Genomic DNA, 52,761 nt, shown 5'->3' with positions numbered 1-52,761 from the left:
AGTAGGTATTCAATCACCGACCGCGCCTCAAAATACATCAGGCTCCGGGGAGGGAGACAATCACCCGAGTCCTTACAATTACGTACTGGGGATCCACATTTCGCTGGGCTTTTTTGTTTTTCTGTTCGTAGTATGGCGGGTCTTGTTCCGGTGGTATGAAGGTTTCCCTAGTAACATCGGGCCCACCGCCATTGAGAGGTGGTCTGCCTATATTGTGCATAGGGCTATTCTGGTCCTGCTGGTGATTCAGGTGATCACGGGTCCGCTGTATCTCTGGACCGAGAACGAATGCATCGATGTGTTTGGATGGTTCTCGATCTGTATTCCTCTGGAAAGCCTGTCGATAATCCATGAGCCTACGGAATGGGTTCACGTGAATTTCGGCCTATATGTAGTTCCAATATTGCTTGTTCTGCATTTTCTCGGGGCAATTAAGCATTATTTGACAAGCGGAAAGCGGGAAGTCCCCTCGGATATGTAAGGGGGGTACACCTTTGATAGAAAATAGAAAAAGCACACCCACTTTCCTTTCAGTATCCGCATAATCGCCAGGGGCGGGTGTGCTTCCGGTGGGAGAACGGTGAGGCCTTTTACACGTGGTACGTTACACGGACACCCACTTTTCTCCTTCCCCTCCCCGCAGCCTTCCTGACTTGATCTCTATAACGCGGAACGTTATAACCGTTCCATGATCCAAGGATTCAAGGGGCGGGAAGCCGAGCGCATCTGGAACGGCGAGGTTTCGCGCAAGCTTCCGCAGGAGATCCAGAACACGGCGCGGCGTAAGCTCCGGATGCTGAACAACGCCCGTACGCTGGATGACCTGCGTGTTCCCCCTGGGAATAGGCTGGAGGCCTTGAGTGGGGATCGGGCCGGCCAGCACAGCATTCGTATCAATCAGCAGTGGCGGATCTGCTTTGCCTGGCAGGACGGCCACGCCAACGAAGTCGAGATCGTGGATTACCACTAGGGGGCCGCATATGGCCGAGCACTTGGAGAATATTCACCCGGGCGAGGTACTGCTGGAAGAGTTTTTGCTGCCCATGGGACTCAGCCAGAACGGGCTGGCCCGGGCCATCGGGGTACCCCCGCGCCGGATCAACGAGATTGTCCAGGGGAAGCGTGCGGTGACCGCGGATACGGCCTTACGCCTGGCCCGGTATTTCGGAACTTCTCCGAGCTTCTGGATGGGGCTGCAGGACGACTACGAGCTGGAAGAGGCCCAGCGGGAGCTGGGTCCCGAGCTGGATCGGATTTCCGGGGCTGCCGTATAGGTAATGGCTAAGGGGTAACGGGAACCCCTGCCAAGAGATCCCTACTTGTATGTTCGTTTCGTTCACCAGGGCAATGGCCTTGCCTAAGAAGCCCCTCGGGCACTATCGCGCCCGAATTGCATGTGAACTGGCCCCCCTCAGCGGAAGCTGTTGGAAACAGTGAGGCCAGGGTAGGGTCGAATCATGCAAATATGGTTTGATATTCCAGGCTTGCAGGAGGAGCTGCGCAAGATCGGAGTGGCCCTCCTGATCGCTTCCATTGTGGGGAGTGCCTTTGAGGACCAAATCCCTCCCCAGGCCGCCAAATGGGGAGGCTTATTGGCGGTCAGCAGCTTGGTTTTGGGGCTAATTCGGGCCGCCCCGCCCGCTGCCAAGGATGCAGCTCAGGGCCAGGGAGAGCAGGAATGACCATCTATATCGTCTTGGGAATCGCCACAGTTGCTGTTTTTGGCCTAGGGGGGGTAGCCCTTTATCAGCAATACCAGGGATCCAAGCATCGATCTCAGTGAACCTTCCCCTCTGATACCGAGGCTGCCTTCCGGGGAGGGGAGGGGGCGGTTGGGTTGTTAATTGTAGGACACCCATCTTGATTGCCCTCCGGAAGCCTCCCTGGTAAGTTCTCAGTATGTTCTTACCAGGAGGGTTTCCCGATGACCCAGCCCCGCTCCGCCCTGGTCTCCCTTTCCGATACGCCCTGGTACCACTGCGTCTCCCGCTGCGTCCGCCGCGCCTTCCTCTGCGGGGAGGATGCGGTTACCGGTATTAGCTATGAGCACCGGCGCGGCTGGATCGCCGACCGCCTCCAGCGGTTGGCCTCCGTGTTCGCTGTGGACGTGGCGGGCTATGCGGTTATGAGCAACTGCCCTACCATGTAGTGGTGCGGGTGGATTCGGAGCGGGCGGGGTCCTGGACCACGGACGAGGTGCTGGAGCGCTGGACTTCGCTGTACTCGGGCCCTTTGCTGGTACAGCGTTTCCAAGAGGAGGGGCGGGAGAATTTGGCGGAGGGCGACGTCCTGGCGGTGGATAAGCTCGCCGAAACCTACCGCGCCCGGCTGCGGGATCTGTCCTGGTTCATGCGCACCCTGAATGAGGGCATCGCCCGCCAGGCCAATGCCGAGGATGGCGTGAAGGGCCGGTTCTGGGAGGGGCGGTTCAAGAGCCAGGCGCTGCTGGACGAGGAGGCGCTTATCGCGGCGCTGGCCTACGTGGATCTGAACCCCATTCGGGCGGGTATTGCCGAGACGCCGGAGGAATCGGACCACACCTCCATCCAGCAGCGCCTGGGCCGAGAGGCGATGCGGGCGGCCGGGCTTGCTGGTGAACCCACCGAAGACCCCATTGGGGCCTTGCCCAAGGCCCCGCTCATGCCCTTCGACGCCACGGGCCGCACGGCTTGGGCCATTCCCTACGCTTTCGACGATTATCTGGAGCTGGTGGATTGGCTTGGCCGGGCGGTGCACCCGGCCAAGCGAGGACGGATTCCGGGCGACCGGCCGCGGATTCTGGATCGCCTGGGCGTGGATGCCGAGGCTCTGGCCCAGGAGGCGAACCAACTTCTGAAGGCCTTCGGCGCGGCGGTTGGGGCACCCGCCTCGCTCACCGCAGCCCGCGCCCAGCGCCAGCTTACTTACCTGCGGGGTATGCGGGCGGCGGAGCGGGTCTTCCCCTCGGCGGCATAAGCCCAAAGGGAAACGGAAAAAGGCCGCCCACTTTGCGGCCCCAATAGAGAACGGTCCTACCAGATGGTCTTTACGTAGGGGTGTTCCCGGATTTTTTGGTCCGCGGTGACCAGGGGCACGGAATGGTGTCGCGCCAGGGCGGTGATCATACGGTCGGCCGGGTCTGGGTGGAAATCCCCCGGCAGGCGCACCGACTGGATGGCCACCGCATTGTTCAGGGGCACGAAATAGACGCCCTCGATACTGGCTACGGTATCCAGCCAATCATCCACATCCATGGTCAGCACCAATCGGCCCCGCTCAACGAGCATTGCGATTTCCCAGGCCGTAATGGAGGAGATCAGTAGCTGACCACCCGGAGCGGTCCGCTCCGTCTCAATGGCCTCCCAGGCCGGATTCGACAGGTGCCCATCGCCGTTTACCCACCAAACGAGGACATGGGTGTCCAGCACGATCACCGCAGCGCGTCCCAGTCCTGATCTCCCACCGGCTCGGTGGGATCCTCATATTGGATAACACTCCCTTTCAGCACCTCCAGGGGGGAGCGCTCCTGGCTCCGGTACCGGCGAATCTCTAGGGTCGCCTTGCCGTGGTCGGTCACGATCAGGTGCTCTCCGCTGGTTTCCACCTGCCGTAGGAACTCCAGAGCGCGGGCCTTGAATTCGGACTTGGAGACTTTTTCCTGTTCCATGGGAATTCCTATGGTCATGTAACCCTGGTCATAATTTTACCAGATAGGGTAAAGGACACCCACTTTTCGTATTCGTCGCCGCATTTCTGGCTAAACCTTCAGGAACAATACGAGCTCATCATAACGGCCACGGAGCATGGAAAACGTATCGAACAGGAGGTGGAGCTGCCTAGCTGGGAAAGGGTGAACTACAAGCTAGCTAGCGAAGGGACATCCACTTCCTTCCAAGCGAGGAAGGGGGTTTCAAGAGCTGGCCCTTGCCCAGGCGACCAGCAGGGGCCGCACTTCCTCGGGTGAGAGGATTTTCTGGCTCTGGAGGCGCCGTGCCGTTTCCCCGATTAGGGGGAACAGTGGCTCTATGATCTCTTCCAGGGCGGTGCGGAAAAGTCGTTCGGTATGCCGAGCGAACTCGCCCCCGAAGTAGTCCCGGCGGGTCCGGGGGGCACTGCCGTACCAACTGCGATAGATGGCATGAATGTCGCTGCGGGCCCCCGGGCTCGATTCGATTCCGCGGAAGTCGAGGTGCTCGGCCTCCCCCCTGTAGTAGGCCAGGGCGGCGGGCCCGGATATGGAGATGCCGGCATGGGTGGGAGTACCGCGGCCCTGGCTGAGCATGCCGGTGGTCTGCTCGGTATCGAGGTCCAAGTCGACCTGGACCCGGTGGAAATCGATGCCGTAGTAGCAGGCGGCCACCGCGTGTCCTGCCTCATGGATGCAGACCTCGAAATCCAGTGGAGTATGGGTCATGGCAGAGCCTTTCGCGCGGGTTGTCCTTCTATTTGGACGCCTGCTCTCCGGGAGGGTTCTGCGATGCTAGGCTGCGGGGGAGAGCTAAGGGGCACCCACCTCGCTTATGGATTCCTGAATCAGAACAATGAGTAACACCCTCCCTATAATATTCGCAGTATATCCGCTACTTCTTTCGGGAATCACTCTTCTCTGGTTGTTCAGTATTCGTCACGGAAGTTACCCGAAATGGGCAATGCACGTTCTGGCCTGTGGAGGTAAGGGACACCCATTTTTTCTTTTTGCTTCTACCCAGACATTCGATTACTTGCCGGACAGGTACTTCGCCGCAGCGCGCAGGTATCCCGGCGAGTGATCGATGCCGGCGACTTTTTCGTCGTTGCTCGCCAGGCCGAAATACATGCCGCAGAAGTCGCGGCCGGGGTCGATGTAAATGCCCTGGCCCATGTTGCCGTGCTTGAACATGGCCCCGTCGGCGAAGGCGTGATCCGGACCCCTAGGGGATACCCACTTTGGTTGCCTTTGGGTAGGAAGGCTTCGGCGGGCTGACCTTGCTTGAGGGCGGCTTGGTATCCGTAGCCGGTGGCCGACCCATGTCCTGTCTACTCTTTTCCCCAATAACAAGATAAAGGTCCCCCCACTTTTCCTAAGGGGAAAGTGAAGTGCTACTTTTTGAAAACACCGGGGTGGCCGCCGGATGTGTATCTGCGAGGGTTTTGGGCGGGGATTCAACGACATTCCGGAGAATCACATGCCCGTTCGCGTGGGCCGCCGGGGCCCCATTGTCCACTGGCGCCTGCGTCGTAGCACCACGGAAATATGGTGTAAGGAGGCGAGAGATGGCCCAGGCTCCCGAGGAGCTCGGCGCCGAGCGCACCTCACCGGCGTTTATCTTCCCCGACCTGGACCGGTTCAATGCCTTCTCCGATGGCGTCTTTGCCATCGCCATCACGCTTCTGGTGCTGGATATTCCCGTTCCTCCCCAATCTGAACCCCTCGTCCCAGCGCTGGTGGAACAATGGCCCGACTTTCTGGGCTATTTCATGAGCTTCGCCTTCATCGGCAGCATCTGGTTGTCTCACGCCTCATTGACAAGGCTCATGAAGGTAGGGGACACGGTGGCCTATGGGGCGAATCTGGTGCTCCTTCTCTTTGTCGGCCTGCTTCCCTTTGCAACGAGCCTCATGGTCAAGCATCTGTCAGGCCCCGATACCGGCATCGCAGTAGCCCTTTATGGCATGAACGTTTTGCTGGCATCGCTTACGCTAAGCGTTCTGATTAGGTACGTCGCGCGGAATCCGTATCTGCTTTCGGAGGACGTAGCCAATGAGATGCTCAACCGGGTCTTCAGGAAGCGATGGATTTCGATCGGGGTAAACGCGGTGGGGCTCGGCGTGGCACTTATCTTCCCTTTGCTGGCGGTCGCGCTGTATCTCGCGCAAACGATCCTGCTAATCATCTTCCCACTCGTTGCACTGCGCGGTTATCGAGAATATTAAAAAGCCAAGGTAAAAGCTAAAGGACACCCACCTTGTTTGGCTGCTGGCTTCCAACCCTTTTACGACGCTTGGAGCGCCCCCAAACCCATATCGGCATTCTGTGGGGAGAGGAGACCGGGATCGCCCTGGGAGGAACTGCCCGAGTGGGCCATATTGGGGGCGGAACCTCATGTTCGGGAGGCCCTTAGAAGGGGCCATTAGCGGCGTTACAGGTGCGTACCCATGAAAAAAAGTACAGCGGTGGCCACTGTGGTTTTCCTCTTGCTGCTAGGGGGTGCCTATTACTATTTCTCAGGAGGAGGTTATGTTGTCCGTCTTACGGAACCCGAAATACAAAAAAAGCTGGACGAACAGCTACCCCTGACAAAGACTTACCTGGTAATCATTCAGGTCACCTTAAACAACCCGGAAATAGATCTCGTCGAAGGTTCCGATAGAGTCCGCGCCGGCCTGGACGTCGAGCTCAATATAGCCGGGTACCAGGGCTCGAAGCCCTTGGAGGGTACAGTTGATGTGTCCTCCGGGATTCTCTACAGAGCAGAAAAGGGCCAATTCTTTCTGTCGGATCCGGTCATTGAGAATTTGAAGGTACAAGGTATACCCGAGGAATACCTGAAAAAGGCCAAGAAGGCGCTTACCGAAGCGCTGGCCGAATACTACAAGGATCAGCCCATATATACCCTCGACCCTGACGACATGAGGCAGGCGGTTGCGCGCATGGTTCTGAAGGATGTCAGCGTAGAAAATAAGCAACTTGTGCTGACATTGGGGATCTGAGCTGCACCTTGCCCCGGCTCAGGAAAACCCACCGGGATTGTCCTCGCCAAGCCTCCTTGATAAGTTCTCAAAATGTTCTTTTCAGGAGGGCTTCCCATGACCCAGCCCCGCTCCGCTTTAGTACCCTTTTGACTACGATGCTCGGAATACCGCAAGGACCGTTGTGTAGGGACGAGACTCTGCGGGGCGGAAGCTCCGGCAGGGAAGGAAGCTGCCTTTGGTGCGGGATACGCCTGTTCAGGCATCCTCCGGCACTGCCACCGGAAAGGGGACGAACTCGATGGTGCGGCCGGTGCGCGGCGTGACGGCCATGACCCGCACGGTGTAACGGCCCTCGGAGGATCCGAACAGGTAGGGAGGGGGCGGGTCTTTGCGGCGGGCAGTGGTGAAGAACATGGTGCCCCGGTAGGAGCGGCCGGGGGCGAGGACCAGCTCCCGAAAGGCCTGTTCCTCCAGGTAGCTGCGCACTTCCTTGGCGAAGGCTCGGGTGTGGCGGCCCTGGTGGTCGAGGATGGCGTGGGTGACGGTGTTCAGGGGCACGCGGTCGGCGACGATGCCTCCGCCCTCCAGGAGGACATTCTTCGGTCCTATCCGTACCGGCCGGTCGCCGCGGTTGGTGATGATGATATTCACCGCCAGGATGTCGGCTTTCGGCAGCGGGGCGCCGAACTGGCGTTTGGCGCGCTCCGCACCGGCCAGGGCATCCACCGCCGCTACCACCTGGTGGCGCTCCTGGGCGGCGGGGTAGAGCTCCGCGGCGCGGCGCTGGGGCGGGGTGGCCTCGAAGGGGCCCGATACGCACCCGCCAAGCGCGAGCACCAACAGGATGCCGGCTAGATTCGGGTGGGGACGGGCGTCCATTGTCGGTGCTCCATGACTGGGGTTGGGGGGCCATCCCCCACCAATAACGCGCGCTGACGCGGCTGTCCCCCATTTAGGGAGTGTCCCTTAGCTAAAGCTAAAGGACACCCACTTTTCAGGAGAGCCATGGTGGATAAGGACAGGGCCTTGCGTTCGGCGGGCTTGGTGCTCGTGCTGCTACCGGCGGCGGTTTTTCAACAGGTTGCGGGTACTTTACGGGTCGTTTCCGAGGGCCACGGCCCATTCTTCACCGACTTCTGGATGACCCAGGTCCTGCTTTCCACCGGGGCGTGGGTCTACGTGGTACCCGCCGCGGCCGCGGGGCTCCTCTGGCTGAAAGAGATCCCTGGCTCTGGACGCTCCGCGACGCCTGCGGTGCTATTCGTCTATTTCTCGCTATCCAGCGCCCTCTGGGCCATCGCGGCGCTTGGTACCATCGAGCCCGTGTTCAATCCCGAAGCGGCGATATAGGGGCACTTCGGTGATAGATTTGTCCGATGCGGACTGATTCGGATAGGACGCCTGATTTGATTGCCTGGCGCTTCAGGACTGGCCGTACGGGCCGATGCAGCCGGCCAAGCTGGGCCGGAGCTGGATTGGATTCTTGGGCGCAGCAATGCCGATCTATCGGGGGGTGCCCACCATGCAGGTAGTTGCGCTCTATGGAGCGCTGCTGGCTCTGGGGTTTGTCGCCTTGAGCATCCGCACCCTCAGTTTACGCCGGCGTTTGCGGATACCGGTCGGCGATGGCGAGAACCCGCTCTTGGCCCGGGCCATCCGGGCCCACGCCAACTTTTCGGAATACGTCCCGCTGGCGCTGCTACTCCTGTACTTCGTTGAATCGGTCGGGGCCTCGGGCTGGCTGATGCACGGTTTGGGGCTGATGCTGGTGGTGGGGCGGAGCGTGCATGCGGTCGGGGTGAGCCGGGTGTCCGAGGATTATCGCTTCCGGGTGTTCGGCATGGCCCTCACATTCACGACTCTGATTGTGTGCTCGCTCTATCTGCTTTGGGGGTTTGCTGTTGAAGCCCTTTGAAAGCGGGGGAATCCGGCCTTCTTCCGCCATTGGCCTTTGCGTGGTGCATCCCATTCTCCCACCGCCATGAATGACCGCCCTCCCGCCACCACCCCCCAGCGAGCGAGCCTGCACGAATACCGGCGCCGGATCGACCGCGCCGTCCGCCATATCGCTTCCAATATAGACCGGCCGCTGACTGTCGATGAGGCGGCCGAAGCGGCGTGCTTCAGCAAGTACCACTTCCATCGGCTGTTCATGGCCGTGATGAACGAGTCGCCCGGCGAGTACATCACCCGCAAGAAGCTGGAGCGGGCCGCCATTCGGCTCGTCTACGCCAATGCTTCGGTGACGACATTGGCGGAGGATTACGGCTATTCCACGGTGGCCGCCTTTTCCAAGGCCTTTAACCACTGGTTCGGCTGCCGGCCTACGGAGCTGAAGGCCCTGGGGGAGGGGCCGGGGGCGGACAACGGCAAGCTGCAGTCCAGACACGGCAAGACCCTGCGCGCCGAAGAGCTGTTCGTGCCGGTGGCCGTGCCCGAGGATGCGCAGCGCCGCGCGGAGATCGGCAGCCGGGTGACCATTCGGCAGGTGGACGGCTTCGAGCTGTGCTACCTCACGAGCTCCGGAGGCTACGAACCGGACAGTGTCTGGGAGACGTGGCGGGCATTGCGGGGCCATGTGGGAGAGATGGCGGACCTGGATGCCTGTGCGTGGTTCGCCATCAGCCATGATCATCCGGGCCTGACCCCCGCGGCCCAATGCCGATACGACGCCTGCGTGGCGCTGCCGGCCGGGGTGGAGGCGCCGCTGCCAAAGGTAGGGGTGCCCGGCGGGTTCTTCGCCATCTATCCGGTCGAAGGGCCGGAGGCCTCCCTCCTCGGCCAGTACCTGGAGCTCTATACCCTCTGGATGCCGCAAAGCGGCTATGAGCCGGCGGACTTCCCGGTTCTGGAACGCTACCTGCCGGACTCCCGCCCGGGGTACCTCTACGCCGAGCTGTGGGCGAAGGTCCACCCCCTCCGTTTCTTTTAGCCCAACCTTCCGCGCCAGTCCCTCGGAGCCCCTTCCAGCACGTTCGCAATGCACGTCCGAATGCCGAGGGGAAGCATTTCGCAATTCCGGACCAACCTTTCAGCAATCTCGGACTAACCGTCCCTCCGCCGCCGGGGCAAGAATCATAGCGTACGGAACGATGGTTCCTCCGCTTGATTGGCAAACCCGGAAGGGAGGGGACGATGAAACGATCTGAATATGTCGGTTTGGATGCGCTGGGCATGGCCGAATTGGTGCAGAGCGGCGAGGTGACGGCGTCGGAGCTGATGGCGTGCGCCCTGTCGCTGGCAGGCGAGCAGGGCGCCCGGCTCAACGCGGTGGCCTCCGTGGCGGAAAACCCGGGCTCCCATGTGGCTGGCGGAGTGTTCGAAGGCGTCCCCTTCCTGGTGAAGGAGCTTCTGGCCTATCCCGGGTTGCGGACCAGCATGGGCTCGCGGTTGTTCGCCGACTATGTGGCGACGGAGCATACCCCCTACACGCGGCGCCTGGAGGAATCCGGTCTCGCGGTGTTCGGGAATACCACCAGCTCGGAGCTCGGCCTGCTGGGCAGCACGGAGACCCTGCTCCACGGGCCGACCATCAACCCCTGGCGTGACGGCTATTCGGCCGGTGGTTCCTCCGGCGGCAGCGCCGCGGCGGTGGCGGCGGGCATCGTGCCCTTCGCCCATGCCAGCGACGCGGGCGGCTCGATCCGGGGCCCGGCCTCGGCGTGCGGCGTATTCGGCTTCAAGCCGAGTGCCGGTCGCTGCGTTGCGCCCGGGGATGCCGGGCCGCTCGGCGGGATGCTGGCGGAGCATTGCATCAGCAGGACGGTGCGGGATAGCGCGGCCCTGCTGTCGGTTACCGAGGCCACCGGGGCCGAAGCCAGGTACCCGCCCATCGGCTTTTTCCGCGGGCCCGGGAAGAAGCGGCTGAAGATCGGTTATTACACCCGGACCCTGACCGGAGGCGAGGCGGATGCAGAGGTTGAGGAGGCATTGAACACGGTCGCGGCACTCTGCTGGGATCTGGGCCACGAGGTGGTGCCCACGCCGGGACCGGAGATCGACGGCAAGGCGGTGTCCGAAGGCTTCTTCACCGTGGCGGGCGCCGCTATGGACGGCCTCGTGGCCACCATGCAGGGGGCCCTGGGCCGGGAGATCGGAAGCGATGACCTGGAGCCCTTCACCCTGCGCCTGATCGAGTGGTACCGGACGCTCGGAAGGGATGCCATGGCCCGGGCCATAGGCCGCCTCCAGGATGCCGGCGAGCGCATGAACCGCTTCGCCGAAGCGTTCGACGTGCTGCTCTGCCCCACCCTGAGCGCACCGGCGCAGCCGCTGGGCTGGTTGTCACCGCGGCTTGAGCGGGAAGAGCTGGTGGCGCGTACCGAGGACTGGGTAGGGTATACGCCCATCCACAACGCCGGCGGCATGCCGGCCATGTCCGTGCCGCTTTCCATGAGCGGCCGGGGGCTGCCCATCGGCAGCCACTTCGCGGCGCGCCCCGGCGATGACGCCCTCCTGCTGGGGTTGGCCTATGAGCTGGAACAGGCCGCGCCCTGGGCGGGACGTCTGCCGCCTGAATAGGACGGACCCTGCGCGGAGACTCCCTGCGACCACTGTGTCGTGCGCTGCGTCCGGTTGGCCCGAGACCCGGGATTGCCTTGGCATGGACGCCGCAGCCCTGGCCAAGAGAGTGACCGGGCCTCTCGCGATCACCTGTCAAAGCGATCGAGGTTCATGACCTTGGTCCAGGCCGCGACGAAGTCCCGGACGAATCTCTTCTTGCCGTCTTTGGCGGCGTAGACTTCGGCCACCGCGCGCAGCTCGGAGTTTGAGCCGAAGATCAGGTCCACCGGCGTGGCGGTCCACTTCAGCTCGCCGCTGGCGCGGTCCCGGCCCGCATAGATGCCTGCCTGATCGGCCTTCGACCACGCCGTTTCCATGCTCAGCAGATTGACGAAGAAATCATTGGTCAAGGTGCCGGGCCGATCCGTGAGCACCCCGTGGTCGGCGCCGCCGGTGTTGGCGTCCAGGGCGCGCATGCCGCCCACCAGCGCGGTCATTTCCGGAACGGTCAGCGTCAGCAGGTCGGCCCGTTCCACCAGCATTTCGGTGGGCGAGCCGTAGGTGCCTTCGCCGTAGTAGTTGCGGAAGGCGTCGGCCTTGGTTCGAGCACGGCGAATGACTCGACGTCGGTCATTTTCTGCGTGGCGTCGGTGCGTCCGGGCGTGAACGGCACCTCCACGGCATGCCCTTAGCTAGCTAGCTAAAGGACACCCACTTTTCAGGAGAACCATGGTGGATAAGGACAGGGCCTTGCGTTCGGCGGGCTTGGTGCTCGTGCTGCTACCGGCGGCGGTTTTTCATCAGGTTGCGGGTATTCTACGGGTCGCGGCCGAGGGCTACGGCCCATTCTTCACCGACTTCTGGATGACCCAGACGCTGCTTACCATCGGGGCGTGGGTCTACGCGGTACCCGCCGCGGCCGCGGGACTCCTCTGGTTCAAAGAAATGCCCGGCTCCGGACGCTCTGCGACGCCTGTGGTGCTATTCGTCTATTTCTTGCTATCCAGCGGTCTCTGGGCTATCGCGGCTCTCGGTACCATTGAGCCCGTTTTCAATCCCGAAGCGGCGATATAGGGGCGCTTCAATGACAAGCTTGTCCGGCGCGAGCCGAAGGAAGGATCTATAGGACACCCACCTTGAACGCCCTCGGGTAACCTACCTGGTTAATTTTCACGATTGCCCCCCGTTTCGGTTAACCGGTAACGCCCTTCTTTGTGATGGGTAGAAGATACTTCGGTAAGGAACATGCAAAAAAAGGCCCGCCCAATCGGAAGGGCGGGCCCAAGGGCCTATTGGGGAAAGCAGGGCCTCAATCCCCCTGATAAACGATCTTATAGTCCGGCCGCGTGGACTCCGGGTTGAAGGGATGGCCATGGACGGCCACTTCTCTCCGGAAGGGCAAGGGCCACTGTGCGTTGGGCTGCTCGATCTCCCGGGCCAAGCGTTGCCCATCGAAGGTGGCGTCGGCGAGCATCTTGGGGGCCAGGGCATCGCCAATCAGGTACACGTCCTTGATCCCGTTGCTCTCCCATTCGCTCTTTCGGGCCTTGAGCCGCCGATAGAGGTCGTTATGGGAGTGCTTGCCGGTGACCAGAACCAGCGAGTCGAACTCGTGCCACTGATGGGACTGGTTGGGTGCCCGGGGGCTCTGACCGGGACCCTTGTACTCGCGTTTGGAGCCCTCGCCGTAGAGGTTGTAGTACTCTAGCCGACCTTCCTCGACCCGGGAGCACCAGGATTCCGGAATGACCTCGACCTCCAGCTCGTGGAGGCGGCGGAGCTGGTTGGGAAGCTCCAGGGTGAACTCCATGTAGGTGCCCATTCCGACGCCATCCAGGACCGTGACCTCATGCCCCCGGGAGGCGAGTAGTTCGGCCAGGCTGGGGGTCATGTAATACGTATCGGCATTGAGGATGGTGACCCGCTTGCCGATGGATTTGTTTCCCGCGAAGACCTGCTCGGGGGTCAGGATGTGCGGCAGGGAGGCATCCGCTCCGGGAATGGGCTCATGGGTAAGGGCGTTGGTGCCGTCGGTGTTCCAGCTGGAGCCGGTGGCAACAACGATCTTGTCGGCGCCGTAGTTCAGGGCCGAGTCCGCATCCAAGGGGTTGGCCCCCAGAGCCAGCTGCGAGTCCTTTTGCTTCTTTACCAGCTTCTGTAGCTGGGTCTCCCGATAATCCCGATGGTAGCTCCATTCGGCAAGACCGGGGAGGTTTTCGGTGATGGCGTTCAGATGCCCACCGATTTTCTCGTCTTGGTCGTAGAGGTGGACCACATAGCCCCGCTCCATGAGGACCCGGGCGCATTCGGACCCGGCGGGGCCGGCCCCCACAACCAGAATGGCATCATCCGACTCCGCCTCCGGGACCCTTTCGGGGTGCCAACCGCGGCGGAATTCCTCTCCGGCGGTGGCATTCTGGCTGCAAACCATGGGCGGACCGCCGATCTCCCAGCGGGACAGGCAGACGTTGTTGCCGATGCAGGTGCGGATGTCCTCGTAGCGCCCTTCCTCGATCTTCTTGGGGAGGAAAGGATCGGCAATGGAGGGGCGGGCCGCACCGATGATGTCCAACTGGCCGTTTCGAATCACCTCGGCCATCTTCGTGGCGTCCGTGAAGCGGCCGACACCCAGGACCGGCTTGCCGGTGACCTGTTTAATGTATTTCTGCCAGGGAAGCTGGTGCCCCTGCCGGTAGAAGCGCGACGGTCCGGCGTCCTCGCCCCATTCCGCCAGATCGCCGATGTTGACGTCCCAGAGGTCCACAAAGGGATCCACCAGCTCGACGAACTTCATGCCGTCGCGTTCCACCTCGATGCCTTCTTCTCCATAAAGGGAGTCGACGGCGAAACGCGTGGCGATCGTGCATTCCCCGCCTACGGCCTCCCGGACCTTCTCAAGGGTCTCGTACCAGAATCGTGCCCGGTTCTCGAAGGAACCGCCGTAGGCGTCGGTACGCTTATTGTAATAGGGGGACAGGAACTGCAGCGGCATATAGGAATGCGCGCCGTAGACGTAGACGATGTCGAAGCCGGCATCCCGGGCGCGCTTGGCGGCCTCCACGTACCAGCTCTGGAGGAGCTGGATCTCGTCCTCGTCGGCTTCCTTGCAGTAGGTGCCGATCTCGAACTCGGAGTTGTAGTGGCTGGGACCGAGCGGGGTTTGCCGGCCCTCCATCTGGGGCGCATGCGGTCCGCCGTACCAAAGCTCAACGCCCGCTAGGGAGCCGTATTTGTGGACCTCATCGGTCATGGCGCGGAGGTTGTGCACATCCCCTTCATCCCATAGCCGGGCCGAGATGCGCATGACGTCATCCGAAGAAGGATGGATCGAGCAGTATTCGGTGTTGAGGCCGGCCCAGCCACCTTCGGCCTTTACGCTTCTGTGGGCCGCTTGGAAGCCCGGCTGGCTGCTGCCGGCGCCAATGCAGTGGGGGGTTTGATAGAACCGGTTCTTGAGGGTCTTGGGACCGACCGGAACCTCTTCGAACAAAATGTCGTGCTGAGGATCGCGAGCCATGGCGGACCTCCTTACCAGGCTTCCCCGTTATTTCCTACCTTCGCAGATCAGGGTTATGGGGGAGTTGGTGTGGGTACCTATGGGCGATGGATTGCAGTCGGTTGGCCTCCTTGCCTGCAGGCAATTGGCAGTTTTCAGGGTCTATGTAACTAACGGATCAGGCAAAAAATCCCTGTCAATCGCCTAAGGGTTCGCTGCTCAGTGAAAAAGGACATCCATTCCGAGGTCCGGTCGTCCACCCCGATGGACAGGGCGGGCGATGGACTCAGCAGAATGAAAGGACACCCTGCTTAGCTAAAAGGTACCCGTTCTTCACGTCCGCCGCCTCAGGGGGGTTAAGCGGAGTCAGCTGAGTTCTGGATGGTCCGGAAATCGGGGGGCAGGTGACGGGTTGGAAGGACACTTGAAAGGCCCCGCCGCAGCGAGGCCTTTTCCGGGGCGAGGGCCTTTAAGCGCTACTTGGTGGTCTTGTTGCGCCGGGAAAAGCTGAGGCCTGCCAGGCCCGCGCCCATGAGGGCCAGCGTGGCCGGTGCGGGAACCGGCACCCCGTCCGTTTCTCCGAAGGTCAGGGCATGCAGGTAGGAGATGTCCGTATCCATATCGGAGAAATCGTCGGCGCCCAAGTCGGTGACCCGGATCATGGAATCCATGATTTGCCCGGATGAGTCTCCTTCGGGCGCCCAGAGGAGGCCGGTGTCCGGATCGAAATCCGCGCCGCCGCTGCCCGGGTCAAAACTCAGGCTCTCTTGTAATACGGCAGCCCCCGTGGTCTGGTCGATTTCATAGAGCTCCTCGTTCTGGACCAGCGTCAGGTTGTCCGAATTATCGAATGCCATAACCTGGCCACCAGTGTTGATATCGGAGTTACCCACCGTGGTCGCCTCCCCGGTGGTCTTGTTGATGCGCACCGGGTCATCCTCATTGGGGTCATGCCAGCCCCAGAGCTCACCTGTGGAGTTAAAGGTCAGGCCCAGGATGCTATCAAATTCTCCGTTGAAGCTTCCCACCTCCGTTGCCGCTCCGGTTGCCGGATCGATCTCCAGCAGGCCATTGAACTCCCCGCTCCAGGAGGTCGTGGATCCATACATTGTGCCGGTAGTGGGATCCATCGCGATGGAGTTCACTGCATAGCCCAGATTGCCCACTAGGTCACCATCCCCGGTTGACGGATCAACGGAGTACAGACTGCTTGGTCCGGGGTTTGAGGCGGTATAACCGTTCAGGCTCACCCCGAATAGATCGGCCTGGGCGGGGGAGGAGCAAATACCTACGGATCCAACAAGAAGTCCGGCGAGTGTCAGGTGTTTCTTAATGGAAGGATTCATAATGAATTACCTCCGCTGGTTGGTTAATGGTGCTCCAACCATGACTCAGCAAGCCTTGTGCCAAATATGCTCCCCGGAATTTGTACAGTTTTGAAAAAATGACAAACTGTTCGCTTGATTGTTCGGTGTAAATTATCTAAATAACAAGAAATACATTACATAATTTTTTATTGCCTTTTAAAAAAAGGGTGAAAATAAAAAGTAAATCTATTTTTTGTATAATAATTCCAGCCGCTGTGCCGCTGACCGATACCGGCATCTCGCCTACGTATGGGCCATGGCTACGGAAGGCTCTGCGGTGGGGATGCCTCGCCCATCACTGGGCGTGGTCGCCGACGAGAGCCCGACTTTTACCGGATGGGCAGGGCCCTCGCCCTGCCCACCAATCGCTTGCTAATTGATCGGGCCCTCTACGGCCGGGCCTCCAGCACCATGTTCGTCTCCGTTTCCGCGGCCCGGCGGACCCGGGTGAATCCGGCCTGGTGCAGCACCTCGCTCAGACGCTTCTCCCCCGCCTGGGCGCCAAGCGCGAGCCCGACGTCCTGCGCCCGCGACGCCGGGGTGCAGATAAGAGTGGAGGCGGAGTAGTAGATCTGCCCCAGCAGGTGGGTGTTGTCCGCCAGGCGATCGCCCGCCAGCGGCTCCACCAGCAGGAAGGTCCCGTCCGGGGCGAGGCAGTCCCGGATATGGGTCGCCGCGCCCACGGGATCGCCCAGGTCGTGCAGGGCATCGAACATGCAGACCAGGTCGTAGTCCCGTTCCGTGATCCGCTTCACTTCGGCGGTTTCGAAGCGGGTGTTGTCTGCAACCCCGCCATCGGACGCCTTCTCCAGGGCGGCCTCGATGGAGGGGCCGTGGAAGTCGTACCCGTGGACCACCGAGGCCGGAAAAGCCTGGGCCAGAAGCACCGTGGACGATCCGTGGCCGCAGCCCACGTCGGCGACCCGGGCGCCCCGCTCCAGCTTCTCCACCACGCCGTCGAGCGCCGGCAGCCAGGAGGAGACCAGGTTGGCCACGTAGCCGGGCCGGAAGAAGCGGTCCGTGCCGGTGAAGCAGCAGCCGTGGTGCTGGCTCCATGGACGCCCGGCCCCGGTACGGAGCACGTCGACGGCTTCCTCGTGGGTGGTGAACTGGGCGACCACTTGCTGGAAAAGGCCCTGCAGGCAGGCCGGGTGGCCCTCCTGCGCCAGCACGGTGGCCTGCTCGGGCGTGAGGGAGAAGCGCTCCTCGGCCGGGTGGTAGGTGACGTATCCACCCGCGGCCTGGGCGCTCAGCCATTCCCGCAGGTAGCGTTCGTCCACGCCGGCGGCCTCGGCGAGCTCGTCGCTGGTGGCCGGTCCGTGGTCGCGTAGCGTGCGGTAGACGCTGGTCTGGTCGCCGATGTAGGAGAGCAGCACGGCGAATGCGCCGCCGATGTCGCCCAGTACCTTGCCCGTGAATTCCTCCAGCTTTTCCGCGTGCGGCCGGGGGAGCTCTGTCGTATCGTTCATTGATAGGCCCTCGTCTTCGTAGTGGGGATGCCGTGGACGGGAATCTGTGCCGCCCGGGGCCTCGGGGATTAAGGTCCACGCTACGGAGGGCCGGGGGCGCCGGATATGGCCCGGCGTCCGGGAAAGTTGGCCGATCGAGCGGAAGTGGATGGCGCCCGTCGGCGGGTTCGGGAGGCCCGGCATGCGTGCGGATATCGTTACCGAGGTGCTGCAAACGTTCCACCTGTCCGGCGCCATCTTCTTCGACGTGGATGCCTCCGCTCCGTGGGTCTCCGAGGCACCCCATGCCCGGCAGTTGGCTCCCTACGTCATGCCTGGTGCGCAGCACGTAATCGAATACCATGTAGTCACCGAGGGAACCTGTTGGGCCGCCCTGACGGAGTCCGGTACAGACCCCGTGCTGCTGGGGCCGGGAAGCGTAGTGGTGTTTCCCCACGGGGATCCGCACGTGCTGTCGAGCGCCCCAGGGATGCGGGCGAAGCCGAATCTGGAAGCCTTCCGTCGTCCGAACGGGGATGAGCGCCCGCCTTTCCATATTGAGCAGTACGGGGGCGGACGGGATCGGGTGGGTTTAATCTGCGGATTCCTCGGCTGGGAGGCTTTGCCCTTCAATCCCCTGATCGGGGCTTTGCCGCGGTGCCTGCACGTGGCCGACGCCTATACGGAGGAGGACGGCTGGCTGCGAACCTTGATTGCGGCCACCATCAAGGAGAGCCGGCAGAGGCGGGTTGGGGGAGGGGGCGTGCTTTCCCGGCTCAGTGAGCTGATTTTCATCGAGGCGGTGCGCCGCTATATAGAGGGTCTGCCGAGCGAATCCGCCGGCTGGTTCGCGGCGCTGTCCGTCCCCTCTATGCGGCGGGCCATCCATCGGCTGCATGGCGATCCGGCCCGCCATTGGACGCTTGCCGAGCTGGCCCGCGAGGTGGGCGTATCGCGCACCGTCCTGATCGAACGCTTCAATACCTACCTCGGCATGGCGCCCATGACCTATCTGGCCAAATGGCGCATGCAGGTGGCCGGTGGCATGCTGACCACCGGCTCCGTTCCCATAGCCCAGGTGGCGGCCGAGGTGGGATTCGATTCGGAGGCCTCCTTCAGCCGAGCCTTCAAACGGTCCACCGGCATGCCCCCGGCGAAATGGCGCCAGCAGAGGGTTGCTCGCGAGGTTTGGCACAACGAAGCTGCATGGAGCTAGGTCAAATTGACCTTGCCCCGCATGGTAAGAATGAGGATCCTTACTGCCTTCAGGCACGCAAGGCGCCGGAGGCCAACCGACCTCCAGCGCCTTGGTACCTACCGCGGTCACCTGCCAAAGCGATCGAGGTTCATGACCTTGGTCCAGGCCGCGACGAAGTCCCGGACGAATCTCTTCTTGCCGTCTTTGGCGGCGTAGACTTCGGCCACCGCGCGCAGCTCGGAGTTCGATCCGAAGATCAGGTCCACCGGCGTGGCGGTCCACTTCTGCTCGCCGCTGGCGCGGTCCCGGCCCGCATAGATGCCTGCCTGATCGGCCTTCGACCACGCCGTTTCCATGCTCAGCAGATTGACGAAGAAATCATTGGTCAAGGTGCCGGGCCGATCCGTGAGCACCCCGTGGTCGGCGCCGCCGGTGTTGGCGTCCAGGGCGCGCATGCCGCCCACCAGCGCGGTCATTTCCGGAACGGTCAGCGTCAGCAGGTCGGCCCGTTCCACCAGCATTTCGGTGGGCGAGCCGTAGGTGCCTTCGCCGTAGTAGTTGCGGAAGGCGTCGGCCTTCGGCTCGAGCACTGCGAACGACTCGACGTCGGTCATTTTCTGCGTGGCGTCGGTGCGTCCGGGCGTGAACGGCACCTCCACGGCATGCCCGGCATCCGCCGCGGCCTTTTCGATCGCGGCCGCGCCGCCGAGGACGATCACATCGGCCAGCGAAATCCGCTTGCCCTTGGCCTGGGACGCGTTGAAGTCGGCCTGGATGCCTTCGAGCGTCTCCAGCACCCGGGCCAGCTCCTGCGGGTCGTTGACCGCCCAGTCCTTCTGCGGATCGAGGCGGATGCGCGCACCATTGGCGCCGCCGCGCATGTCGCTGCCGCGATAACTGGCCGCCGAGGCCCAGGCCGTGCGGACCAGCTCGGGGACGGTCAGGCCGGATTCGAGAATCGTGGCCTTCAACCGCTCGATGTCGTCCGCGCGCACCAGATCGTGATTGGCCTCCGGAAGCGGATCCTGCCAAAGCAGCCTTTCCTCGGGCACGTCGTCGCCGAGGTAGCGCGCGTGCGGTCCCAGGTCCCGATGGGTGAGCTTGAACCAGGCGCGGGCGAATGCGTCCTCGAAGGCTTTCGGGTTTTCCAGGAAGTGCTTCGAGATCTTGCGATAGACCGGATCCTCTTTCAGCGACAGATCGGTCGTGAGCATGATCGGCGCGTGGCGCTTACCCTCGATATGCGCGTCGGGGACTGTATCGGCGGCGGCACCGTCGGCGGGAACCCACTGAACAGCCCCGCCGGGGCTACGGGTCTGCTCCCAGTCATGCTGGAACAGGTTTTCCAGGTACATCATCGTCCACCGCGTGGGCGCGGCGGTCCAGGCGCCTTCCAGTCCGCTGGTGATGGTGTCCTCCGCCTTGCCCTTGCCGCACTTGTTCTTCCAACCGAGGCCCTGGTCTTCGATCGGCGCCGCGGCCGGCTCGGGACCGACGCAGTCCTTCGGGCTTGCCGCGCCATGCACCTTTCCGAAGGTATGACCACCGGCAATCAGGGCGACGGTCTCCTCGTCGTCCATCGCCATGCGTCCGAAGCTCGCGCGGATCTGTTCGGCGGCCGCAACCGGGTCCGGGTTGCCGCCGGGGCCTTCGGGATTCACGTAGATCAGGCCCATTTGCGTGGCCGCGAGCGGCTTCTGCAATTTCCCCTTCTTGTCCAAGCGGTCCCGCCCGAGCATTTCGGTTTCCGGCCCCCAATAGACGAGGTCCGGCTCCCAGTCGTCGGTCCGCCCCCCGGCGAAGCCGAAGGTCTTGAAGCCCATGTCTTCCATGGCCACGGTGCCGGCCAGGACCATCAGGTCGGCCCAGGAGATCTTGCTGCCGTATTCCTGCTTGATGGGCCATAGCAGGCGGCGCGCCTTGTCGAGACTGGCGTTATCCGGCCAGCTATTGAGCGGATCGAAGCGCTGCTGGCCGCCGTCGGCGCCGCCGCGGCCGTCGGCCACGCGGTAGGTGCCGGCGCTGTGCCAGGCCATGCGGATGAACAGCGGACCATAGTGGCCCCAGTCGGCCGGCCACCAGTCCTGCGAGGTCCTCATCATTTTCCTGAGGTCGGCCTTGACCGCATCGAGATCCAGGCTCTGGAAGGCCTCGGCGTAGTCGAAGTCCGCCCCGTAGGGGTTGGATTCCGGCGAGTGCGCGCGTAGCGGCGCGAGGTTCAGCTGCTCGGGCCACCAGAACTGGTTGGTCCTCGGCTGATCCTGCGCGGCAACCGGGCCTGAAGGCACCGCCGTTGATAATGCGATCGCAAGTGCAATCGCCACTGAGGTGAATCCGGTAGTAATGGTTTTACGCATTGGCAGACGCCTCGGTCTGAAGGGGAAATGCCTTTCTCCTGTTGGGGGCTGGTTCGCGGTGGTCGCTGATTTAGAAGCAGTCTAAATCCGGACCAGATTTATTTCAGATGTATTCCCGGCCCGTGAAGAAGTCAAGCGGTTCATCGAAAAAAACGTAAGCGGTCACCTTCAAAGGACCCCGCATCCTCCCCGAGCGGGAAGGGAGCCGGCCCCGGCTTGGGGTGGCGCTGGACCGGTTTCCGGGGCAGTGGTATTGGTCCTTTTCAGGCATCCACCTTTTTGCGAGGAGCCATCATGGGCCTGGGGGTTCGCGAAGCACTGGAGTCGGACTGGCCGGCAATTGCGGAGGTGATCCTGGCGGCCTTTGGCCGGGAGGAAGGTCCGGAGATCGCGGGATTGGCCGCCGAGCTGTTGCAGGATCCCACCGCGCATCCGTCGCTGGCGCTGGTCGCCACCGCCAATGGGCGTGCCGTCGGCTACCTCCTGTTCACGAGCACCCGCATCAAGGACGCTCAGCAGGCGGCTCCTTCGGCTATCCTCGCGCCGCTCGCCGTACACCCCGATTACCAGGGCCAAGGTCTCGGCGGTCGGCTTATCGAGGAAGGCCTGGGGCAGCTCCGGGCCTCCGGCGTCGACTTGGTATTCGTGCTGGGCCATCCCGGCTATTACTCGAAGTTCGGCTTTTCTCCCGCCGGAGCCCGGGGGTTCGAAGCGCCGTATCGTATCCCCCCTGAAAATGCGGACGCCTGGATGGTTCAGGAGCTTCGTCCGGGAGCGATGGGGCGGATCAGTGGGCAAGTTGTCTGCGCTGACGCGCTCAATGCCCCGGAGCATTGGCAGGAGTGACCACACAAAATCCGGTCGCCCGCCCCTCAGCCGCCGCGGACCCCCGCCTCGATCCGTTCGCCGATCTCCTCGTCGATCTTGCGCCAGTACTCGAAGGCCCGCTCCAGAACGGGTCCGGAAACGCCATCCGAGAGGTGGCCGACCACGTTGGAGACGAGGCGGGCGCGCGCCTCGTCGTCCATCACCTCGCGCACCAGCTTGTGGGCCTGGCCGAAGTCGTCATCGTCGCGGCGCGGCGTGTAGGCGTGGCGGACGAGCTCGCCGCTGGCGCTCCAGGTGGCCGCCTCCGGATAGCGCTCCGGGTCCGCCGCCGGCCCGCCCTTGGTGTTGGGCGCGTACACCGGGTCGGATACCTTCCGTACCCGCATGGCGCCGTCCTTGCTGTAGCTGTGGACCGGAGACTTGGGCGCGTTGACCGGAATCTGCTTGTAGTTCACGCCGAGCCGTGCGCGGTGAGCGTCCGCGTAGGAGAACACCCGCGCCAGCAGCATCTTGTCGGGGCTGAATCCGGTGCCGGGAACCTGGTTGTTGGGCTCGAAGGCCGCCTGCTCGATCTCCGTATGGTAGTCGGTGGGGTTGCGGTCGAGGGTCAGCTTGCCCACCTCGGTCAGCGGGTAGTCCGCATGCGGCCATACCTTGGTCAGGTCGAAGGGATTGAGCCGGTAAGTCTCCGCCTCCTCGAAGGGCATGATCTGCATGTAGAGGGTCCAGCTCGGGCAGTCGCCCCGTTCGATGGCGTTGTAGAGGTCCCGCGTGTGGTAGTCGGCGTCGGAACCGGCCAGACTGTCGGCCTGCTCCTGGGTCAGGCACTTGATGCCCTGGTCGGTCTTGAAGTGGTACTTGACCCAGAATTTCTTTCCCTCGGCGTTGACCCACATGTAGGTGTGGCTGGAGTAGCCGTTCATGTGGCGCCAGGTCGCCGGTATGCCGCGATCACCCATGAGCCAGGTGACCTGATGGGCCGATTCCGGGGAAAGCGTCCAGAAGTCCCACTGCATGTCGTGGTCGCGCAGATTGGTGTCGGCGCGGCGCTTCTGCGAGCGGATGAAGTGCTGGAACTTCATCGGGTCGCGGACGAAGAAGACCGGGGTGTTGTTCCCCACCATGTCGAAGTTGCCTTCCTCGGTGTAGAACTTCACCGCGAAGCCGCGCGGGTCCCGCCAGGTATCGGGGCTGCCGCGCTCTCCGGCGACCGTGGAGAACCGCAGCACGACGTCGGTTTGGGCACCCGGCTGGAGGAAGGCCGCCTTGGTGTAGGCGCTGACGTCCTGGGTGACCTCGAAGCGGCCGAAGGCGCCGCCACCCTTGGCGTGGGGCTGACGTTCGGGGATCCGCTCCCGGTTGAAGTTGGCCATCTGCTCCATCAGGTAGTGATCGTGCATGACGATCGGGCCGTCCGGCCCCACGGTCAGGGACTGCTCATCGCTGGATACCGGGGCGCCGCCGTCGGTGGTGGTGGGCTTGCTTTCCTCATTCATCTTCAGGACCTCGTTGCATGGCATTTGTGCTCTGCCCGAGAGCAGTCCGTGTGCCGGGAGCCCGGTTCGGGCGCTCCGGCCGGCTTGGAACCGCTGCGCCCCCGGGGTCGGGGAATGGTCAAATGGGCGTGGGCTGCAGGCGGCCGGGAAGCGTCCGAACCTAAATGATTCGGCCTCCGGGAGCCTTACGGTGTTCCAGGGTCCGGGAACGCCCCAGGGGAGCGGACCGGATAAAACGGACGGATGGAGGCGGGTGGGAGTTGCGGGCTTCGGGCAACCGTTTCGGGATCCGGTGCTTCGTGGAGGTTGAGGCAGGCGAGCCTGCAGGCCCCTGCCAGGTCAGGAAGCGGGTGGGGGCAGGGCACTAAGGAAGGGGATTCAGGGCTCGGGCCGGCGCGACGCGGCAGCGCACGTTAAGCTCCGCTCCGGAGCCGGCCAGAGGTTCGCGCCGCCGACGGGGCTCCGGGCCATGGGTCCGGAGTGGAGTAAGGGGGGTTGATGCGGAGGGCATCAAGCAGTCAGCGGCGCGAAAAGCGGGGCCTCTTCTGCCGAGGAGTAAACGGGATGCTTATGGGCTGCGCTAAAGAACGCGCTCCCGGGAGATCAGCGCTCTTCCGGTGGCAGTGCCATCTTGCCCCATTTGGCGAGGGCGGCGCGCCGCTCGCGCGCGATGCGGCGGGTCTGTCCCACCATGTGCTTCAGCTCTTCCGCCGCCTCCAGGGAGTCCTCCACGGTCGCGGTTTTCCGGGCCTGACCCGGAGCGGAAGCGAATTGAGGCTTATGCGGCATATCGGATTCTTCGGACATATCGGTACCCTCACGCGCAGTGCGTACAATGGGCTGGAAAACCAGCACATGAGTAGCAACTTTAATGCACTCTAGAACCTCCCGGCAAGTTCGTAAAGAGTCGCTGTCCATCCCTCGCTGAGCGGCGCGCCATCGGTGGACGGCCCGGTGAATCGGGCTCGAGCCCGGCCAGCCCCTTGCCTTATTGACCGTCGCTCGAGGAATCGCCCTGGTCGCTGAACTTGACCAGGCGCGTCACCTGAATATCCGATATGAACACCACGCCGGAGTGCTCGTTAAAGAAGGGTGCGAACCCTTCCAGGATGGGCTCCACCATGTCCTCGGGGACGGCGGCGATGATCATGATCAGCACGTCGTCCTCGTTGAACATCAGGTGGCCTTCGTGGAAGCCGTGACTGCCCTTGCCCGAGAGGTTGTGCATGATGGTGTAGCCCTTCACCCCGGCCCGGTCGAGCAGGTCCGTAGCGAAGCCCTGATGCTCACCGCTCAGGATGATTTCGAGCTTCTTCAGGGAGCTGAAGTTGAGGTTATGCATTATGCACTCGTCTCCTCAAGGATTGGCTGACTGTCGGCGAATGGCTGGCTCAGCCATTCGCCGTCCTCATAAGTGGTCACGGTCCCGGTCTCGGGGTCGATGACGAGCAGCCGGATCCAGCCGTTGCGGACCAGCTGTTTGACGCTGATGACGCTCTCCACGGCGGCCTGCGCCTGTTCCAGCGGCGCCTCGATTACGGTGATGAGGCGCAGCGGCTGATGGTAGGGCCGGCCCTGGTCGAGCACCGTCTGGGACGGCAGGCCCGTGCGCAGGTCGCTGAGATTGCCGGTCATGACCCCGAACCGGCCGGCGACGTTATGATAGACCTTGCTGCCGCTGCCGAAGCGCTCATTGTCCACGGTGGAGAAATAGTGCTCCATGTTGATCCACTGACCCACCACGAGCGGTCCGGTCAGGATGGTCTCCAGCAGGCGGCGCTTGGGATCGATGCGGTAATCGTAGGAGTGCAGGAAGGCGCGCCCTTCCAGGGAAAGCTCCTGCGTAAGCGCCCTCCGGCCGATGATGAAGTAGGCGTTGCCGGACAGGCCCCATTCCGGGCGCACCTGCGACCAATCCATGGAGTTGCGCTGCGCCTCGCGGTAGGTATCCTCCGACTCGCCCTCCACGGCCGGGATCTTCAGGGTGGGCATGCGCTCCTGGGCGCAGCGCCGCGAAGCGGCCGTGAGGCCGTTGTGCAGCCGATCGAGGTAGGCCCCGTGCGAGCCGGGCAGGCGGTCCAGGTCGGCCAGCTCCAGCGCATCGGTGGTGGTGTCGTGCAGCGCGGCCACGAACCAGGCATCGTCGGGTATGTCGATCCCCTGCTCCCGGAGCTGGCGCCGCACTTCGGGCTTGTTCGCCATGTGCGCCAGCGCGCGGGCGTTCACCAGGCCGTGATTGCCGCCACAGGCGCCGCAATCGAGCGCCGATTCGTAGGGGTTGTTCTCCGAGGTGCTGCCGTGGCCCACCAGCAGGATGAACCGGGAGAACCCTTCGGTCAGCCCGATGGAGCGCAAGGCCTTGCCGACGAAGCCAACCTGCTCCTCGAGGGTGAAGCCGATGCGCCCCAACTGCTCCATCTGCAGCCGGGCGAAGGCGGGATCGATGCGGTAGACCTCGCGCAGGCGGTCGATGAAGGCCTGTTCCCCCCCGGCGTCCAGGCCGGCCGCTTCGGCAAGCTCGGTCGCCCGCTGCTGGTTGCCCATGGCGGCCTCGCGCAGCTCGCGCACCATGGTGTCCGTGATGCGCTCCGCAGCCAGGCTGAATTCCTGCTCCACCGCCTTGATGATCACCGAGCGCTGCACCGTGCGCACGATGGAGTCGGCCTGCTCGCGGCTCAGCTTGTCCAGCATCCAGTGGGTCGGCGGCTTCTCCTCGTGCAGGTGCTGCCGCCAGCGGTTGTAGTACTGGGGAATCAGCGTCTTGCCGACCATGTCCAGGCCGAACAGCAGGCCGATGGCCTCCACGGTGACGAAGGGGCTGACGACGGATTCCTTCAGCTCGTGCAGGGCCTTCTCCAGCGCGGTGACCGCGGCCGGGTCCTGCGGGGCCGAGACGGGCATTTCCAGCACCAGGTTCTTCGGCGTGAGCAGCACCGGGCACAACGGGATCTCGTTGCCCTTGCCGAGCTCCATGAAGCTGACCGGCACGCCGAAGAAGCCCGCGATGCCGAAGGTCTGGTAATCGCCGGCGCTCTCCAGGTGGCGACGGATCCGCTCCGAGCGGGTGTCGATGCAGAACAGCGCCTGGGCGAAGGGGCGTTTCTCCCGCGGCTCTGGAGGCGTCAGGTTGACCTCCCCCAGCAGCCGGTTGGTGGCGTGCGCTTCCATGGACCGCAGCCAGAGCATGCCTTCGCTGCGCTCGAATTCGTTCAGGGTATCCAGCAGCCGTCCCAGCGACTCTCCGGAAAGCGTGCCGAGCCCGCCTTCGCCTTCGGCGCGGCGGCCCAGCTCCCGCAGGCGCTCGGCCTGGCGGCGGGCCTCGTCATCCCGCTTGGCGCGGACATAGTCGGCGAAGACGGTCTCGATCCGGTCCGGTTTGCCGCGCGCCAGGGCCTTTTCCACCCGAAGTGCTTCCGCCGGCAGAATGGCCCCGCTGTGGAGCTCGTGCCGCAGATAGGTCTCCGCGGTCCGGGTCTCGATCGCCTGCTCGATGGCGCCGGTGGTCGTCGCCAGGCGCTTGTGCTTGCGCTCGCTCAGCAGGGCCAGCGCCAGGGTGAGGCGTACCGCGAGCATATCCACCAGGTCGCCGGGAAATTGCTCGCTCCAGTGATAGTGCGGCGCGTTCGAGCGCCAGCGAATGAAGCCGGCCCAGCCGTGCAGACGGGCGAGCTCGCGGGTGAAACAGCCCATCCAGCGCGACTCGGGAACCTCCAGCGCGCGCATGACCTGGGCGATCACCTCCTCCGGGCCGTTGGCCTCCGCCAGGATGCGCTCCACGTGGAGGCCGCGCAGGAACAGCCGGCCGTTGCGGATGGCAATCTGGCGCCAGGCCGCGAAAAAGCCTTCCTCGCGTCCCGGCATGCCCCAGACGGACTGCCCCTCGTCGAAGAAATCGAGGCAGCTCTTGATCACCAGCTCGTCCAGCTCGGCGCCGATGTCGGTACCGTAGAGCGCGTCCACCGCCTCGTAGAGCGGGCGCTCGCCCAGCAGCGCCGCGCGCAGCTCCCCGGTGACCGAGGCCGTTCCGGGCGCGGTCTCCGCCGTCGATGTGGAACCGTTCAGGGAGGCCAGTACATCTTCCGGCCCGGCCAGGGTCCGCTTCAGCGCCACGGACTGCTCGGTCTCCGTGAGCAGGGCCATGAGCCAGCGAGGCAGGTCGATCCCGGGTATGGGGTCGCGATCGGCGGCAAAGGCCTCCACCTCGTAGGCGAGCCGCTCGCGGTCCACTCGGCCCTCGGCGAGATAGCGCTGATAGCTGCGCCGCGGCAGGTAACCCCGGGCGTGAAACAGCTTCTCGCCTTGCTCCACGGCCTCGGGGAACGGGAGGTGCTCCAGGCCGTGCAGGGGGTTGTGGTGGATGAACGAGCGCATGGGCCAGAAGAAGGGAATGGGCTCCCCGGCCACGTAGACCGTGGTCCGGATCTTCAGCTTTTCACCCAGCGAGAGACTCATGGCAGGTCTCCTATCAGAAACAGGCCGCCGATGGTGAGCGCCATCAGGGCGGCGGCATAGGCCCAGGCGGATCCCGAGCCTAGATCGGCGGCTCGATACTCGGGCATGTCCGGATTCACCGGACCGACCACCAGGCCCTGGATCATGCGCGCTCCCGCCCAGCTCCAGAGCAGCCAGATGCCGAGGAGGGCGAAGCTCGCCGCGGGCATGGCGGGGGTGCTGGTGAGGAGCAGCGCCAGCATGGTGAAGAACGCCGGGAACAGCGGCAGCGCCACGCTGGCCAGCATGGCCCCCACCAGTACCCCGGACAAGCGCGGCAGGGTCTGGGCCAGCCCGCCGTACAGGCCGGTGTAGGCGGCGCCGAAGCGCTGCTCCAGCCCGCCCGTGAGCAGGGCCACCAGCGCCAGCGGCGCGCTCATCCCCAGGGCGTGCAGATGGGCGGAGCCGACGGCCGGCTCGCCGGGCCCGGCCAGCCAGAGCAGGGCCCAGAGCGAGGTGGCGAGGTAGGCGGTCCACTGCCCCAGCTCGCGCAGGGCGAGGGCGCGAAAGGCGTAGAGCGCCGAGGTCGCCAGCGCCAGGGGCAGCAGCCAGTCCGGGGGCGGTCCGTCCGCCGTCCGGATCAGCGCAATCCCGATCTGCGGCCAGGCCAGCAGGAGGGCGGCACGCAGAGCGGTGTTCCCGGCGCGCCCATACAAGGCGTTGAACGCCGCGCTGAACGGGAACAGGGGCAGGAACAGCGCGGCCAGGAGATAGCTCATAAGGGACATGTCAGACCCACCTCATCCAGACGTTGAGCCGGCCCGCTGCCGCCAGGATCGTGCGCGTCAGGCGGGTGTAGAGATCGGGCAGATAGAACTCCCGGGAGACCAGGGCATAGAAGCTCATCCAGACCCGGCGCGCATTGATCGGCCGTTGGCCGCCGTTCTGCTCCGCGTAATAGGTGAGCAGCCAGCCGAGCACGATCAGGGCGGTCGTGAGCCCGACGAACAGATCGAACCAGAACAGATCGACCTTCGCGGCTTCGTAGATCCCCGCGCGGAAGGCCGCGTCCGGATACAGGAACAGGTCGAAGGCGTGGCTGATCAGGGTGTAGCCGACCACCACCACCGCGAAGGAGAAGATGCTCATGGTGACTAGCCGCCACAGGTTCTGGGCGCCCATGCGGTAGGTGGCGAACAGAAGCTGCGCCCCGGTCACCCAGCCGAAGAACAGGAGCACGATGGCGCCCTGTTTCTGGAAGTAATGCTCGGAGACCATCCAGTGGGCCAGCACCAGGATCGAGACGGGAACGGCCAGCGTGATGGCGGCCATCAACAGCCAGGGCAGGCGGGTGCGGGTCGTTTGCCGCTCCACGACGAAGGCGTAGAGCGAATCCTTGGGCACGCCGTTCTCCTGGCGCGCGGCATGGATGGCGCGGCCCGAGCCGAGGAACAGGGTGCCCTTGAACAGGCCGTGCGCGATCAGGTGGTAGATGGCCAGGGAGAAGGCGCCGACGCCGCACTCCATGATCATGAAGCCCATCTGGCCCATGGTCGAATAGCCCAGCGACTTCTTGATGTCGTTCTGGGTCAGCATCAGCGCGGAGCCGATGACCGCGGTGATCAGGCCGACCACGAAGACCGCGTGCAGCACGACGTCGGTGTGAATGAACACGGGGGCGAAGCGGTTGATGAGGAAGCCGCCAGCGTTGACGATCCCCGCGTGCATCAGGGCGGAGACGGGAGTGGGTCCACCCATGGTATAGGGCAGCCAGGTATGAAGCAGGAACTGCGCCGAGCGCGCGAAGGCCGCCAGCGCCACCAGCCACCCGATCACCTCCGCCAGGGGCATTCCCAGGTAGGTGTGCGCGCCCGGGTTGGCCGACATGGCGGAGAAGATCTCCGGCAGCGACCAGGTTCCGAATGCGTGATACAGCAGGGCCGCCGCCAGCACCAGCGGAAGGTCGCCGATACGATAGGTGATCAGGGTCCAGAAGGCGTAGCGATAGGCGGAGGGGCTAGTGGTGTCCTGGCCGAGCAGGAAGTAGAGCAGGACGCCCACCAGATGCCAGGCCACCACCAGGGTCACCAGATCCCCGGCGGCAACCATGACGAGCAGTGCCGCGGTCATCAGGTCCAGCAGCACGAAAAAGCGGATATAGCCCGCCTCGTCCGCCATGTAGCGCAGGGAATAGACGTGGACGATCAGGCTGATCCCGGCGATCACCACCGCCATCAGGGTGCTCAGCGGGTCGAATAGCAGCACCCCCCAGCTGTGCCCCAGGGCCACCTGCTTGGAGTCCGCGCCGCTCAGGGCGAGTCCGAGCGTGACGGCGGCGAGCACGAAGGTCGCCACCACGAAGGCCACGCTCAAGCGCGCCCCGCCCCGGCCCAGGCGTGTGGACAGCAATTGGATCAGCCCGGCTGAAACGAGCGGCAAAGCCGCTACCACTGCAATGAGCCCTTCCATACCCCTGCCTCAAACCCCGTTGTACGGCATGGGGACCCCCCATGGACTGGAGTCGCTGACCAACATGCCGGATCGTATTGCTTGCTCGCGCTCCGCCGCTTGGCGTTGAACGGGCGGCTACGGTTTCAGCTGTCGCGGCTTAAGTCTACGAAGGGGGAGGGTTAGAGAAAAATCGATAAATCGAATGGATTCGATTGTATAAAGCCAATGCTGGGGCGGAGGTCCGTGGCGGGACCATGCACCGGGGCCCGCTTGGAGGCGTCGGGGGCTTGATAATTTCGCCGTTCAGGGTCACTCGATAGGAGCTCGCGCACGGCCGGATACAAAAAGGACGGCCCGCGCGGGGCCGTCCGAGGGGGAACGCCGGCCGTGATGCCTAGCTCTTGCGCTTGCGGCCCCGGGTAAGGCCCATTCCGGCCAGGCCCAGCCCGAGGAGTCCCAGGGTCGCCGGAGCGGGGACTTGATTCGCCTCGAGGGAGGCAACGCGGTAGTCGTCTCCCGAGCCTCCGGGGACCGTGGCGATCAGATACTGGTAGGAGTCCATGCCGGTTAGGTCCACCATGCTGTCTCCGCTGCCCGAGCCCAGGGAGGTGCTTACGCCGGTGAGGCAGCTCAGGCCGCCGGAGGTGCAGCCGGTAACGCTCGAGTCATTGGTGCCCCAGATCTCGAAGGCATCCGGCTCGCTCAGGATCCCTCCGGAAGCCGAGGCGATGGAGATGTTCTCGAATTGCATCATGGACCCGAAATCGAAGACGATGCCTTCGTCATCGCCGCGATTGTCGATCTGGTCTTCGTCGGGAAGGATCGTGCCGTCAGGGCCGTTGGGGTCGCTCAGGCTGCCGTCGAAGCTGTCGCTCAGATCCACCCCGAGCCCTTCCCCATCCTGGTTAAGGACCGGTTCGGGCGGTTCCTCCGTGTTGATCGCGTGGGCGGTTACCTGGGCGGTGCTGGTGATATCGTCGAATGTCTCCGTCTTGGAGAGGTCACCCCCCGCGCCTGTAAAGTCCCAGGTCAGCGTGGCCTGGGCGTTCCCTGCCAGCCCCAGGCCGGCGGAAAGCGCCAGGGCGCCTACGAGGCGTATTGCGGTATTGTCGGACATGCTCGCCCTCCTTGATTTGGCGAATTGTGTGCGGGCACCAGACCTTGGCCGTGGAGCCGACATGGGAGGCTTTCGATGACAAAGGGAAAGCTTCCTGTCTTCCTCCCTGTCGCAAGGAGCATGCCAGCGGTAAATGTCTGCGGTTTTGTCCAGATCCCAGAAAAGTGTGAAGAATTTCGTCGTTCTTTACTGTAAAGTTTTTCGACTGTTGCGGGGTGTGGGGCTTGCGCCTGAAACCTCGTATTCCCTTTTCGATGCGATGGGCAACTGGCAGTCACCGGCTGTATGCGCTGTCTTGCAGGGAGTACCGGAACCGGGGAAGGTGTAAAAATTTCCGACAATACTGCGGATAAAAAGGGCGGCTTGTGCCTCACTCGCAGAAGGCCGAGCTCGGCGAACGGTGAAACCGCCGTTGGGGGCCGTTGGAGGGAAGGCCCGAAAGGGGCAGCCCTGGAGGCCCACGACAGAAGTGGCTTGGGCCCCCGGCGGGGCACTCCACGTCAATTGTCTGCGGCGTCAAGGGCCCCTTGGTGGTTGTGATGGGGGCACCTTGTCGCCGAGATAGGGGACGGCTACTTCATGCAGGTTGCCACATCCCCTACATCCAGGAACGGCTGACAGCCGCAGACCACTGCCCCGGTTCTGGCGTAGGAGGCTTGGCAGTTACGCTTTTTTTCGGCAAGTCGCTTCTCTCTTTGGGCCTTGATCTCCGCTTTGCGGGCCCGGATCTTCGCCTGGCGTTGCCTTTCGTGCTTCCGCCGGAGTCGCTCTCGCCGGATCTCGGCCAGGCGCCGTTCTTCCTCGATCTGTTCTAGTTTCCGGTCTAGGTCGCGATCTACCTGGGCCATCCGTTTCTCGTAATAGTCGCCCTTGTCCCTGCGATCCGATCGGGCCCATTCCATGCACACCCGGTGTCGCCGTTCAGCCGCCCGCTCATGGGCCTCCCGTTCTTCCGCGGATTCGAAAGTGGGGTTTGCACTGAGACAAAATTGGCCACCCATATCCATGGGAATCTCGCAAGCGCATTTTTCCCACATCTTACTGTTATGCCGTTTCCAATCTGAGAAGGCAGAGGCGAGCTTCTTTTTCTCCGCCTCTTGGGTGGCGGTTTCTTCCTCGAGCTCTTCCACCTTTTCTTGCGTCGCCTCCATTGCGCGCTGGTGCTCTGTCTCCACCGCCTTTTCAGCTTCCTTTCGGGCCGGGTTGGAAACTTTTTCTCCGTCGGCGAACTTGACCGGCTTCAGGGATCCGGACTCGGTCTCCCCAGTGCCCCAACCAGTAGGCCGCCCGTTTTTGAACTTCCCGGAGAACAGAATATCTCCGGAGGGCGAATACAGAGTGCCATCGCTATTGTCATTCAGGACATCTCCAACAAACCTACGCCCATCCGGATAGGTAACCTCTCCCACCAGAGCGGGCTGTCCGTTGTCGCCGCGAACGGTCTTACCGGAAAAAGTGCGCCCATCACGCCATTCTATGGCCTTGGGGCCAACGGCGGAGCTTCCTTTCCCAGGAGGGGCATGAAGCTCTCCAGGGCCGAAGGCCGTCTGGACTGTTTTACTCCGGTAATAGCAACGGAAATATTCCCGGGTGCTTTCGGCAGCTTTGCCGCAAGTGGTGTGGATTAACTCCTTTTTGGCCAGTACGCTTTTCTGGGCTTTATAATGGGCAATCCAATACTCTCTCGGTAGCCCATCGAAATAGTCGTGGGAGAGGGAAAGAGTATCGCGTGCCCCTCGGGAAGCCGCCATTAGGGTCGCTTCCTTACCCTTTAGGAGCGTTCCGGGCGGGAGAGAACGGGAACTAAGCAGCTTTATCAGGTCAAACTTGGCAACCCCCTCATCATTTGTCCGCAAGTTGGCCAGCTTTTCCTGGTTCAGATAAAGGCTTACTTTATTGTTTGATCCCGGATACCATTTTGAAAAACTTACCTCTTTGCTCTCGGTAAAGGTTTGCCCGGGAACTCGACTCCGCTTGACCCGCCAGTCCATTTCCTTTTCATACAACAGCTCAAGACAACTGGCGGGATTGTCCATGACCAATATGCTTCCCGCCCAACAGAACGGCTGGGCGGGAAGGGCGATTATGATGGCCGCGGAAGGCTTGTAAGTTTCCGTTTCAATCCGTTCCCGCTTGACCTTGGCGAAATGCTTTGTTCGTGTCTGGGAATATTGGGTTTTCTTATCAAGCTTTACTCTGTTCTTCCGCAGGTTGACCTTGTAAGTGTCCCCTTGAGAGATGGGGTCACCCTTCTCCGTATGGAGGAAGCTTCCTTTTTCCATGCGGCTGGAGTCCACGTGGGTAGTGGAACAGCCAGCGAAGATGGCCATGAGGAGAAGCACCAAAAGGGGGCGTGCCATAGTGGTTACCTCGGACAATCAGGTGGGGTAGAGGGCGTTTCGTCAAGGCCTTGATCTATCACTTCAATGTACTTGTCTTGGAAGCTAGCTCGGTTCCCATGAGTGGTCGTGGCGACACGGGGCGGCTTGGGAGGGGACTTCGCTTCCATTCCCGCCTAGATTCGCCTACCCAAGCGTAAAATGGATTTTAGAGTAGCGGAAAAACAAGTGGTTGCCCACCTTTGTAGGTCGTGATGGTACCTTTGGCCGTTTTGCTGAGCGGCCCCTATCTTAGAATCCTCGTTGGTAGACTTGTTGCTGATCCGAACAGTGGCCTCCATATGGAGGGAAGAGGAAATCCACTTTTTATTTTTCTGCGAACTTGTCCAAAGTTGGAGGAGGAGACAGACTTCGGGTGCCACTGCTGTAGGACAGCGGCTGGTGGGGGCTTCCTGAGCAGGAAATAGATTGATCACGGAGCACAGGTTAAGGTGGCGGGAGGCGGTGGCCGCTGGGAAGGGGTCGAAGGGGCGAGACTTGTTGGTCGGGCTTTGGGCTTGGCGGAGCATGGGGGATAATCCCACTTGCCGGCATCTTAATGCTGTTTCCTGTCCCCGGTCTTGTGATGGCCGTGGAGAACCAGGAGTACCTCGCTTTCTTCAACCACCTGGGCTCCAAGGTGGTGCCCGGTAGCGATGACATGGAGAGTGCCTGGGCCTGGACGGATTCCTGTACCTACCGGAGCACCGACGGCGACGGGGACCGCAAGGCGCCCTACTGAACCTCCGGGGACTTCAATGGGGACCGGGTGAAGGACTTCGCCTACCTGCTTATCGAAAGGCGGTCCGGTTATAAACAGCTCGTGGTCTTCCTTTCCGACCAAGGCAGATATCGCCACCGGTTCCTGGCGGATGCCTACCGGCACGAGATGGGGATTGCGACGCGGAAACCGGGCGCTCTGCGGACGGCGTCCGGAAGGGGCTACGCGCCGCCCTCCCCGCAGTCCCCTCCGGAGATCATGCTCAAGAACGACGGCCTTCTCTATCTGATGTTCGAAAGCTCGGCTTCGGTATTCGTCTGGGATGCTCGCGTCCGGCGTTTCAAAAGGTACTGGCTCAGTGACTGAAGCCCCAAGCCCTCCGGCTCGTTTCCATTAGGCTTTTTCCGCTACCCTGCTTCCATGGCCCGACCGATCCGCATCGAATACCCCGGCGCCCTGTACCACGTGACCGCCCGTGGCGACGGGCGGGACGATATCTACCTGGACGACTGGGACCGTAGGGATTTCCTGGACCTGCTCGGGGAGGTGGTGGAGCGCTTCAACTGGATCCTCCATGCCTACTGCCTCATGGGAAACCATTATCACCTCCTGGTGGAGACGCCGGACGCCAATCTTGCTCGGGGCATGCGCCAGCTCAACGGCGTCTACACGCAGCGCTTCAACCGCAGCCATCACCGCACCGGACACGTGCTTCAGGGACGCTACAAGGCCATCCTGGTGGAGAGGGAGGCCTATCTGCTGGAGCTGGCCCGCTACATCGTGCTCAACCCCGTTCGGGCGGGGCTGGTTTCGGTGCCGGAATACTGGCTCTGGAGCAGCTTCCTGGCCACGGTCGGCATCGAGCCCAAGCCGGATTGGCTCACCACCGACTGGATACTAGCCGCTTTCTCGCCCCACCCCGACGCGGCCCGGGACCTTTACCGCCAGTTCGTCATGGAAGGCATCCGCAAGGCCTCCCCCTGGAAGTCCCTTACCGGCCAGGTCTATCTCGGCTCGGAGGACTTCGTACGGGAGGCGCAGCAAAAGGCGGACGCCACGGATCGGGAGGAGGTCCCGAGGGCCCAGCGCCGGCCACCGCCCCCCTCCCTGGAAGCGCTCGCGAATGAATTCCCCCGGGACGAGGCCATAGCGCGGGCCTATGCGAGCGGCGGCTATACGCTGAAGGAGATCGGAGCCCACTTCGGCCTGCATTATTCCCGGGTCAGCCGGATCGTGCGCACTCAGGAATGGGCAAAAAGCAAGACCTGACCCCGAGTTCCCGTGCGCGCTCAGGAGTGGGCAAAAAGCAAGACATGACCCCGAGTCCCCGCCTACCGAGTGAGGACGGTGCCGTCCCCGGGGCCCGGCTGGCCAGGACCCGCCCACGCCGTTGGGCGGGTCTTTTTTGCTTAATCCACCTGGTCCGTCCCCACCAGTACCTGGATATCCACGTCCGCGGGGAGGTGGGTGTAGTGGGTGAGGGTCTGGTTGCCCGGCAGGGCTCGGCCCAGGGTGACCGCGGGCTTCTTGAAGCCCTCCCGGTAGTAGAGGTGGGTGACGCTCTGCACCGGTCGGTCCTCGGCGATCACGTTCACCACCTCGTAGCCCTGCTTGCCCAGTCGCTCGCCGAGCGTCCGGGCCAGCCCCGCCTCGCCGGAGGCGTTCACGAGACTGAGGCTGATGGCCGGGGAGGCCTGGCGCGGCTCGGAGGTCTCCTCCTTGGCCGGCTGCTCCGCCAGGGTCTGCCGGAGATTGCGGACCTCGGTGCGCAGCGTCTCAACTTGCCCTTCCAGGCGGCCCATCCGCTGGCTGAGGCCGGCGGGCCCCGGCGGGCGGTAGGTGAGGGACAGCAGCGCCCGGGCGTCGGGCCGCGCGCCGTCGAGACCCGGGCAGTAGCCCAGGCCCATGGCCACGGAGACGCCCGCCTCCGGCTTCGTGTAGCGCAGGCCGGGCATGACCTCCAGGCTGCCCAGCCGGTCGGCGCGGGCGTAGTTATAGGTCAGCTCGCCGGTGAAGGCCAGCTCCGGGCTGAGCACATGCCCGTAGGCCCACTGAGCGTAGTATTCCACCGCACTCTTATAGGCGGGCTCTTTCCGGACCTTCGGGTAATCCCGCTTGGCGTATCCCAGGGCGATGCTGACGGCGTTCACCGCCGACCGCTCGCTCAGGTGCCATTCGGCGCTATAGGTATTTTCCCCGCTGGAGACCGGCGGGTCGCCGCTGTCGTTGAGGGTGGAGCCTCGGAGGGTGAAGGCCGAGTACCGACCGGTGTCGGGCCGTTCCAAGAAGCGATAGGTGACCCGGCCTCCCAGATGGCGCCAGCGGCCGCTGTCGCCGTCGTCCACTCGGTAGCGGTAGGGACTGGACAGGCCGAATTCCAGGCGGTCGGTGATGCCGTAGGCCAGCTCGGGAGCGAGGTCCAGGTCGGTGACGTCGCGGCTGGAATCCGAGTCGGAGTAGCGGGAGAGCCCGAGCTGGGCGGAAAGCTCCGTGGCGCCCGCCGGCATGGTATGGGTGTCCGGCAGGGATATGGGCCGCAGTCGCAGCCCGGAGGTGGATTCGGCGGCGCCCGCCGCCGTGCAAAAAGCCAGCCCCCCCGCCAGCAACGCCCGGAAATGGGTTGCCCGCATGCCGCTCTCCCAGAATGGATGAGCGGCGTATTGAACCAGAACCGGGTGTCCGGGACAAATGTCCCGGGGCGCGGTTCAGTGGCCTAGGTCACACGCTCCGGACCGGGGCTCCGCCTGTCACTCGTTGATGAAGTCGCTCTTGTTGAACTGATAGTCGTTCTCCTTCTGCTGGGCGTGGCAGGCGATGCAGCCCTTCTCCTCGCCCTTGGCTACCCGACCGGCGAGCTTGACGCCCTCCTCGCTGGTGGCGACGGTGCCGCCGGGCTCATACTTGGCCCAGAACCAGTTGTTGTGCGCCGGGTCGTAGCCCTCCTCGCGCTTGAACATGACGGTGATGGAATCGAGGTATTCGCCCGGGCTCTCCGCCACCTTGGCGTTGGTGATGTCCTCGCCGGTGTAGTTGCGCTTGACGATCACCTGGCCCCGGTGGCCGGCCACCCCGGCGATGCCGCCGGCGCTGACCTCGCCGTAGAGCGTCTCCAGCACGGCGCCGTGGGGCTCCTGTCCCTCGTAGGGCACCGTGTGGAAGGCGTCCTCCCCCACCAGGCGCGCGTTGTTCATGGCGATCCAGAGGCTGTCGGCATAGTTCACGGAGGCCTGTCCACCGTAGGGCGGCCCCTGCTCCTCGGTGGCGATCTCGGGCAGCGTGCCGCCCGTCTCGCAGCCGGCAAGGGCCAGGGATATGCCGGCCACGCCGATGAGGGCGGTGCCGGTGGTACGCAGCCTGCAAAGCCTTTTCATGATCGGCCTCCCGGGTTGGCGAATGCGCTTCGGCTCCCCCATGAACGGGGGATCCTTCCTGGAATTACGGCCGCCCCCGTGGCAGGGCGCAATTGGGGAGGCCGCGACGGCCCCTAATGGAAAGGGGCGCCGCTTTCACGGATGCGACAAGTGGTTACACGGCGCGGCGGAAGGGGGTATCCTCCGGCCAGCGCCGGATCCGGCGGGGCGCCTCGAAGCGGTCGGGAGGGGCGTCGAGGAAAACCGAACCAGCGAAGGAGTCAGTGCCAGTGGTCAAGCACATCGTCATGTGGCGCCTGAAGGAAGAGGCCCAGGGCAACGGCCGGTCGGCCAATGCGGAATTGGTCAAGGAGAAGCTGGAGGCCCTGGAGGGCCGGATCCCCGGCCTGCTGAAGATCGAGGTGGGCCTGGATTTCAGCGCCACGGACAGCTCCGCGGATGTGGTGCTCTACTCCGAGTTCGAGAGCCGGGAGGCCCTGAAGGCCTACCAGGCCCATCCCGAGCACGAGGCCGTGAAGCCCTTCATCGGCGACGTGCAGAGCGAGCGGCGGGTGGTGGATTACGAGGTTTAGTGCTGGTCCTCAGAGGGATGCCGGTGCCAGGGAAAAATCGAGCCGATCCGCGGAGGCGGGCAGGGCCAGCCCGACCCCCTGTAGCGCGTCATGGCCTTGCCGCTGCAGGGGCGTGGCGCGCGCGAGAAAGCGCTCGAAGTCCGGCTCCGGGGTCAGGGCGTCGACGACACTCGGCAGGTGCCTGGTGACTCCCTCCTCGGCGAAGAGGTCGCTCAGGCTGGGATCGGGTGTGGACACTTCGGGCCTCCTGGTTTCATCCCTTTTCGGAGGCAAATACCGTTTCAGCCTGAAGATGGCGGGCTTTCGGCGGGCACCGGCAAGGAGGCGCGCCGGGACGGGCGGAAGGATTCCCGGTTGCACCAATCGGGTGAGCCGTTTGGGAGGGAAACTGGCTCCTTGAGGGGGCGGGGTCCGCCCCCGCTCCTAGAATGACCACTCGGCGAAGAGCTTGTCCCGCAGGAGCGATACCTCGTCCCGCGAGGTTTCGCGGTCCTGCGCCGCATGGGCCAGGTCGAGGATCTCGCGGTTCATGGCGGACTGGTGGCGGGCGAGCTTGGTAAGGATGAGCCAGCCCATCTGCAGGGCCGGGAGGTCTCCTGCCGCGCGGCGCTCCAGGAAGTGCCCACCGTCGATGCACAGTACCGAGGCCTCGCCCACCCACGGCGGCGGCCGTGGCCGATCGCGGCTCACCCAGGATCAGGCTCAGCTCGCCGATCACCGCTTCCGGTACCATGAGCTCCCGCTCCCGCTCCCGCTCCTCGCCCCGGTCGGTCTTGGAGATGCGTATCGTGCCGGCCGTGAGGATGTAGAGGTCGCGGCTGGTTTCCCCCTCGCGGACCAAGGCCTCGCCGCTATCCAGGTCCAGTGCCGTGCAGATGGATGCCAGGGCGTGGCGGGCGTCCGCGGAAAGCTCGGCGAACAGCGTCAGGCCTTCGAGGGCCTCGACGGAAACCGGTTCTCCGGTCTTCATTGAATCCCCCTCGTTACCATGGTCTGGGCGACCCGTCCCAGGCCGACGATGAAGGCGGCGGTGCGGAAGTCCACGTTCCGTTCCGCGGCAATGGCGAAGACCTTGTCGCAGGCGCGCCGCATGGTGTCCTCGAGCTGGTCGTTCCCCTGCTCTTCGGTCCAGCGGAACTGCTGGATGTTCTGCACCCACTCGAAATAGGAGACGGTGACGCCGCCCGCGTTGGCGAGGATATCCGGCAGGACGCGCACGCCGCGGGACTCCAGGGTTTCATGGGCATCGGGAGTGATCGGGGCGTTGGCGGCCTCGACGATCAGATCGGCCCGGATGTCGGTGACGTTCTCCCGGGTGATCACGTTGCCTAGGGCGGCCGGCACCAGGACGTCGCAGGGCAGGAACAGGACCTCGTCCCGGGCCACCTCGTCAGCGGGGAAGGTCGTTAGCGGGTGGCTCCCGTCGCGGTGATCGAGGAGCGCCGCGATGTCGAGTCCCCGCTCGTCCCGGACGGCCCCTGTCGCGTCCGATACGGCCACCACCTTGCCGCCCGCCTCGTGGAAGAGGCGCGCCAGGTGCGAGCCCACGTTACCAAACCCCTGAACCACGAACCGCTTGCCCGCGAGCCCCTCGCCCAGGCGGCGGAAGTATTCCCGGGTGGCGATGCTCACCCCCCGGCCGGTGGCGGCGTCCCGGCCCAGGCTGCCGGAGAGGTGGACGGGCTTGCCCGTGACCACCGCGGGGGTGAAGCCGCGGAACTTGGCGTACTCGTCCATGATCCAGGCCATCAACTGCGGGCCAGTGTTCACGTCGGGAGCCGGGATGTCGGTCTGGGGCCCGATGATCTCCTGGATGTTCTGGGTGAATTTCCGGGTCAGGCGCTCCCGCTCGCCCTCCGACAGCGCGCCGGGGTCGCAATCGATGCCGCCCTTGCCGCCACCGAAGGGGACATCCACCAGCGCGGTTTTCCAGGTCATCAGGCTGGCCAGGGTGCGCGCCTCGTCCATGTCCACCGTCGGGTGGAAGCGCAGTCCGCCCTTGAATGGCCCGCGGACGTTCTTGTGCTGCACCCGGAATCCCCGGAAGGATGCCACATTGCCGTTGTCCAGGGTGGTGGAGACCTGCACCGAGACTTCCCGGTCCGGGGCTATCAGGTGGCGCTCGATCCGCTGGCCCAGGTCCAGCACCTCCGAGGCCTTCCTGATATACCGGTTGGTTGCTTCGAAGTGGCTCATCCCGACCCCCGCCCGTCGTTCTTCGCTTGTCCGTATACGCTACCGGGATCTTACCTCCTGAGCGGGGAATCGCGCTCATTTTCCTGAAAAAAATGAACATGGGGGGTGCGACGAATCATGGCGGCGTGTATGGAGGGCCTGAAGCCGATTCCGCGGAGCTTTCCGGAACCGGCGGCCCAATGAGCGGGAGGCAGGGCATACCGCCGCACTGGTGCCGGGGAAATTCGAGAGCAAGACCCGGAGTGCGGGGTGTTCTCCGGGAGGCTAGCATGTTCCGTATCGTGTAACGGACGGAGGAGGGCGCTCCCATGGCGAGCGAACATACCGACAATCGGATTCCGGCCGCCGATGTGCAATCGGATCCGCGCTGGCAGGCCGTCCGGGACCGCGATCCCCAGGCGGACGGCACCTTCGTCTACGCGGTCCGGACAACCGGCGTCTACTGCCGTCCTTCTTGCGGCGCTCGCCGCGCGCGGCCCGAGAACGTCGTCTTCCATGACGGACCGCGGGAGGCGGAGCGTGCCGGCTTTCGCCCGTGCCGGCGATGCCGGCCTGATGAGGCGCCATCCGCCGCCCGTGACGCGGAGCGGGTGGCCGCGCTCTGTCGGCGCATCGAGGCCAGCGCTGAGGTGCCGTCGCTGGAGACGCTGGCGGCCCACGCCGGCCTCAGCGTTTCCCGTATGCACCGCATCTTCAAGGCGGTCACCGGCCTGACGCCGCGCGCCTATGCGGAGGCGCACCGCGGCAGGCGCCTGCGCCGTGGCCTGCGCGAGCGCATCCCTGTGACGGAGACCCTGTACGCGGCCGGCTACGGCTCTCCTGGACGCTTCTACGCCCGTTCGGGCGAGCTGCTCGGCATGACGCCGACTCAGTTCAGTTCCGGAGGCGCCGAGGCGAGGATCCGTTTCGCCGTGGGCGAATGCTCGCTGGGCTCGATCCTGGCCGCAGCTACGGAGCGTGGGGTTTGCGCCATCCTGCTCGGCGATGACCCCGAGGTACTGGTGCACGACCTCGAGGAGCGTTTCCCGCGCGCCGAGCTGATCGGTGCCGACCCGGGCTTCGAGGGGCTCGTGGCGAAGGTGGTGGGACTCGTGGAGGAGCCCGCCATGCCCGTGGAGCTGCCGCTGGACATCCGCGGCACCGCTTTTCAGCAGCGGGTGTGGGAGGCCCTGGCACGCATCCCCGCCGGGTCCACCAGCACCTATGCGGAGATCGCCCGGGCAGTGGGCCGGCCCGGGTCCGCCCGCGCCGTGTCGCGGGCGTGCTCCGCCAATCCGCTGGCTGTGGCCATCCCCTGTCACCGAGTGGTGCGGACGGATGGTGGCCTCGCGGGCTATCGCTGGGGCGTCAAGCGTAAGCGCGCTCTGCTCGCGCGCGAGCGGGAACCGCGCTCATAGTCCAAGGGGCCCGTCCCGGCGGTCGGACCCCAAATGATGTTGAGAATGCTTCTCAGTTAGTATAGATTCATGGGCCGGAATCCCTCCCCCGACAACCGGCGACACGGGTTGCGCATTGAAACCGGGCCCCTCCGATCTCCAGCTCTATCGGCAGCACCAGGCCAGGCTGATCGAGTATGCCGCCCATGTGGTGGGCTCCCGGGCGCACGCCGAGGACATCGTCCAGGAGGCCTATATCCGCTTCAGCGCCCGCCGGCAGGACACCGGGGAGGAGGCCCCGGACCCGGAAGCGGTGGAGCCTACCGTCTCCAGTCCCGTTTCGTACCTGTATCGGATTGTCCGGAACCTCGCCCTGGACTGGAAAAGGCGATCAGCCGGCGCCCCGGAGTACGCCGAAACTTCCGAGCCCGGCGAGGTCGCGGGTCCCTCCGCCACGCCGGAGCAGGCGGTTCTCCAGCAGGACCAGCTCCGGATACTGGCGGAGGCCCTGGCCGAGCTCCCGGAACGGACCCGCATCGCATTCGACATGCATCGACTGGAGGGGAGAACGCTCCAGGAGGTAGCGGACAGTCTGGGCATTTCCGTGGTACGCGCGCATCAGCTCGTCAAGGACGCGATACGGCACGCCTCGGCGCGAATGGATGGTTATGTTTGATCGCCGGATCGCCGTCTATATCATTGGCCGCCATCCGACTCCATGGATCGTTAGGGACGCCGGAGGGCAGCTTCCGTCATGACCGCTGAGCATCCGGAGCAAGCGTCGCTGCGCGAGGAGGCCATCGACTGGCTGCTGTTGGTGGAGGCCGCGCCCGAGGACGAGAACGTGCGGGCGGAGCTCGCGGCCTGGCGGAGGCGGAGTGCCGCGCATGAAGCCGCCTACCGCAGCGTCGCGGACACGTGGCAGCTTGCGGAAAGCCTTCCTCGGGATTATGCGGAACGGTTCGCCCCGGCGTCTCCATCCGGGCCGGAAACCGGGCGGGAGGTCCGCGGGCGCCGTTCGACGCGCATTCCCCCCATGCGCATCCCCGGCGGTCGTCTGACGGCGGGGATGGCTGCCACCGCGCTGTTGGCGGGACTCCTGACGCTCTGGGCGCCCTGGCTCTACCTGGGAGCGGACTACCTGACCGGTGTCGGGGAGGTACGAAAGGTGGCGCTCGGAGACGGCAGCACCGTGTACCTCGGCGCCGAGAGCGCGGTAAGCGTGCGTTACGGGCCATCGGCGAGACGGGTCCGCCTGCTGCGGGGTCGGGCCTTCTTCGAGGTGGAGCCCTCCGCGGAGCGTCCCTTCTCCGTCAGCACCGGGGCGGTCACGGCCACGGCCAAGGGCACGGCTTACGGTGTCGAGGCCGGTGAGGAATCGGTCTCCGTAGCGGTGCGATCCGGGTCCGTGGAGGTTCGCCTAAAAGGGGCCGGCGGGCGGTCGGTGCAGTTATCCCCCGGGGAACGGCTGCGCATGGCGCGCGACACCGGAACCGTCAGCAGGACCCGTACCGCCGTCGCCAATATCGCCTCCTGGCGCGAGGGACGGCTGGTGGTGGACGGCATGACGCTGACCGAGGTGATCGAGCGGATCGGTCATCACCACCGCGGCATGATCTGGCTCCGGGACCGGGAGCTTGCCGGCCAGCGGGTGACCGGGGTGTTCAATCTCGACCATCCGCTGGCGGCCCTCCGAGCCGCGGCGGGCACCCGGGACGCCCGGGTAACGGAATACACCCCCTATCTGGTGGTGGTCTCCGCCCGGGAGTGAGCGCCCCCGGCTGTCCGGTCCAACCTGAAGACCGTTCGGGATCTCCGTCCGGCCCGTATCGAAAAAAATTCGCTTCCCCCCCTTAAATTCCGCCCCGCTGATTCGTCTTGTCCCCCGAAGAGCTGCGAATGCGACGAATTCGCAGCCAATTTTCCGCAAGCGATAGGGGGCGGGCATGTATCCCAACGGGCCGTATGGCACCTTGGATAAGGGGGGATGTACAGAGAAGGGGAAGAAGGGAAGAAAGGGGAGGCTGGCCGCCTTTGTGGGGGTCTGCGCCCTGATCGGTTACGGGGCGGCTGCTCCGGCCGCTGCCGGATACGAGCCGCCACTCCTGGTGGCCCAGGCGGAAACGGAATCGCCGAAGAAGCAGCGATTCGACATCCCGGCGCAGGCGCTGTCCTCCGCGCTTACGGAGTTTGGTCGGGAAACGGGCTTGCAGGTGGCGGTTAAGACCGAGCAGGTTGCGGATCTGCGCACGAAGGGCGTCCGGGGTCGTCTCACCGCCAAGCGGGCACTGACCAAGCTGCTGGCCGGGACCGGTCTGGTATACCGCTTCTCCGGCAACCACACGGTGACCCTGCGACGCTCCGGGGCGGAGGGCGGCAAGGGCTCGTCCCGCCTGGGGGACATCACCGTGCGTGCCATGCGGGAAAGCCCGGTGGGCCCGGATGCCACCCTGGTGCCCCAGCGGACGAGCACGGCTTCCAAGCTCGGTACGGCGGTGGAGCGAGCACCCCGGTCCATCTCCATCGTCACCACCGACGAGCTGGAGGAGCGGCCGGTCCGCGACCTCAACGACGCGCTCGACTACACGGCGGGCGTGTTTACCGATTACTCCGGGCAGGACGACCGGTTCGACCTGTTCAAGATCCGCGGTTTTGACCAGGGCCAGTCCGGCAGCTATCGGGACGGCCTGGAGCGGCGCCTGAACGGTTCCTTCCTGCAATCGCGGGCGGTGCCCTACGGGATCCAGCGCGTGGAGGTGCTCAAGGGCTCCACTTCCTCCCTCTATGGCCAGAACTCGCCGGGCGGCATGATCAATCTGATCACCAAGCGCCCCACCGACTATCCCATGGGCGAGGTTTTCATCGGCGCCGGCACCCAGAAAATGCGCCAGGGCGGCTTCGACGCGGGCGGGCCGCTCACCGGCGACGGCGCGGTGCTGGGCCGCCTGACGGCCCTGGTACAGGATGGGGAGACGCAGTTGGACTTCAGCCAGGATGACCGCGTCTACATCGCCCCGGCACTGACCTGGCGGCCCACCGACGCCACCTCGCTGACGGTGCTCACCAACTACACCAAGACCGAGGCGATCCCGGCGGCCGGAGTGCCGAGGGCGGGGTCGCTGGACTCGAACCCCAACGGCGAGGTGAAGCGCAGCTTTTTCAGCGGCGATCCCGACTTCAACCGCTACGACACCGAGGAAGGCTCGGTAGGCTACCAGTTCCGCCACGCCTTCTCCGAAGGGGTGGAGCTCCGCCAGAACGCCCGGTTCACCTGGCTCTCCGTGGCTTATGACACCGTTTACGGCCTCGGTCTGCAGCCGGATCAGCGGACCCTAAACCGAGCCGCCTATGCCGTGGACGGCCAGTCGCGGGGTCTGGTGGCGGATACCCAGCTTCACGTGGACAGGAGCTGGGAGGGCGTCGCCAACAAGACGGTCTTCGGTGTCGACATCAGCTACGACGAGACCGACGAAGAGCAGAAGTACGGCACCGCGACGACCATCGACGTCTACGACCCCGACTATTCCGGGGATTCGGTGCTTTCGCTGCCACCCTTCGTGGACGACAGCTACACCGAGACCAACCTCGGCGTCTACGTAAGCGACGAGCTTACCCTGGACGACCGCTGGGTGCTGAATCTCGGCGGCCGCTACGATCTGGTCAGGCAGAAGACCGAGGACCACCTCGTCGATGAGACCGCGCACCATAAGGACAAGGCGTTCACCGGACGGGTGGGCATGAGCTATGTCTCCGACCTGGGGCTGGTGCCTTACGTTAGCTATGCCCAGTCCTTTCAGCCGCGCACCGAGACCCTGGCGAGCGGCGGCCAGCCGGATCCCGAGGAGGGCGTCCAGTACGAGGCCGGCCTTAAATACCGCCCCAACCACTTCAACGCCCTGTTCACCCTGGCCGCATTCCAGATCGAGGAGTCCAACCGACTCGTCTACGTGGGGCCCGCCTACGAGCAGCGCGGCGAGTTCCGCGTGCGTGGCGCCGAACTGGAGGCGCGCGTGGACGTGGGCAGCGGCTGGAGCTTCGTCGGCACCGGCAGCCTCCTCGAAAGCAAGATCACGGAAGGCGCAAACAAGGGCAAGGAGACCACGCGAATGCCGGAGGTCCAGGCCTCCACCTGGCTGTCGCACCGGTTCCGGCCGAAAACGATTCTAGAGGGGCTCAAGGCCGGCGTCGGGGTGCGCTACATCGGAAAGACCTGGGGTAATGAGGCCAACACGCTGCGGATCCCCAGCCACACGGTGGTGGACGCCTCGGCCTCTTATGCCCTGGACGAGGATGTGGATCTCACGGTGGATGCCACCAACATCCTCGACCGGGAGTACATCAGCACCTGCTATCCGAGCTTCAGCGCCTGCTACTACGGCGACGAGCGCAGCGTGACTGCCAAGATGCGCTACCACTGGTAGTCGCTTCCCATGGCCCCGTGAGAGCCGGGCCCGTGCCGCCGCTTTTCGGCCGGCTGCACGGGCCGCGGTGCGTCGGGCCGGCTTCGCCCGGCATTCCCCGATTCCCCCCCTGGAGGTGAGAGCGCCTTGCCGCTACCCGATTCCCTTACCATCGCCAGCCTGCTGGCGTTCGGCGTGCTGCTTTGCCTGCCCGGTTCCCGGCGTCGGAGGCCGACGCTGTGGGTGCTCGCCCTGACGGCCCTGGCAACCGGGGGTGTCGCCGCCTGGAGCCTGCGGTGGGAGGTGGCGCCGGCCTTGGCGGTGGCCCTGCTGCTGAATTTTGCCTTGTTGGCGAACCGGCTCCGGCACGCTGGCGATCCGTCCACCCGCCGCCCCCTCGCCGGTGTGGTGGTCGTTACGGCTGCCGTCGCCGCCGCGCTTCCCTATTATTTCTTCCCCGTGTTCGCCCTCCCCGATCCGGACGGGCCCCACAAGGTGGGCATGCGCCATTTCCAGGTGGTCGACCACAGGCGGAAGGGCGTGCTGTACGCGCCGGCGGATCGGCCGCGCACGCTGCCGGTGACCGTCTGGTATCCGGCACGGGCCGGGGAGGCAGCCTGGACGCGTCCGTACCTGACCCGGCGGCGGACGCTGGACGAGCTGGTCTCCACGGCGCGCAACTTCGGGCTGTGGGGCTTCCGGCTCACGCAGCTGCACTCCGTGCGGGCGCATTCGCGTCCGGGTGCGCCGGTGGCCGCCAAGGGCGGCCCCTTTCCCGTGGCCCTCTTCAACCACGGCTTCTGGTCCTACCGGGCCCAGAATACGGCCCTCATGGAGCGGCTCGCCAGCCACGGTTTCGTCGTCTTCAGCGTGGCCCACCCGCGCGACGGCGCCGCCGTCCGTCTGGAGGACGGCACACTGGTCCGCTCCGTGCCGCAGACCGGGCCGCAGGGCGTGGGGGATCCGAAGGCGGGCCGAACCTTCAAGGAGGCCGCCGAGGCATTCACTGGCGGGGCCGGCCACGCCGAGCGCCTCGCCGCCCTCGACACCTTCAAGGCGGCCTTGGCCGAACATCGGCTGGGCGAGAGCGCGCGCGCCTGGCGGGCCGACGTGCTGGCGGTGATCCGGGCCCTGGAAGAGGATCCGCCGCGCACCGTGGCTGACGTGATAGCACGCGCCGCTCTGGACCGGCGCGCCCATCTCGGCATGTCCTTCGGCGGCACCACGGCGGCGAGTGCCTGCCAAGCCGACCGGCACTGTGCCGCCGTGGTCAACCTCGACGGCGAGAATTACCACCCCGGGCTCTTCGACGAGGAGCTGCGGGCGCCCATGCTGCTTCTGCTCTCCGATCGGAAGCAGGAGGCGCCGGACTTCGATCCCACCGACTACGCCTGGGAGGAATGGTCCACCATGGGCGAGCGCGAGGACATCCACCGCTGGCGCGTGGACGGTCTCGATCATCTGGGACTGATGGATCTCACCTTGTCCGCGCGGCCGCCGTTCCACGCCGGGCTCTTCGGATCGCTGGATGGCGGCCGGGCGCTCCGCCTCCAGAACGATGCCGTGATCGCCTTCCTTCGGGCCGTCGTGCGGGGAGCGGATACTGGCTTCCCCGGGAGGGTGCTCGATCGTTACCCGGAGATCGAAATCCACGACCCCTCGGGGGTTCAGGAGTACGTCCGCGCAAGGGAAGAGGAATAGCTTCCAATCGGCACCGGGCCCGGACTTTCCGTCGGGGGTTCCGTGCCTGAGGGGCTTCGGGGCCGCGTTTCGACCGTAGGGAGCCCCCGGTTGGTGAGCCTGGCGGGAGGTCGGGGTACCTTGGGGCTCCGTCCGCTACGGAGCGGGGACGCGGTAACACCCCGCCCGGAGCGCGCCAAGCTGCCGCGCCCGCCGTGCTGGGGTCCGGGCGCGGGATCTGATATACTCTTTCGTCTTTGTGCGAGAAGCAGTCTCCCCTTGGGGAACTGTACCCTTGCATGAATGGTCTGCCTAGTGGGCTGCAAGGGGTGACGCTGGATCATCGGGCGTACCCCTGGCAGAGTATGCCCACGAGCAGAGAAAAGACCGCCTCCGGACCCGGGGCAACCGAGACCAGGAAAACGATTCCTCCCAATCCATTGGACTGGCGTACAGGGGAGATTTGATGGAAGACAAGCAGGATATGCGTCGACGGGCCTACGATGCGCGGAAGGCCCAGGAGAACAAGGACGAGGTCAGCCAGAAGGCCATCGAGCATCTCGTCGCCCTGCCCGAGTACCAGCAGGCGAAGACCGTGATGTGGTACATCGATGCCCGCACCGAGCTTCGTACCCGCCAGTACCTGCCCGAGGCCCTCGCCAGCGACAAGACCATCGTGGTTCCCTACTGCACCTCGGACGAGAACGGCGAAAACAAGCTCGGCCTGTACGTGCTGGAGGACATGGACGAGCTGGTGGTCGGAAAGTGGCAGATCCTCGAGCCGCCCAAGGAGCGCTGGGGCGAGACGGGCAAGGAGGTCGCCCCCGAGGACCTGGACTTCGTGATCGTGCCCGGCGTCGGCTTCGACCGCACCGGCGGCCGCATGGGTAACGGCCAGGGCTACTACGACCGCCTGCTGGAGCGCGTGCGCCCGGATGCCCCGCTCGTCGCGATCTGCTACGAGGCCCAGATCTTCGACAAGATCCCCGTGGACGACCACGACGTCTATATGGACAAGATCGTGACCGAGGAAGGCGTCTTCAACGGCAAGGGCAGGGGATAAACCATGGCGGCGGCCCTAGTCGACGATACCTATGCCGAGGCATTCAAGAGCATCTACGTCGAATTCCTGGTAACCGCCCGGGATCGGACCTGGCTGCAGCACGCCGTCAACGCGGCCACCGGCCACGGGTCCAGCACCATCCTTTGCGACTGCGAGGCTGGCGTCACGCGCATCGTGGGCCCCGGGGGGGACGACGAGTCCTTCCCTACGCCCGACGGCCGCATCGGCGCCATCATTCAGCTGCACATGCCGAAGTTTCGTCCGGACCGGGTGGAGGCCCTGGAGAAGGCCGCCCTGGCGCGCATCTCCCAGAACGTTCTCACCTGCCCCACGGCGGCCTGCTTCAATCTGGTCGATAGCGACACCTACTACCAGATGGGCCGGAAGGTCTCCTACTTCGGCAACGGCTGGCAGTTCCGCGACGAGCGCTACGGCCGCAAGGTCTGGGTGACGCCGATCCTGAGCGGGGAGTTCGTCATGGACCGCCGCCTCGGCTACACCGAGGGCCTCATGGGCGGCAACCTGTGGTTCTTCGGCGAGGACACCGATGCCGCCCTGGCCGCCGCCGAGCGCGGCGTGGCGGCGGTGGACCAGATCCCCGGCGTGAACATGCCGTTCCCGGGGGGTATCGCCGGCAGCGGCTCCAAGGCGGGGAGCAACTACTCCTTCACCATCGCCTCCACCTTCGAGCGCTTCTGCCCGACCCTGCAGGACGAGCCCGAGATCGACCCCGGCCTGCCGGCCGGCGTGAGCTCGGTCATGGAGATCATCATGAACGGCCGGGACCTGCAGTCCGTCATCGACGCCACCCAGGCGGCCATTGAGGCGGCCAAGGAGACCCCGGGCCTGGTGCGCATCTCCGCCGGCAACTACGGCGGCAAGCTGGGCAAGAACCTGATCTATCTCCATCCCGAGAAACAGCCCGACAGCCCCGCTTAGCGGGAAGCGTCGGGGCTTTCAGCTGGTGCCCGCCTCGGCCGAGGCGGGCGCTCCTATTCAGTGAGTCGAGATCATGACGGCGAATTCCGGACAACAGGCCCTGCTTCTCGACGGCCGGGAGGCGGCCCGCAGCCTGCGTGAGAACCTGGGCGCCACCCTGGCGGCCGAGGGCGGTCCCGACGTGACGCTGGCCACGGTGATGGTCGGCGAGGACGAGGCCAGCGAGCGCTACATCCGCATGCGCGACCGGCAGGCCGATAACCTCGGTCTGCGCACGCGCCTGCTCCGGCTGCCCGCCGACATCGCCCAGGCGGACCTGGAGGAGGCCGTCCGGGAGCTGGTGGCCGACCCCGAGGTGCACGGCATCATCGTCCAGCTACCCCTGCCCGGCGGCCTGGACGCCGATGCGGTGACCGGGCTCGTGCCGCCGGAGAAGGACATCGACGGGCTCACCGAAGGCAACCTGGGCCGCCTGGTGCGGGGCGTTACCGGCCTGATTCCCTGCACGCCCCTGGGCGTCATGCGCCTGATCGGGCACTACGGCATTCCCACGGAAGGCCGCCGCGCGGTCATCGTGGGCCGCTCCACGGTGGTGGGTCTGCCGCTCACCCTGCTGCTGAGCGCGCGCGGCGCCGACGCAACGGTGACCCTGGCGCACTCCCGCACCCCGGACTTGGCCACCGTTACCCGCGAGGCCGACATTCTGGTGGCCGCGGCGGGCAGCCCCGGGCTCATTACCGCCGAGCACATCAAACCGGGCGCGGCCGTGTTCGACGTGGGCATGACGCCCACGGACGCCGGCATCGAGGGCGACGTGGATTTCAACTCGGTACAGGAAGTGGCCGGCGCGGTCACCCCCAACCCAGGCGGCACCGGTCCCATGACCGTGGCCTGCGTGCTGGAGAACACCGTCAAGGCCGCCCGGCTCCAGGGCCGCCTGCCCGCTGAATGAAGCGCCAATAGCCTCGGCGCCCTATCCCGCCAACGCCGTCCTACCCGAACCGCCCGGGACCGTATCCAGTAGGGCTTTCCGGGGAGCCCGCTAAACGGGCCGGAGGAAGTCCGGGCTCAGGAAGGGCTCGGCGTGCGGGCGCAGGAGCGTGTCTGGATAGGTGCGCTCGGCGCCGTTCTTGATGAGGCCCGCCGCGCGGCCCTGCATGGGGATCGGGCCCACGTTGCCCACGGCGTCCCCGTCCCCCAGGGACACCAGCAGGCCCAGGCGGTTGGGCATATACGCGGTCAGTGGAGAACGGCCGCGGACGCGGTCTCGGATCAGGGCGGCCAGGTAGCGGCCCTGGTACATGGCCTCCATGGCCGTGGCCGGCGTGGCGGTCTCGCCACCGTCGGGCTCCTTGCGCACGGCGCAGTCCCCCGCGGCGAGGATATCCGGATGGTCCGGACAGCACAGGCCGCCGTCGACGATCATCCGGCCCTGCCGGTTGACCCCGAGTCCCGCCTCCCGCAGGAATTCCGGCGCACGCATACCACCCGCCCAGACGAGCACGCCGTGCGGAGCACCGGTTCCACCCAGAACCACCGTATCCTCGGTGATCCGCTCCAGGGGTGCCGCCAGGCGCACCTCCACACCCTTGCGCTCCAGGATCCTCCGCGCCGCCCGCCCATGGCAGGCATCCATCTCCGGAAGGAGCCGGTCGCGGGATTCCGAGAGGATCAGGCGGACGTCGTCCAGCGGGGCACCGTGGCGGTCGGCCAGGTCGGGCAGGCGATGGGCGAGCTCGCCGGCGAGCTGGCAGCCCGTGTAGCCGCCCCCTGCCACCACCGTAGTCAGAAGGCGCCGCCGCGTATCACGGTCGGGGTGAGGAGCGGCCCGGGCGAAGGCGCTCTCCAGGGCATCGTGCAGGGTCTCGGCGCCCGCCCGGTCGCGTAGCGTATGGGCCTGCTCGGCCAGTCCGGGAATTTCCGGGGCGGTGGGCAGGGACCCCAGGGCCACCACCAGCAGGTCGTAGGAGAAGGGGCCGATATCGGTGTCCACGCGTCGGGATCCGGGATGCAGGGACTCCACCGCGGCCTGATGGAGGTCTACCCCGTCCAGGGGCAGGTCGCCGTAATCGATGCAGGCCTGTTCGGGGGCCAGCGTTCCCGCGGCCACCTGATGCATCCAGACCACCACCTCATGGCAAGGGGCGCGCTCCACGAGGTCCACCCGGACCGCTTCCGGTAGCTGCCCCTTTCGCCGCAGGGCGCCCAGGTCCAGGGCCGTGCGCAGACCGGCGTAGCCGCCGCCCAGGATCAGAACCCGCACGGCCTTCAGTCCTCCCCGTCCGCCCGGCGGGACGCGTCCCCGGCGGAGGGTTCTTCCTCGGGGGCCTCCTGCCGGCGGCGGCTCCCCAGGTGGGACTCCTCCAGCGGCACCTGCACCTCGCGCGCCACCTCCTCGAGGATTCCGGAAAGCACCCTCGGGCCCACGGCCAGGCCGCGAAGGGCGCTGGCCGCGTTGTGGCGGAGGTGCTCGCGGGCCGGGCCGGGCAGCCAGGTAAGCGGGGTGGCGGCCGTTTCCAGACCCAGCCGGGCCAGACGGGTGGCCAGGTCCGTGGCCTCCTGGAAGCCGCAGCCGGCCTCGCGCTCCGCGGGGCCGTCGCCGGATGGGTGCGCACTACGGGGGTCATCGGCCATAGCTTGTTCTCCTAGGGCCTGTTAACGCTATTTGATATACTGTGCTAATGGAAATCACCCAAGCACAGTACGAACAGATTGAAGACCT

The 52,761-nt window shown here is 64.8% G+C and carries 48 protein-coding genes and 3 pseudogenes; 25 read left to right on the top strand and 26 right to left on the bottom strand.

The genetic code is table 11. The features are described from left to right. The 4 genes and pseudogenes from ACERLL_RS16770 to ACERLL_RS16755 all read left to right on the top strand — a co-directional run. Positions 1 to 481: cytochrome b (locus tag ACERLL_RS16770; RefSeq protein ID WP_373657252.1), on the top strand; the 481-nt coding region annotated here is incomplete at its 5' end. Between the two features lie 207 nt (positions 482 to 688). Continuing rightward, the gene (locus tag ACERLL_RS16765) at positions 689 to 970 is read left to right on the top strand and encodes a type II toxin-antitoxin system RelE/ParE family toxin (RefSeq protein ID WP_373657251.1); all 282 of its coding nucleotides are present in this window, start codon (positions 689 to 691) and stop codon (positions 968 to 970) included. 10 nt (positions 971 to 980) lie between these two features. Then, complete coding sequence (locus tag ACERLL_RS16760; RefSeq protein ID WP_373657250.1) at positions 981 to 1,274, top strand: HigA family addiction module antitoxin; 294 nt, start codon at positions 981 to 983, stop codon at positions 1,272 to 1,274. Positions 1,275 to 1,924: 650 nt separating this feature from the next. Beyond that, positions 1,925 to 2,955: pseudogene (locus tag ACERLL_RS16755) on the top strand (transposase). Positions 2,956 to 3,011: 56 nt separating this feature from the next. Here ACERLL_RS16755 and ACERLL_RS16750 read toward each other — a convergent pair. From ACERLL_RS16750 to ACERLL_RS16735, 4 genes are all read right to left on the bottom strand, one after another. Then, positions 3,012 to 3,413, bottom strand: coding sequence for a type II toxin-antitoxin system VapC family toxin (locus ACERLL_RS16750; protein ID WP_373657249.1), 402 nt, complete (start codon positions 3,411 to 3,413; stop codon positions 3,012 to 3,014). Next, the gene (locus ACERLL_RS16745) at positions 3,410 to 3,646 is read right to left on the bottom strand and encodes a type II toxin-antitoxin system Phd/YefM family antitoxin (protein WP_373657248.1); all 237 of its coding nucleotides are present in this window, start codon (positions 3,644 to 3,646) and stop codon (positions 3,410 to 3,412) included. Before ACERLL_RS16745 ends, ACERLL_RS16750 begins: the two co-directional genes overlap by 4 nt. 243 nt (positions 3,647 to 3,889) lie before the next feature. Continuing rightward, positions 3,890 to 4,393: a hypothetical protein gene (locus ACERLL_RS16740; protein ID WP_373657247.1), complete on the bottom strand. Its 504-nt coding sequence runs from the start codon at positions 4,391 to 4,393 to the stop codon at positions 3,890 to 3,892. Positions 4,394 to 4,696: 303 nt separating this feature from the next. After that, positions 4,697 to 4,858: a hypothetical protein gene (locus ACERLL_RS16735; protein WP_373657246.1), complete on the bottom strand. Its 162-nt coding sequence runs from the start codon at positions 4,856 to 4,858 to the stop codon at positions 4,697 to 4,699. 374 nt (positions 4,859 to 5,232) lie between these two features. Between ACERLL_RS16735 and ACERLL_RS16730 the strand changes: the two genes are divergently transcribed. Further along, the gene (locus ACERLL_RS16730; protein WP_373657245.1) at positions 5,233 to 5,892 is read left to right on the top strand and encodes a TMEM175 family protein; all 660 of its coding nucleotides are present in this window, start codon (positions 5,233 to 5,235) and stop codon (positions 5,890 to 5,892) included. A 222-nt stretch (positions 5,893 to 6,114) separates the two neighbouring features. Continuing rightward, the gene (locus ACERLL_RS16725; RefSeq protein ID WP_373657244.1) at positions 6,115 to 6,669 is read left to right on the top strand and encodes a DUF1439 domain-containing protein; all 555 of its coding nucleotides are present in this window, start codon (positions 6,115 to 6,117) and stop codon (positions 6,667 to 6,669) included. A 237-nt stretch (positions 6,670 to 6,906) separates the two neighbouring features. Here ACERLL_RS16725 and ACERLL_RS16720 read toward each other — a convergent pair whose 3' ends face one another. Further along, complete coding sequence (locus ACERLL_RS16720; RefSeq protein ID WP_373657243.1) at positions 6,907 to 7,530, bottom strand: hypothetical protein; 624 nt, start codon at positions 7,528 to 7,530, stop codon at positions 6,907 to 6,909. Between the two features lie 129 nt (positions 7,531 to 7,659). Between ACERLL_RS16720 and ACERLL_RS16715 the strand changes: the two genes are divergently transcribed. The 4 genes from ACERLL_RS16715 (at position 7,660) to ACERLL_RS16700 (ending at position 11,172) form a co-directional block, all read left to right on the top strand. Further along, positions 7,660 to 8,001, top strand: a complete 342-nt coding sequence (locus ACERLL_RS16715; RefSeq protein ID WP_373657242.1) for a hypothetical protein — start codon at positions 7,660 to 7,662, stop codon at positions 7,999 to 8,001. Between the two features lie 172 nt (positions 8,002 to 8,173). Further along, positions 8,174 to 8,566 (top strand): MAPEG family protein, encoded by a 393-nt coding sequence (locus ACERLL_RS16710; protein WP_373657241.1) that lies wholly within the window; start codon positions 8,174 to 8,176, stop codon positions 8,564 to 8,566. Between the two features lie 66 nt (positions 8,567 to 8,632). Next, entirely contained in the window at positions 8,633 to 9,583 is a 951-nt protein-coding gene (locus ACERLL_RS16705; protein ID WP_373657240.1) for an AraC family transcriptional regulator, read from the top strand. 203 nt (positions 9,584 to 9,786) lie between these two features. Continuing rightward, on the top strand, positions 9,787 to 11,172 hold the full coding sequence (locus ACERLL_RS16700; RefSeq protein ID WP_373657239.1) for an amidase family protein: 1,386 nt from the start codon (positions 9,787 to 9,789) through the stop codon (positions 11,170 to 11,172). Positions 11,173 to 11,300: 128 nt separating this feature from the next. Here the strand turns inward: ACERLL_RS16700 and ACERLL_RS16695 are convergent. Next, a pseudogene (locus tag ACERLL_RS16695) lies at positions 11,301 to 11,842 on the bottom strand (peroxidase family protein); the annotation flags it as partial. A gap of 41 nt (positions 11,843 to 11,883) precedes the next feature. Between ACERLL_RS16695 and ACERLL_RS16690 the strand changes: the two are divergent. Next, positions 11,884 to 12,228 carry a hypothetical protein gene (locus tag ACERLL_RS16690; RefSeq protein ID WP_373657238.1) on the top strand — a complete coding sequence of 115 codons (345 nt, stop codon included), beginning with the start codon at positions 11,884 to 11,886 and terminating at the stop codon, positions 12,226 to 12,228. 235 nt (positions 12,229 to 12,463) lie between these two features. Here ACERLL_RS16690 and ACERLL_RS16685 read toward each other — a convergent pair whose 3' ends face one another. From ACERLL_RS16685 to ACERLL_RS16675, 3 genes are all read right to left on the bottom strand, one after another. Beyond that, positions 12,464 to 14,671, bottom strand: coding sequence for an oxidoreductase (locus ACERLL_RS16685; protein ID WP_373657237.1), 2,208 nt, complete (start codon positions 14,669 to 14,671; stop codon positions 12,464 to 12,466). 455 nt (positions 14,672 to 15,126) lie between these two features. Then, positions 15,127 to 15,816, bottom strand: coding sequence for a PEP-CTERM sorting domain-containing protein (locus ACERLL_RS16680; RefSeq protein ID WP_373657236.1), 690 nt, complete (start codon positions 15,814 to 15,816; stop codon positions 15,127 to 15,129). A gap of 590 nt (positions 15,817 to 16,406) precedes the next feature. After that, positions 16,407 to 17,486 carry a class I SAM-dependent methyltransferase gene (locus ACERLL_RS16675; protein WP_373657235.1) on the bottom strand — a complete coding sequence of 360 codons (1,080 nt, stop codon included), beginning with the start codon at positions 17,484 to 17,486 and terminating at the stop codon, positions 16,407 to 16,409. Between the two features lie 181 nt (positions 17,487 to 17,667). Here ACERLL_RS16675 and ACERLL_RS16670 point away from each other — a divergent pair, with 181 nt between their 5' ends. Continuing rightward, entirely contained in the window at positions 17,668 to 18,681 is a 1,014-nt protein-coding gene (locus tag ACERLL_RS16670; protein ID WP_373657234.1) for an AraC family transcriptional regulator, read from the top strand. A gap of 107 nt (positions 18,682 to 18,788) precedes the next feature. Here the strand turns inward: ACERLL_RS16670 and katG are convergent, their stop codons facing one another. Then, entirely contained in the window at positions 18,789 to 21,020 is a 2,232-nt protein-coding gene (gene katG / locus ACERLL_RS16665) for a catalase/peroxidase HPI (RefSeq protein WP_373657233.1), read from the bottom strand. 294 nt (positions 21,021 to 21,314) lie between these two features. Between katG and ACERLL_RS16660 the strand changes: the two genes are divergently transcribed. Continuing rightward, complete coding sequence (locus ACERLL_RS16660; protein WP_373657232.1) at positions 21,315 to 21,866, top strand: GNAT family N-acetyltransferase; 552 nt, start codon at positions 21,315 to 21,317, stop codon at positions 21,864 to 21,866. 26 nt (positions 21,867 to 21,892) lie between these two features. Here the strand turns inward: ACERLL_RS16660 and ACERLL_RS16655 are convergent, their stop codons facing one another. From ACERLL_RS16655 to ACERLL_RS16620, 8 genes are all read right to left on the bottom strand, one after another. After that, positions 21,893 to 23,344: a catalase gene (locus ACERLL_RS16655; protein WP_373657231.1), complete on the bottom strand. Its 1,452-nt coding sequence runs from the start codon at positions 23,342 to 23,344 to the stop codon at positions 21,893 to 21,895. 603 nt (positions 23,345 to 23,947) lie between these two features. Continuing rightward, a complete protein-coding gene (locus ACERLL_RS16650; protein WP_373657230.1) occupies positions 23,948 to 24,151 on the bottom strand; it encodes a hypothetical protein in 204 nt (67 codons plus the stop codon). Positions 24,152 to 24,332: 181 nt separating this feature from the next. Then, complete coding sequence (locus ACERLL_RS16645; RefSeq protein WP_373657229.1) at positions 24,333 to 24,686, bottom strand: P-II family nitrogen regulator; 354 nt, start codon at positions 24,684 to 24,686, stop codon at positions 24,333 to 24,335. Continuing rightward, a complete protein-coding gene (locus ACERLL_RS16640) occupies positions 24,686 to 27,796 on the bottom strand; it encodes a DUF2309 domain-containing protein (RefSeq protein ID WP_373657228.1) in 3,111 nt (1,036 codons plus the stop codon). Before ACERLL_RS16640 ends, ACERLL_RS16645 begins: the two co-directional genes overlap by 1 nt. Beyond that, positions 27,793 to 28,563 (bottom strand): hypothetical protein, encoded by a 771-nt coding sequence (locus ACERLL_RS16635; RefSeq protein ID WP_373657227.1) that lies wholly within the window; start codon positions 28,561 to 28,563, stop codon positions 27,793 to 27,795. The genes ACERLL_RS16640 and ACERLL_RS16635 overlap by 4 nt, the downstream gene beginning before the upstream one ends. 1 nt (position 28,564) lies before the next feature. Beyond that, positions 28,565 to 30,244: an NADH-quinone oxidoreductase subunit 5 family protein gene (locus tag ACERLL_RS16630; protein ID WP_373657226.1), complete on the bottom strand. Its 1,680-nt coding sequence runs from the start codon at positions 30,242 to 30,244 to the stop codon at positions 28,565 to 28,567. A 376-nt stretch (positions 30,245 to 30,620) separates the two neighbouring features. Further along, positions 30,621 to 31,343, bottom strand: a complete 723-nt coding sequence (locus ACERLL_RS16625) for a PEP-CTERM sorting domain-containing protein (protein ID WP_373657225.1) — start codon at positions 31,341 to 31,343, stop codon at positions 30,621 to 30,623. A 572-nt stretch (positions 31,344 to 31,915) separates the two neighbouring features. Continuing rightward, positions 31,916 to 33,673 (bottom strand): hypothetical protein, encoded by a 1,758-nt coding sequence (locus ACERLL_RS16620; RefSeq protein ID WP_373657224.1) that lies wholly within the window; start codon positions 33,671 to 33,673, stop codon positions 31,916 to 31,918. A gap of 607 nt (positions 33,674 to 34,280) precedes the next feature. On the opposite strand from ACERLL_RS16620, the gene ACERLL_RS16615 reads away from it, so the two are divergent. Genes ACERLL_RS16615 through ACERLL_RS16605 form a run of 3 tightly spaced genes read left to right on the top strand, consistent with a single transcriptional unit; the run spans position 34,281 to position 35,711 of the window. Then, complete coding sequence (locus ACERLL_RS16615; RefSeq protein ID WP_373657223.1) at positions 34,281 to 34,463, top strand: hypothetical protein; 183 nt, start codon at positions 34,281 to 34,283, stop codon at positions 34,461 to 34,463. A 27-nt stretch (positions 34,464 to 34,490) separates the two neighbouring features. After that, on the top strand, positions 34,491 to 34,808 hold the full coding sequence (locus tag ACERLL_RS16610; protein ID WP_373657222.1) for a hypothetical protein: 318 nt from the start codon (positions 34,491 to 34,493) through the stop codon (positions 34,806 to 34,808). A gap of 54 nt (positions 34,809 to 34,862) precedes the next feature. Beyond that, positions 34,863 to 35,711, top strand: a complete 849-nt coding sequence (locus tag ACERLL_RS16605; RefSeq protein ID WP_373657221.1) for a transposase — start codon at positions 34,863 to 34,865, stop codon at positions 35,709 to 35,711. A 140-nt stretch (positions 35,712 to 35,851) separates the two neighbouring features. Here ACERLL_RS16605 and ACERLL_RS16600 read toward each other — a convergent pair whose 3' ends face one another. Together ACERLL_RS16600 and ACERLL_RS16595 are read right to left on the bottom strand one after the other, a co-directional pair. Continuing rightward, positions 35,852 to 37,072 (bottom strand): LytR C-terminal domain-containing protein, encoded by a 1,221-nt coding sequence (locus ACERLL_RS16600; RefSeq protein WP_373657220.1) that lies wholly within the window; start codon positions 37,070 to 37,072, stop codon positions 35,852 to 35,854. A 117-nt stretch (positions 37,073 to 37,189) separates the two neighbouring features. Continuing rightward, a complete protein-coding gene (locus ACERLL_RS16595) occupies positions 37,190 to 37,813 on the bottom strand; it encodes a cytochrome P460 family protein (RefSeq protein ID WP_373657219.1) in 624 nt (207 codons plus the stop codon). Between the two features lie 269 nt (positions 37,814 to 38,082). Here ACERLL_RS16595 and ACERLL_RS16590 point away from each other — a divergent pair, with 269 nt between their 5' ends. Continuing rightward, a complete protein-coding gene (locus tag ACERLL_RS16590) occupies positions 38,083 to 38,385 on the top strand; it encodes a Dabb family protein (RefSeq protein WP_373657218.1) in 303 nt (100 codons plus the stop codon). Between the two features lie 9 nt (positions 38,386 to 38,394). Here ACERLL_RS16590 and ACERLL_RS16585 read toward each other — a convergent pair whose 3' ends face one another. From ACERLL_RS16585 to ACERLL_RS16570, 4 genes and pseudogenes are all read right to left on the bottom strand, one after another. Beyond that, positions 38,395 to 38,622 carry a hypothetical protein gene (locus ACERLL_RS16585; RefSeq protein ID WP_373657217.1) on the bottom strand — a complete coding sequence of 76 codons (228 nt, stop codon included), beginning with the start codon at positions 38,620 to 38,622 and terminating at the stop codon, positions 38,395 to 38,397. Positions 38,623 to 38,808: 186 nt separating this feature from the next. Further along, positions 38,809 to 39,075, bottom strand: a complete 267-nt coding sequence (locus ACERLL_RS16580; RefSeq protein ID WP_373657253.1) for a hypothetical protein — start codon at positions 39,073 to 39,075, stop codon at positions 38,809 to 38,811. Between the two features lie 28 nt (positions 39,076 to 39,103). Continuing rightward, positions 39,104 to 39,355, bottom strand: a pseudogene (locus ACERLL_RS16575) (hypothetical protein); the annotation flags it as partial. Beyond that, on the bottom strand, positions 39,352 to 40,581 hold the full coding sequence (locus ACERLL_RS16570) for a Glu/Leu/Phe/Val family dehydrogenase (protein ID WP_373657216.1): 1,230 nt from the start codon (positions 40,579 to 40,581) through the stop codon (positions 39,352 to 39,354). The gene ACERLL_RS16570 and the pseudogene ACERLL_RS16575, both read right to left, overlap by 4 nt. A 308-nt stretch (positions 40,582 to 40,889) precedes the next feature. Here ACERLL_RS16570 and ada point away from each other — a divergent pair, with 308 nt between their 5' ends. The 8 genes from ada (at position 40,890) to ACERLL_RS16530 (ending at position 50,991) form a co-directional block, all read left to right on the top strand. Further along, on the top strand, positions 40,890 to 41,978 hold the full coding sequence (gene ada, locus ACERLL_RS16565) for a bifunctional DNA-binding transcriptional regulator/O6-methylguanine-DNA methyltransferase Ada (protein ID WP_373657215.1): 1,089 nt from the start codon (positions 40,890 to 40,892) through the stop codon (positions 41,976 to 41,978). Positions 41,979 to 42,093: 115 nt separating this feature from the next. Continuing rightward, entirely contained in the window at positions 42,094 to 42,633 is a 540-nt protein-coding gene (locus ACERLL_RS16560) for a sigma-70 family RNA polymerase sigma factor (RefSeq protein ID WP_373657214.1), read from the top strand. A 78-nt stretch (positions 42,634 to 42,711) separates the two neighbouring features. Beyond that, positions 42,712 to 43,728: a FecR family protein gene (locus ACERLL_RS16555; RefSeq protein ID WP_373657213.1), complete on the top strand. Its 1,017-nt coding sequence runs from the start codon at positions 42,712 to 42,714 to the stop codon at positions 43,726 to 43,728. A 265-nt stretch (positions 43,729 to 43,993) separates the two neighbouring features. Next, entirely contained in the window at positions 43,994 to 46,378 is a 2,385-nt protein-coding gene (locus ACERLL_RS16550; protein ID WP_373657212.1) for a TonB-dependent siderophore receptor, read from the top strand. A gap of 126 nt (positions 46,379 to 46,504) precedes the next feature. Continuing rightward, complete coding sequence (locus ACERLL_RS16545; protein WP_373657211.1) at positions 46,505 to 48,058, top strand: alpha/beta hydrolase; 1,554 nt, start codon at positions 46,505 to 46,507, stop codon at positions 48,056 to 48,058. Positions 48,059 to 48,503: 445 nt separating this feature from the next. After that, positions 48,504 to 49,100, top strand: a complete 597-nt coding sequence (locus ACERLL_RS16540) for a 5-formyltetrahydrofolate cyclo-ligase (RefSeq protein WP_373657210.1) — start codon at positions 48,504 to 48,506, stop codon at positions 49,098 to 49,100. A 3-nt stretch (positions 49,101 to 49,103) separates the two neighbouring features. After that, complete coding sequence (gene fhcD, locus ACERLL_RS16535) at positions 49,104 to 50,039, top strand: formylmethanofuran--tetrahydromethanopterin N-formyltransferase (RefSeq protein WP_373657209.1); 936 nt, start codon at positions 49,104 to 49,106, stop codon at positions 50,037 to 50,039. A 73-nt stretch (positions 50,040 to 50,112) separates the two neighbouring features. Beyond that, complete coding sequence (locus ACERLL_RS16530) at positions 50,113 to 50,991, top strand: bifunctional 5,10-methylenetetrahydrofolate dehydrogenase/5,10-methenyltetrahydrofolate cyclohydrolase (RefSeq protein ID WP_373657208.1); 879 nt, start codon at positions 50,113 to 50,115, stop codon at positions 50,989 to 50,991. Positions 50,992 to 51,081: 90 nt separating this feature from the next. On the opposite strand, the gene ACERLL_RS16525 is transcribed toward ACERLL_RS16530, so the two are convergent. Continuing rightward, a complete protein-coding gene (locus ACERLL_RS16525) occupies positions 51,082 to 52,302 on the bottom strand; it encodes an NAD(P)/FAD-dependent oxidoreductase (RefSeq protein WP_373657207.1) in 1,221 nt (406 codons plus the stop codon). Positions 52,303 to 52,307: 5 nt separating this feature from the next. Continuing rightward, positions 52,308 to 52,673: a hypothetical protein gene (locus ACERLL_RS16520; RefSeq protein WP_373657206.1), complete on the bottom strand. Its 366-nt coding sequence runs from the start codon at positions 52,671 to 52,673 to the stop codon at positions 52,308 to 52,310. Positions 52,674 to 52,761 lie beyond the last annotated feature (88 nt).

This window comes from Thiohalorhabdus sp. Cl-TMA, from assembly GCF_041821045.1.
In the GTDB taxonomy this organism is placed as follows: domain Bacteria; phylum Pseudomonadota; class Gammaproteobacteria; order Thiohalorhabdales; family Thiohalorhabdaceae; genus Thiohalorhabdus; species Thiohalorhabdus methylotropha.
Note: the sequence above shows the minus strand (reverse complement) of the source record. Positions and strands in the feature narration are given on the sequence as shown.

What these genes read in the sequence shown, in the direction of transcription:
- ACERLL_RS16765 (WP_373657251.1), top strand. Translation starts at nt 689, where the DNA reads ATGATCCAAGGATTCAAGGGGCGGGAAGCCGAGCGCATCTGGAACGGC.
- ACERLL_RS16630 (WP_373657226.1), bottom strand. Translation starts at nt 30,244, where the DNA reads ATGGAAGGGCTCATTGCAGTGGTAGCGGCTTTGCCGCTCGTTTCAGCC.
- ACERLL_RS16655 (WP_373657231.1), bottom strand. Translation starts at nt 23,344, where the DNA reads ATGAATGAGGAAAGCAAGCCCACCACCACCGACGGCGGCGCCCCGGTA.
- ACERLL_RS16640 (WP_373657228.1), bottom strand. Translation starts at nt 27,796, where the DNA reads ATGAGTCTCTCGCTGGGTGAAAAGCTGAAGATCCGGACCACGGTCTAC.
- ACERLL_RS16705 (WP_373657240.1), top strand. Translation starts at nt 8,633, where the DNA reads ATGAATGACCGCCCTCCCGCCACCACCCCCCAGCGAGCGAGCCTGCAC.
- ACERLL_RS16570 (WP_373657216.1), bottom strand. Translation starts at nt 40,581, where the DNA reads ATGAGCCACTTCGAAGCAACCAACCGGTATATCAGGAAGGCCTCGGAG.
- ACERLL_RS16635 (WP_373657227.1), bottom strand. Translation starts at nt 28,563, where the DNA reads ATGTCCCTTATGAGCTATCTCCTGGCCGCGCTGTTCCTGCCCCTGTTC.
- ACERLL_RS16620 (WP_373657224.1), bottom strand. Translation starts at nt 33,673, where the DNA reads ATGGCCATCTTCGCTGGCTGTTCCACTACCCACGTGGACTCCAGCCGC.
- ACERLL_RS16735 (WP_373657246.1), bottom strand. Translation starts at nt 4,858, where the DNA reads ATGTTCAAGCACGGCAACATGGGCCAGGGCATTTACATCGACCCCGGC.
- ACERLL_RS16685 (WP_373657237.1), bottom strand. Translation starts at nt 14,671, where the DNA reads ATGGCTCGCGATCCTCAGCACGACATTTTGTTCGAAGAGGTTCCGGTC.
- katG (WP_373657233.1), bottom strand. Translation starts at nt 21,020, where the DNA reads ATGCGTAAAACCATTACTACCGGATTCACCTCAGTGGCGATTGCACTT.
- ACERLL_RS16660 (WP_373657232.1), top strand. Translation starts at nt 21,315, where the DNA reads ATGGGCCTGGGGGTTCGCGAAGCACTGGAGTCGGACTGGCCGGCAATT.
- ada (WP_373657215.1), top strand. Translation starts at nt 40,890, where the DNA reads ATGGCGAGCGAACATACCGACAATCGGATTCCGGCCGCCGATGTGCAA.
- ACERLL_RS16725 (WP_373657244.1), top strand. Translation starts at nt 6,115, where the DNA reads ATGAAAAAAAGTACAGCGGTGGCCACTGTGGTTTTCCTCTTGCTGCTA.
- ACERLL_RS16650 (WP_373657230.1), bottom strand. Translation starts at nt 24,151, where the DNA reads ATGTCCGAAGAATCCGATATGCCGCATAAGCCTCAATTCGCTTCCGCT.
- ACERLL_RS16740 (WP_373657247.1), bottom strand. Translation starts at nt 4,393, where the DNA reads ATGACCCATACTCCACTGGATTTCGAGGTCTGCATCCATGAGGCAGGA.
- ACERLL_RS16555 (WP_373657213.1), top strand. Translation starts at nt 42,712, where the DNA reads ATGACCGCTGAGCATCCGGAGCAAGCGTCGCTGCGCGAGGAGGCCATC.
- fhcD (WP_373657209.1), top strand. Translation starts at nt 49,104, where the DNA reads ATGGCGGCGGCCCTAGTCGACGATACCTATGCCGAGGCATTCAAGAGC.
- ACERLL_RS16690 (WP_373657238.1), top strand. Translation starts at nt 11,884, where the DNA reads ATGGTGGATAAGGACAGGGCCTTGCGTTCGGCGGGCTTGGTGCTCGTG.
- ACERLL_RS16540 (WP_373657210.1), top strand. Translation starts at nt 48,504, where the DNA reads ATGGAAGACAAGCAGGATATGCGTCGACGGGCCTACGATGCGCGGAAG.
- ACERLL_RS16530 (WP_373657208.1), top strand. Translation starts at nt 50,113, where the DNA reads ATGACGGCGAATTCCGGACAACAGGCCCTGCTTCTCGACGGCCGGGAG.
- ACERLL_RS16720 (WP_373657243.1), bottom strand. Translation starts at nt 7,530, where the DNA reads ATGGACGCCCGTCCCCACCCGAATCTAGCCGGCATCCTGTTGGTGCTC.
- ACERLL_RS16760 (WP_373657250.1), top strand. Translation starts at nt 981, where the DNA reads ATGGCCGAGCACTTGGAGAATATTCACCCGGGCGAGGTACTGCTGGAA.
- ACERLL_RS16615 (WP_373657223.1), top strand. Translation starts at nt 34,281, where the DNA reads ATGCTGTTTCCTGTCCCCGGTCTTGTGATGGCCGTGGAGAACCAGGAG.
- ACERLL_RS16645 (WP_373657229.1), bottom strand. Translation starts at nt 24,686, where the DNA reads ATGCATAACCTCAACTTCAGCTCCCTGAAGAAGCTCGAAATCATCCTG.
- ACERLL_RS16670 (WP_373657234.1), top strand. Translation starts at nt 17,668, where the DNA reads ATGCGTGCGGATATCGTTACCGAGGTGCTGCAAACGTTCCACCTGTCC.
- ACERLL_RS16605 (WP_373657221.1), top strand. Translation starts at nt 34,863, where the DNA reads ATGGCCCGACCGATCCGCATCGAATACCCCGGCGCCCTGTACCACGTG.
- ACERLL_RS16730 (WP_373657245.1), top strand. Translation starts at nt 5,233, where the DNA reads ATGGCCCAGGCTCCCGAGGAGCTCGGCGCCGAGCGCACCTCACCGGCG.
- ACERLL_RS16520 (WP_373657206.1), bottom strand. Translation starts at nt 52,673, where the DNA reads ATGGCCGATGACCCCCGTAGTGCGCACCCATCCGGCGACGGCCCCGCG.
- ACERLL_RS16675 (WP_373657235.1), bottom strand. Translation starts at nt 17,486, where the DNA reads ATGAACGATACGACAGAGCTCCCCCGGCCGCACGCGGAAAAGCTGGAG.
- ACERLL_RS16710 (WP_373657241.1), top strand. Translation starts at nt 8,174, where the DNA reads ATGCAGGTAGTTGCGCTCTATGGAGCGCTGCTGGCTCTGGGGTTTGTC.
- ACERLL_RS16595 (WP_373657219.1), bottom strand. Translation starts at nt 37,813, where the DNA reads ATGAAAAGGCTTTGCAGGCTGCGTACCACCGGCACCGCCCTCATCGGC.
- ACERLL_RS16745 (WP_373657248.1), bottom strand. Translation starts at nt 3,646, where the DNA reads ATGGAACAGGAAAAAGTCTCCAAGTCCGAATTCAAGGCCCGCGCTCTG.
- ACERLL_RS16625 (WP_373657225.1), bottom strand. Translation starts at nt 31,343, where the DNA reads ATGTCCGACAATACCGCAATACGCCTCGTAGGCGCCCTGGCGCTTTCC.
- ACERLL_RS16700 (WP_373657239.1), top strand. Translation starts at nt 9,787, where the DNA reads ATGAAACGATCTGAATATGTCGGTTTGGATGCGCTGGGCATGGCCGAA.
- ACERLL_RS16600 (WP_373657220.1), bottom strand. Translation starts at nt 37,072, where the DNA reads ATGCGGGCAACCCATTTCCGGGCGTTGCTGGCGGGGGGGCTGGCTTTT.